Raw genomic sequence first — 57,583 nt, 5'->3', positions numbered from 1 at the left:
CTTAATTCTTCAAGAACATATTTAGCTCCTTCTCTGTCCTGAATATCAGCGTTATGAATCACAATAGCTATAATAAATCCGAATGTGTCAGTAATAATATGTCTTTTTCTTCCTTTAATTTTCTTGTTTCCGTCATAACCGTTTGATAACGAGAAAGAACAAGTTTTAACAGTTTGACTATCAATTAATCCAAGACTTGGTGAAACATGTTTTCCTTTTTCCTTTCTTAACTTATCACGCAAAAAATCATGTATTTCTTCAATAAGCCCTTCTGCTGTCCATTTTCTGAAATAATAATAAACGAGTTGCCACTTAGGGAAATCTTTAGGCAGCAATCTCCATTGAACACCAGTTTTGGTGATGTACAATAATGCGTCTACAATACATCTTAAAGGATGCTTTCTTTTCCTGTTATCATTTACTATTTTTTCAATAGCTTCGTACTGAATATCAGTTAGGTTGGTTGGGTAGGCTTTCATACTTGCTTAATTATCTGATTAATAATCAGCAATATACAAATAAATATGTATTTAACCATGTGATATTAAATAATTTAACAATTTTTACACCATTTTTAAACAACCTCTAAAGAATTGTTCTAATACTTTTTACGAAATTTCGCCAATGGATACTAATTTGTTTCTGCGAAAACGTGATTTTGGGAATATTACACCGGAACTTATCGACAGGTTTCAAGGAATAGTTGGCGAGCGGTTTGCAGCTACTTCTTTGGAGGTGTTATCAACTTACAGCCATGATTGGACGGAGAACTTTCGTTTTTTGCCACATTTAGTAGTATTTCCGGCTAATACTCAGGAAGTTGCGGAAGCCTTACGCTTGTGTTCTGAGAATAATATTCCGGTTACTCCTGTGGGTGCGCGAACAGGCTTGAGTGGCGGTATGCTGCCTGTGTATGGAGGTGTTGCTTTATCGTTAGAAAGAATGAACCAAATTCTTGAAATAGATACAGCTAACTTGCAAGTTAGGGTTCAGCCTGGTGTGATTACTGGAGTGCTGCAAGAAGCCGTTGCTAAATTGGGTCTGTATTATCCACCGGATCCGTCCAGTAAAGGTTCGTGCTTCATTGGTGGAAATTTGGCAGAATCTTCGGGCGGAATTCATGCCGTTAAGTATGGAATCACACGGGATTATGTCTTAGCCTTAGAGGCAGTTTTGCCCTCCGGCGAAATTATTCATACAGGCGCAAAAGTCCTAAAAAATTCAACCGGATATAATTTAACCCAGCTTTTGGTGGGGAGTGAAGGAACTTTGGCTGTTATCACAGAGGCTACCCTGCGTTTAGTGCACCAGCCGAAATATAGTTTGATTATGCAAGCTCCTTTTGAGAGCGCAGAAGACTGCTGTGATGCCGTTTCTGCCATTTTTCACACCGGAATTGTGCCCGCTGCCCTCGAATTTATGGAGCAAGATGCCATCCGCTATGCACAAAACTACCTGAAAGTTAATCATTATCAATTAGAGGGAATTGGTGCGCTTTTGTTGATTGAGGTAGATGGAAATAATTTGGATATTCTTTGGCAAGAGTGTGAGATTATTTCAGCAGTAATCTCCAAATACAAAGGAGGTGAAGTTATGGTAGCTGAGTCTGCGGAGCAGCAGCAGGCACTATGGGCACTCAGAAGATGCTTAGGTAAAGCCGTAAAAGGAAATACTATCTACAAAGAAGAAGATACCGTTGTGCCAAGAGCTTATTTAGCTAAGTTATTACGTTTTGTGAAAAAGAAAGGCATCGAATTTGGCTTTGAATCAGTGTGTTACGGGCACGCAGGGGATGGTAATTTGCATATCAATATTCTAAAAAATGATATTTCTGATGACCGCTGGGAACATGAACTTCCGCAGGCTATTCGCGAAATATTTGAATATACTGTTTCTTTGGGCGGGACTTTATCCGGTGAACACGGCATCGGATATGTTCAGCGACCTTATATGGATATTGCTTTTTCAGCTACCGAACTAACGATTCTGAAAAATATTAAGCAGGTATTTGACCCTCAGGGAATTTTAAATCCTGGAAAGATTTTCTTATGAGAGCAATTTGGCCAATCAGTATGCGCATATCGCTGGGAATTATTGCTATTTATGTGGCAACACAGGCATTTGTTGCTGCCGAGCAGTTTTTTCTGCCGATAGGCTTTGGTATTTTATTGGCCGGTTTTTATCTGCCATTTGTTCGTTGGTTAGAGAGAAAAAAAATACCTACCGGCGTAGCCTTACTTTTTTGTGTTTTACTGACAGTAGCCGGATTAGGTGTTACGGGTTATTTCTTTTCTACCCAATCCGTTAATATTTCAAAAGACTTACCTGCCATACAGTCCAATTTAATGCAGCGTTGGGAAATTTGGCAGCAATTTTTCTTAGAGCAGTTTGGTGTTAATCAGTCTGAGCAAATTGAGTTTTTAAACCAAAAGCTAAGTTTGTTTTTAGAGCACGCTACTAAATATGTTGGGAGCACTTTGCTTGCAGCTACCCACATTTTGTCTGTTGTAGTTTTGGTTATCATTTACGCCTTACTCTTGATTCAGTATCGGCGGTTAGTTTATGCGGTTATTGTGCAAGTAATAACCCGAAATTTTGGGCTTGATATTCACGAGGCAATCCAGCAAATAGTGCAGATGATTCAACAATATGTTATCGGAATTGGAATCATAATTCTGATAATGAGTATTTTATGTAGTTTTGGTTTATGGATAGTGGGTGCTCCACATGCTTTATTTTTAGGTACTTTGGCAGCTACTTTAAATATCATTCCATACGTTGGGATTATCAGCGTAGGCTTGCTTTCGGCAGCCTTCACGTTTATTACCAACAATTCTTTTGTAGATGCTGGGTTAGTGCTATTGATTTTTTGGGTTATTCATATGTTTGAGTCTAATTTTTTGACACCCAAAATTGTAGGCCGTAAAGTCCAGCTGAACGCATTAGCCTCTATTCTGGCAATTGTTATCGGCGGGCATCTCTGGGGCATTGTGGGAATGATATTGGCGATTCCTTATATGGCAATTTTCAAAATAGTGTGCCAGTTTATCCCGAGCCTACATTTTATTGCCGTTTTATTAGGACATGGAGAACTTCATAAAAACACCCTCATTAATGATGAAGAATTAAAATAGCTATTTTCTGTACGGGAGCGTAATTACTGAATCTCAGGTAAGAGTTTCCATGTCTGCCTCCCGCGGGTCCAAAGAATGTGGTCTATTTGTCCGGAATCATTGAGCAGAAATTGAAGGTTTCGTTGGTTTTTAGGGTCATAAAAGGATTTCTCTTGATAAGGAAAGGCTGAAAAGGTTTTGTGAATATCTGTTTTTATGTACAGTCGGTTACCACTAATCCAGAATTTAGCCTTTTTGCCCAACATGGAGGTGTCTCCGGAGTCGCTAACGCTAAAAATATAACTTCCGGCGATGAGGCGATGGCTCGGGGTGATTTTAATTGGGATTTTTTTAGAACATGAGCCGGCTAAATTGCCTAAATTATCCCTCCAATGCCAATCTATTTGACTTCCTAAACGAACAATAACTGTTTGAGTAGAAGGAGAAATGTACAGTAATTGGCCGTTAATGCCTTCGGCAAAATAGTCTGTGGATTCGGCACTTAAATACCAATAATATTGATAAAATCTGGGGCTGGCTTCACGTCCATCTATATGTTGAATTTCTTGAAGCCATTTTGGGGGGATAATTTGTTTTTGGTTGTATTTTCCTTGATGAAGCATGACTTGCCCCAGCCGTAGCAAATCTTCGGGTTTTGCGTTAAGCCCACAAAAGCTCTTTTCAATAGGTTGAAAACCACCGTCTAAACTCCAAGAACCGGAAAATTGCATTCCGCAGGGATTCCAGATTTTTTCTTGTAAATATTCCGTAACAGACTTACCGGTAGCTTTTTCCAAAATCATAGATATTAAAATTGGGTCGCAACTTTTATAACGATATACTGTTCCGGGCATATACTTTGGTTTGAGGTTTAGCACCTTTTGTCGTAGATTTTTCCCGTAATAAAATCGTGCAGCTCCTCCAAACGGATTAACATATTCGTCTCTAAAATTTAATCCAGAAGTCATTTGCAGTAAATGTTTTATCTGGATTGGGGCAAAGCTGGGGCGATTACGCCATAGAAGCAGCCATTCAGAAACCGAATCTTCTAAGTTTAGCTTTTTCTCATCAATAGCAATTCCGGCTAAAAGAGACAAAATGCCTTTAGCTACTGAAAAAGAAGTAAGCTCAGATGCACGATTAAAATTGGGTGCATAGTATTGATACACAAGGGTATCATTTCTCAGTATGAGCAGAGCATAGGTTTTGGTACGGTGTAAGTACTGCTCCGGTGTATGTTTATATTTTAGATAACGATGATTTCCCCACAGGATTGGAGGCGGCAAAGTAATGTTTGAATCAGCAGTGATGAACGGTGTAGGATTTGTGGCAATTAGCGGGCGGTTTTTAAAAAGATGAATATCCCGATGTCCGGGCATATTGTACCAAAAAGTATGTAGCGGCGTACAGCCTGAAAAAACAAAACCGACTATACAAATAATGATTCTAACGGCAGGGTTCAGGATTAATCGCGGTAATTTTTCCAAGATATTTAGCACATTCGGTAGCCTTTCCTGTTTGTTGTGTGTTTTCCAAAATAATTCCCTGTTTTAAGTGCCGTTGGGCTTCACAATATTTTTTCTTTTCAAAATAGGTGATACCGATTTTTTCATGGGCTTCAACATATTCAGGGTCAATTTCTAATGCCTTTTTGAAGTCTGCTTCTGCAAGGTCATATTGTTTCTTTTTGAGGTATGCTGTTCCTCTGCCGGTATAACCGGCGGTCAGTTCGTTTTCATTTTTATCTGGCATTCCCAATGCTTCATTAAACTTTGCGATGGCTTCGTCATATTTTTCTACTTCGTTATAGTATTCTCCAAGTGAAACATGGGACATAGCTACGGACGGATCTACCTGAATTGCTTTGATTAAATCTTGATATGCTTTTTCATATTGTTTTAGGAGAAGGTAGGAGAATCCGCGATTGTTGTATAGAAGCCCAATGTTTGGGGTAATGCGTAACCCTCTTGTGTAGGCGTTCACCGCTTCTTGATCTTTGTGCATTTTGCTATAGCAAAAGCCTAAGTTTACCCAGCCTTCCGGGTGGTCTGGCCTATAGCGAAAACATTGTTCGTAGGCGATAGCCCCTTCTTTCCAGTTTTTTTGAAAGGTATGAACCTGCCCAATATTCTGCCAACCCAGATAGTTCGTAGGGTCAAGGTCAATAACTTTAGTATAGTCTGCTAACGCGTGCTGGTAATCAGCTAACCCATAATAAGCGTTTCCGCGATTCATATAGATGTTTACCAAATCTGTTTTGTGGGTTTGTGGAAAGCGCGGGTCAATTTTTATTTTTTCATTGTATAAAGCGATTGCTCGGGAATGGAAGTCAATAGCACTCTTGTAATCTCGATTATGAGCAAAAAGAATCCCTAAATTGGAAAGAGAAATCGGATCATCTTTTACAAAGTTGGTAATCTTAGCAGCTAAGGCTTCGGCTTCTTCTTTTTTTCCAAGTTTATTTAGTATCAGAACTTTACGTTCTATTAAAGTGCTATTTTCCGGAGCAAGTTGTAGTGCTTTTTCGATTTCTATTAAGGCGGCGTTGTATTCCCCTTTTTGGTAATAAGCCCAAGCAAGGTCCGAATAGCCGGAAGGTTCACCGGGGGCAAGTTCAATATATTTTTTAAAATCCACAATGGATTCAGCAAACTGCAATAAAGACATTTTAGACCATGCTCGAATATACCAGCATCCTTTTACAGAGGGGTTAAGTTGTATCCCCTTTGTACAGGCTTCAATAGATTGGCTATAGTGCCCAATAGCATAATAACCGTATCCAAGTCCGTGATAAATATAAGCAGGGTCTAAGTTTCCTGATTTAGCATTTAAGGCTTGCTTAAAGTCTTCTATACCTGCATAATATTTTCGAGCATTTAGATAGGCAAAGCCGCGCTTATAGTATGCCCAATTACTTGGGCTTTGGGCTATCGCCTTAGTGTAGAGTTCTACCTGCTTAAGTGGGTTCGTTTCGGCTTCAGCCATCTTAAAATAATCTTGCGAAAAAGCAGGATTATATCCAACAAAAAATGCTAATGTGCTAATATACAGAAATATACATATTGAACGTAACTGAATTTTGGGCATATATTTAATATTTTAAGATGACTTTAAAGTAGTGATCTATAGCTGGAAAGTGGTCTGCATTTCTTGGGTGATTTTTCGCGCTTCTTCGTATGCAAACTGCCGAAAATCTTCTCCTTTTGAGGCAAATAATATGCTGCGGCTGACGTTAATCAATAGGTTTCCGTCATGATAATTTCCATACTGGCAAACGTCTTGCATATTGCCTCCTTGCGCGCCAATTCCGGGTATTAAAAGGGTCGAGTCGGGGGTGATTTTCCGAACAGATTCTAAAAACTTAGCCTGAGTTGCGCCTACCACAAAGCCCACTTCGCCAACGCCATGCTCTTGCCATTCAAGGGATTTGGTTATGACCTTTTCATATAGATGTTGCTCTCCGTCAAAAGAAAGCTGAAAGTCGTGTGCGCCCTCATTTGAAGTTAATGCCAAAACAAAAATCATTTTGTTTGGATACGATAAAAAAGGCAATACAGAATCTCTCCCCATATATGGATTAACCGTAACGCAATCAAAGTTTAGGGATTCAAAAAAAGCTTTGGCATAGAAATTTGAGGTATTGCCAATGTCTCCGCGTTTGGCATCTGCTATGGTGATGATATTGCTGGGAATCAGCGCTAATGTTTTTTCTAAAATATCCCACCCGCGCTGGCCAAGCGATTCATAAAAAGCGGTATTTAACTTATAAGCAACGGCAAAGGGAGCCGTTGCTTCAATAATAGCCTTATTAAACTCCAAAAGTGGATTGTCTGTTTGGAATAAAAAATCCGGAATTAAACTAATATCGCTATCTAAGCCTACGCATAAGATAGACTTTTTTTCTTCACTAAGCCGGCGTAACCGGTTGCTTACTCTCATCTTAAATCTACAATATTAACTTTGGGATACTTTTGTGCATCAAAAACAAATTCTGAATCGGGTATTAGGGTGTTTGTTTTGATAGCGGATAAATCATATTGATAAGTAGTACCATTTTTGTTTACCAATTTGAAACGATGTACTAAATCTGTGGTGGCGTTAATCCAGACTTCTACGCGGGTATATTCTGTTTTATTGTTATTGGGAAAAAGGGATATTTTTTGGGTGCTTACGCCTCCAATTGTTTCTGCGTTATCTAAACGGCTTTTCATGCCTTTATCATATAGTGCAAAAACCTTATCAATATTCAGGCTTTCGTTGGGGTCAAAGTCAGAAATATTTACTTCGTTATTTGTTTTGAGATACACCCAAACCGTTTTGCCGTCACAGAAAAGCTCTTGGTCAGGGAAAATAACGTGATATTTATTTTTTTTGATTTTTACATAGCCGGATTTTGCCGGTTGTTTTTCTTTGAGGGCTTTGTTTTCTAAGGAAAAAGCAATATTAGCAGAAAAATCTGGGAAACTATAGAATTTATCGCGAGCACGTTTCACCAGCTTATCTGCCTTAGGGTCAATTTGGGCGTTAGCTTGGCTGGCTAAGAGCACGATTACACAAAAAGTCCAATAAATAATACGGCTTAATTTCATGATATTTGGCAAAGTTAGTAAAACAAAAAATGTTTTTTACAATTTAGATACAAAATTCATTCCATCTTTGTAGTTTAGCTGCATTATTTAGGCTTTCATGGATGCGCAGAAAGAAGAATCCAAAGCAGACGGCTTAGAAAGTATAGCTGCTTTTTCCACCGCCGTAATAGCTGTATTTTTGTCTATTTCTTCTATTTTGAATGGGCAAGCCGGCGATGATGTACTGATTTATAGAGGTGAGGCTAATGATGCCTGGGCATATTTTCAATCCAAAAGCATTAAACAAAATCTATATGAAATTAACCAGCGAAATTTAGAACTCCAGCTAAAAAATGAGACTTATTCCGCAGCCTACAAAGACTCTATCCGAGTAGAAATCGAAACTATCATCAAAAAGATAGATAAATACGAAAAAGAAAAAGGCGATATAAAGATTAAAGCTGAAGAAAACGAGCAAATATCACAAGATGCTGATGCTAAATCAAATTGGTATGATTTGGCAGAAGCATTTTATCAAATTGCCATCGTTTTGGCGGCTATTGCCATTATCGCAAAGAGCCGTAAAATGTGGGTGCTGAGCTGTATTTTAGGCGTAATTGCGATTGGGCTAACTGCCTATGCTTTCTTCTTTGCCTAACAATAAACCGTAACTTTTCTACATGAACTTTTCTTCAAATCCTAATTCCAAACGTTTTTTCTTAGTAGTAGCCGTTATCCTTGTTTTGCAACTACCGGTAATCTTTTTTATCATTTCTAAATTCAATCATCAGGTAGATAAATTACCCATTTATGGAAATAAAGAAATGGCTTCAAATGGAGATACTATTTATCATAAACTCCCTGATTTCCATTTTGTTACCCAAGAAAACAAGCCTATTTCCTTAGATTCTTTGGCAGGAAAAATCCATATTGCGGATTTTTTCTTTACGACCTGTCCTGGAATATGCCCTAAACTTACCAAAAACTTAGAAAAAGTTCACGCCTTTGTAAATACCGTTTCTACTGTACATATAGTATCTTATTCCATTGATCCTAAGCATGATAGCATTCCGGTTTTGGCGGCTTATGCGAAAAAACATCGAGCAAATCCGGCGAAGTGGTCGTTTGTCTGGGGAAATCAAGATTCTATATATGCATTAGCTACAAAAGGTTATTTGGTAACTGCCGAACAAGGTAATGGCCCCGAAAATGGATTTTTGCACAGCCAAAAAATAGTCTTGATAGATAAAGAATTTCGTATTCGTGGTTTCTATGATGGCTTAAACCCTGCTGAATTAGAACGAATGATTGCAGAAATTAAGCTACTAATGGCTGAATACAAAGATTTGCCGTAATTTGCGCTACATTTGGTTATGGATATTTCTCCATTTTTTGAAAAACTTCCGGAGGATATTTACGGAGATTCTTTTTTAGGAAAATACTGTATTGGGGGCGTTATAGAGTCGAATAGCTTATCGGCGGGTTTTCCAGATTGGCTGTATGCGGATGTCGTTATAGTAGGTTTTCCGGCTGCTTACGGCTCTGTATCCAGCGGAGCTTCTGCGCAAGCTCCCAATATCGTAAGACACTATTTGGCAAACTTAGCCCTGCCGGCTAAAAAAATATCTATCGTAGATTTAGGAAACTTAAAGCAATATGAATCAGAAGATTCTTTTCATCAGGCAGTTATAATTGTTTTAAGAACACTTTTAAGAGCCAATAAAGTCATCATTCAGTTGGGTGGTACGCATGATCTTGCTCTTCCGCAATATTTAGCTTTTGAAGAAGCAGAACGTGCCGTAAATTACGTAACAATCGATTCTCGCTTAGATGCCTATGATTCAGAGTTTGGCTTAACCCATTTTACACATCACAATGCGATGTTTCGCCAGAAACCTAACTTTTTACGTGAATTTACGGTTATTGGTGGGCAAAATCATTATTTGACTATACCGGAGCAGGAATTTATCAAGCAGTTAAATATTAATTGGTTACGCTTAGGAGATCTTTTATCGAATTTAACTAAGGCAGAGCCTTACTTTCGCCATGCGGATATGCTTAGTGTAGATATGAGTGCCGTGCATAGTGCAGATGCTCCTGGAGTAAACCATCCTTCGCCGGCAGGCTTTACCGTAGAGCAATTCTGCCAGTTAGCTCGCTATGCGGGTGTTGCTTATCATCTTGAATCAGTAAGTATTCATGAAATCAACCCGGTTAAAGATATTAATGACCAAACCAGCCATTTAGCGGCACTTTTTATCTGGTATTTTATAGAAGGTTTTTACAACCGTATTCATGATAAACCCGATGCAGCACGAGATAATGTAAAAACCTACCGTGTTCAACTGAGTGGCTCTAATCCCAAAGAAATTATCTTTTTAAAACATGAACGAACCAATCGTTGGTGGATGGAAGTGCCTTATCCCAAAAAGAATCCTAAGGCTTCAGACCGCTTTGAGTTAGTTCCTTGCCACCCTACGGATTATGAAACAGCATGCCAAGACGAAATTCCGGAACGCTGGTGGCATACCCAATACCGTTTAGCCGGTATGCATTCACACTAAGTATGTTATCTAAGCCAAAATCTGTTTATATCACTTTATTGCGACCTAAACAGTGGACTAAAAATATCTTTGTTTTTGCGGCTGTTTTCTTTAGTTTTCATTTAGAAGCTGGCTTATGGCTAATTGCAGCCCTTGTTTTTGGTGCTTTTTCAATGTTATCAAGCAGTTTTTATGTAATTAATGACATCTTGGATAGAGATGAAGATGCTCAACATCCAATCAAGAAACTACGCCCGATAGCCTCCGGAAAAGTTTCAGTTCAGATTGCATGGGTTATCGCTATTGTTTTGTTAATAACCTCATTAATAGGTTCTTTTAGCTTAAATTTTTATGTAGGAATAATTTTATTAGCGTATGCTTTTTTGCAGGTTGGGTATAATCTTTGGTTTAAAAAAGTACCGCTATTAGATATTTTAGCGATTGCTTCGGGTTTTGTTTTGCGGGCATTTGCCGGTTCCTTAGCTACGGGCATTGGGCTTTCAAACTGGTTTTTACTATCCATAGCAATGCTTTCACTTTTTTTAGCCATTGAAAAACGAAAAGCAGAGCTTGCGCTAACCTATTTCGGCCATTCCATAGCCCGAAAAACGTTACAGTTTTATTCCAAAGAGTTATTAGAAAAATTAGAAACAATCACCATAACAGCTTTATTAGTAGCTTATATGCTTTGGAGTTCCGGCCCTACCTTACAAGGAGCACCTACTTCGTGGCTAATGCTTACACTACCAATTGTCCTTTATGGCGTATTCCGGTACTTTATGCTAAGTAGCTCAACAGGAACTTTAACTGCCGAAAAACCGGAAGATATATTATTTGCAGATAAACCAATTTTCTTCACCGTTCTGCTCTGGATTCTAACTACGGTTACTATTTTATGGGCACATCACAAACAATTCATTTGATAATGAATACATTAAAGATACTCACAATCATAATTGCTATTTTGTTTGTGATAGGCTGTGAGCCAGAAAACAAGCAGCAAATCCTTCAGGATATAAAAGATAAAGACTTTTTGCAGGAATCATTTAAGGTTACTTACTATTATTCAGATTCTGCAATTATGAAAGCCAAAATAACTACTCCGCACTTAGTGGAGAAAAAAGTTGGGCAAGATATTCAAACAGAGGCGAATAGAGGAATCAAAATAGAGTTTTATACTCCCTCAGGAGCTATTGAAAGCTATCTTGTGGCAGATAAAGCGCGATTATACAACGAAAAATCTATCGGGGAAGCATCCGGAAATGTTATTGTCTATAATGACAAACAAGAAAAATTAGAAACCGAAAAACTTATCTGGGAGCAACATAAGAACATTTTGCACACCAATTCTTTTGTTAAAATCACCACTCCCAAAGAGGTAATCTTTGGGGAAGGTTTGGAGTCTAACACAACTTTTACAAAATATAAAATCTTTAAAATCAAGGGAACGCTTACTATTCAGGAATAAATTTGTGTAGCCACAAAAACATCACGCCAGTCTTTCCATTCAAAAAAATTACTCAGCGTTTCCGGGTGAATCAATAACCTAAAAACGCCTCCAACTTCCTGAATATCAGTACGTAATTTTAATAAATCTTCTTTTGCCTGTTGAGGAGTTCGTGCCATATCTTCCAGCAAAGTTCTATCCATAGCTATAGTCGGATGAATCTGAAGAGAGGTAGTTTCCTCTTTTTGAATATCATACCAAAAGAATGGCCTACTGGTGCTGTATTTGTAGCCAATAACAGTTGGCAAACAAGCAGTAAATTCTTCCCTAATTCCTACAGAAATCAAAGTTCGGTAGGTAGCAGGAAGTCTATAACGCAAATAATGTTGACGGCTATTCGTAACTTCTTTATTAAGAATGTTTTGAAGTTGAAGATATTCATCTTTGATGTAGCTGCCGTCAATTGTGTTATAGCTCGGGTGAATCCCCACAGAATAACCCCGTAAGGATAAATCTCGAATTTTCTGTATTAGTGGTTGAAAATCAGGACTATAAAAACTATCTCGCGGATGCTTGTTGGATAGTAAAACAAAAAAACGCAGTGTTTCAGGGTTTATTTTGAATAATATTTCCCATGAAACTTCGTACGGATCTTGGCCGGTATAAAGATATTTTAACAGCAATTGAATCCGCTCAATATCTTGTTGAAAAATAGCAGCAAGAAATTTTTTAGATAGATTCAAAAAACCTCGTTTACGAAAAGCAAATAGATGATCTATATCGCAGGTTATTTCCTGCTTAAATAAGGGTTTCTGAATTTGAATTTCAGGCCATTTTAAATGAATTTTTTCTGCTAAATAATTGACCCACAAATCAATATATGGTTTTTGGTAAAAACCTGTGTGTTCAATAGCCTTAAAGTCATACCGTTCAAATTTATCATAACTTGGTTTTACATAGTTTACGTATTCTGTTAATAACCAGAAAGAAACGCTAAACCAATCAAAAGAGTCTGGATTTTTATCTGCCAGATTGGGCAATAATTCCGGTAGGTGCTTTGTTTCTCCGGATTCAAACAGAACCGGAGAAAGTTCAGGAAGCTGAATTTGGTTAGGATATTCTTGGTGGGTGCTGTTCAGTATGCGTGAGTTGGTTTCGGGAGAAGTTGCCGGAATAATTTCAACAGAAGACCAACTTGCAAACAAGGTTTGAGCTAAATAACTGATACGCGGAGTTATTTTAGGAACCAGCCAGTAAAGAGTCTGTTTTTGCTCCAAGTGTAATTTTTTGAAAATTAACTAAATTCAGGTCAAATTTACCACAACGCTCACAACCATTAAAAAAATGATTTTGATGCAGTTGCAGTCGGATTTCTTGCCATTTTTCTCCATCCCAAAATTCTTTAAAAGAGTTTTGGAAAAGAGAGCCAATTTTAAGCAATTTGTTGGGATTGCAGCAAAACAATACTTCGCCGGCGGCTGTGATTCTGGCATAAAAATATCCCGCACTACAGCCGATTTTTTCTATCGGAAAAGATGTAGCCGTTTCTCCCTGCAATGCAGATGCTAATGTATCTAAATTTGTTTTGATATTAAGTTGTTTAGCAATTTGGGTTAGGTGAGGTATTTCCTGTAATAAACTTTCCTTTATAGGTTCTGTGATAGCAACGGCTTGGGTTTCTGCTGCAATACTCATCAATTTGAATTGCACATTTGCCCGCAAGGTAGCAGCAAACTCAAGAAATTGGCTTAATAAGTGTGCGTTGATGCGGCAAATCACAAAAACCAGTTTTAGTTGTTTGGTAGTTTCGGAAAGTTGCTCCAAAATAGACTTAAACTTTTCAAAATCTACGGCTGTCCGGTTATGATGAAAATTTATGTATGACTTAGAATCTACTGCGGAGCAGTTTGCTAAAATAGTGTCTATCTGTAGATTTTTGAAAGAGACTACATCACGAACCAGCGATAAGTTGCTGATTAGTGTAGTTTTAAGTTTATTTTGGTGAATGAGTTGAACAGCTTCTTCAAATTCAGGATAAGCAAGCGGGTCTCCGCCACCGGTCAAAATAATCCGTTCTACTTGCATATCTCGGAGTTGGCTAAATAATGTTGGTAAAAGTTCAAAAGATAGATGCTGCTTTTTCCAAGAGATAGTAGGCTTTGTGTTCGTTAGCAAAGGTGAATAGCTCCAGCACGTAACGCAGCTTAGGTTACAAGCATTGGTCAAAACAACGGCAACTGATTTTGGGCCTAATGTGGGCAAATTATTACCAGACCAGTCAATCAGACGTTGCTCCATCCAAAAGATATTCAGGAAATTGATGTATCAGAGGCAAAAGACAATCCGAAGGTATAAATGCCGGATTATGATGATAACCTATTATGGATAAATGAGTTAAAAAAGGTTCAAGATGTTTGTAATAGGTATGTGCAGAAGCGTGTGCAAAGAAAGATGTATCATGAAAAACGGTTAAATTCTTTGGAATCTCAAACGTTGGTTTTGATAAAGATTCAACGATAGTGGTAGTGCCAATATCTCCAGAATACGCAATGGCGGTATCTCTTTCTTGAAAATAATATCCATAAGTTTGCATTTTCGGTAAGTGTTCTCCAAAAGTATCCCAGTATTTAGCACCGGAAATGGTAGAAAGTTCCTCAAATTCTACAAAAATTTTGGGATCAATCAGGGCATTTTTGAGAAAATCATTCAAGATAAGGTACATTTTCGGGTCGGGAAAAAGCACCGTAGTTTTGCGGCCGGCTAAAAAGTATAAATGGAAAATGAGTGTTGTAAGGCTTCCTACGTGGTCATCATGCAGATGGGTAATCAACACTGCATCAATTGTTTCTACTAAGTTTAGTTGCCGTAGTTTGGGATAAACAGCATAGCCGCAGTCTATCAGAATTGTTTTTTCGTGAACATTAAGTAATGCGGAAGAGTTTCCTTGTTCTATGTCGAATGCTCCTCCAGTACCAATAAACTGGATTTTCACAATGCTATTGTTTCAGTGCCCGTACGGTAGTTTTTTGCCCATTATTCCAGACAATAGTGATTAAGATAACGCCTCCGTGTGGTGCTACTAATGGGAATAGTTGGGAATCACCAAGGTCGGATTCAAAGCTAAATTCTCCCAGATTTTTGCCGGAAAGGTCTGTAATCAAGATATTTCCGCGGTCTCCTCCGGCTGATAAACCGGTTACTGTAATACCTCTCTCTGTCCAAGTAATAATTGGGAGTAGGTTATTTCCGGCACTCATCTCAATTATATCATAGAAGCGTGTGGTGCCGTTTATATCTGTTTGGCTTAAGCGATAATAATTTTTGCCATGAGCGGGATCCGGATGTAAAAAAGAATAATGCTTTCCTTCATCGGTAGTTCCTTGTCCTTTAACTTGACCTATTCCGCTAAAATGCTCTCCGTCTGTGCTGTGCTGAATGGTATAAAAGTCATTATTCACTTCCCATGCTACATCCCAAGCTATCAGTGCACCTTGCGGGGTAGGTTTTGCGGTAAATTTTAATAATTCTACGGGTAGCACACATTCAGTAAGTAGGCTTGATTTGTATAAGTAGCTGAAACGGGCACCGGTACGGTTAAATACAAAGGCGGGGTCTGTATCATATTGTCGTTTAGCGCGGTTCACTGCGCCGTTAAGTGCACCTCTATTCCAGCGAATATCGTCAGGAGCGGGATAAGCAGCACCGGAACGGTTTTCCCATAAAACTTCTAAATTATCGGTTCCATTATAGGAAAAAGAGTTTACAGCACCATTATTGGTGTTGAAATTAATGGTTTTAGCACCTTTATTGGCAAAATTTATATTACCATCAAAGACTTTAGTGAAGCCGACAATTCCGGGATGTGTTGCATCAGCATAGTTTCCTGCGGTTGAATGTCGCAGATAAATACGCTGGTTATTAAACGTCCATGTTCCGGTAACAGGGTTATCCAAAAAAATAGTTATAGAGGTTATGGTACGGGCTGAACCCACCTCTGCTTTTAGGATAAGGTTTGCAGCCCAGCTATATCCTGCACCTGTACCGGTTACTATTGGAAAGTCTTGTGTTGTTAGACCCCCTGTAATACACTGACTAAAAACAACCTGAGTAAAAAATACACAAACTAATCCGTATCCAAATAAAACTTTCCGTAACATATTTGCAAAGATTTGCAGTAAATATACATATTTTTTTATGATTTAGTCCAAAAAACCTTTATTTTGAAATGAAATACGTGTTTGGCCGGTGTTGAACCAATCTGTGAAAAAATCTTTTATCATTTTTTTTTCACGATATTGTTTAAGGAGTGTTTCGATTTCTTTTTTCAAGATTCCTTCGCCTTTCCCATGAATAATGAGCATACTGCTTGGGATTCCGTGCGCAAAAGCTGCCTCTATAGACTTTTGGAAATAGTGTAATTGATAATGGATTGGCGCGGCATTAGATCGTTTTAGCTCTTTTTTTAGCTCGTCAGGAAGTTTCTCTATGTGTAAGTCAATTACGTCCGAAGGTATTGGAATTGAATTTTCTTGTGCTTGTTGTAGGTTTTTCTGCCATTTTTGTTTGTTCCATTCTTCGGTTTGTGTTGTTTGGTGTGAAATTGTACTCCGTTCATTTAAAATCGGAATAATAATCATTGGTTTTGAGGATGTTAAGGTCATTTTGGGTTCTTTTCGTAAGAAGGCTTCCTTGAATTTGAATTGGTAATATCCGTCAGAAATATCGTGAATAGGGTTTGCAGGATGAGCTATCCAACGTATAGTCCAAATTGGAACTGAACTGATTTCTTGTAAAGTTAGTGTAGGTAAGGTGATTTTGGTAAATGGGTTTAAGGTGGTGTGTATTAGTGGCCTATAACCTGAGGGGATTTCGGCCACTATTGAAACCAATATTAAATCCGGAGTTTCATTTAGCAAATAGGATAGGATATATTGATTTTCTAATTCGAGGGATAAACAAAAGCCAACCGGAGGGATTTTGCTATCTTGAAACTGTACCTTATCCTGCGGAATAACTTTAGAAGATGTTATCAAAACTAAATTGGATAAAGAAATAGTTTGTTCAAAGCCGTCAATCAGAACGATAGCAGTGCTATTTTGGAATATTTTTTGGATAGTGCCTTCGCCTGATTCGTGAAGCAAGCGAACTTTATCTCCGGGTTGAAACATAGTTATTTAGGTTATTTAGCGATAATTTCAAATTCTGTTCGGCGGTTTTTCATTCTTCCTTCGGGAGTGTTGTTATCTGCAATGGGTTTAGTGCCTCCGAAGCCCTTGTATTTAAGCTGGTTTGGGTTTACGCCTTCGTCAATCAATTTATCTTTGACGGTACGGGCGCGATCTTCTGATAATTTTAGGTTATGCTCTGCTGACCCGCCTCGGTCAGTATGGCCGTTAATCTGGATAATCAATCCTGCATGAACTTTTAGATATAATGCTATTCGAGATAGGGCAATAAGCGATTGTTCGGTAAGTTTGGCACTTGTTGGTTCAAAATTAATATCTTCCAAAATTATTTTAGCGTGTTCTGTGATTTTATTTAGCGGAACATCTAATACATAATCATTTGCTTCTAATTTTGGGATACTTATGTAGGTTTCAAAGGGGAGGTAGTTATCGTTATCAACGATTATTTGGTATTGACCTCTTAGTAGTGGAGTGTTGTAGTTACCGGTTGAAGAAGAGTTAGTAGATATAGTTTTTTCTCGAATTAAATCATTGATTTTAAATTCAGTAGGTATAGGTTTGTTGCTTGCTTTATCGTAAACACGTCCGCGCAAGATAAATTGTTGTGGAGGGGTATCTGGTTTTGCGGGGCGTTTGTTGATGATTATTTTTCGGATACAGTAGTTTTTTTTGTCGGTAACGTATAGGTTTCCTTTTTTATCGAGGCAAATATCAACAGGTTCATTGAAAGCAGCTTCATTGCCGTCTCCGTCATTCCAGCCGGGCATTCCGGTGCCGGCTACAACGGAAACCACTTTTTTGTAGATATTGACACAGATGATGGAAGAGCTACCGGCATCTGCAATGTAGATATTTCCTTCTGGGTCGGCAGCTACTCCGCCGCCAAAGCTACCTTCTGAATTGGCAAAGTTTAAATTTACCAAACCATTGGTGCTGTCCTTTAATCCTTCAAAGTTAGGGAGCACAACTGTTGTTACTTTTCCGTTTAGCCCTACTTGCCGAACTGCGCGGTTTCGGGAGTCTATCACATATAACTTTTGGGATTTATCAATGCAGATAGCTATTGGGCTGTTAAACGAGGCTGATTTTCCGATTCCATCTTGGAATCCGGATGTACCATTGCCGGCAAGGGTAGATACCATTCCGGCAGGTGTTATTTTGCGGATAGCGTGATTTCCGGTTTCTATAACATAGACATTTCCAGCTTGGTCAATAGTGCAGGCCATAGGAGAGCTAAGCATGGCAGCATTGCCCGGCCCATCTACATAACCCGATTTACCCGGAATCCCAGCTACGGTGGTAACTTTTCCCGTAGAATCAATTTTTCTAACACAGTGATTAAAATGATCTGCTACATATAAGTCTCCATTTTTAGCTGAACACATACCTATTGGGTTGTTAAACTGTGCTTGCGAGGAGTTGCCGTCTGCATAACCAGCCATTCCGTTTCCGGCTAAGGTAACAACCAGCCCGCTTGGGGTAACTTTCCGAATCGCATTCGCATAGTCATCAGAAACATAAACATTGTTATTTATATCCACACAAATCCCATTTGGGAAACCAAAGCGGGCAATTCCCCCCGGACCATCTGAAAAACCTTTTGTGCGCGAACCGACAAATGTAGATACCGAATACGTCTGAGCTATGCTAACAATCCCTTGAACAGCAAATATAACAAACCAAAGAACTTTCCGAAAAAACATATTTTGGACAAATTTACGTAAAATGATACATCTGATTACCAAATCAATTTGGTAATCAGATGTTATTCTTTGGTTTTAAGGGGAGTATCCGGTTCTTGAGCTAATATATGCAGAACTTTTTTATCCATCCACTTAGAAAACCATTTGTTGAGAAACACTGTTAATTTGCCTTGTGTAGTCAGGATAATACTGTGTTTTCGTTTTTGTTGTGCTTTAAAGACGGCTTCGGCAACGGCTTCTGCACTCATCATATTGGTTTCATCTCGGGGGCTTTCTCCTTGCTGGGAACCCTGTGCATTTAGCGCAACTTTACGAATATTGGAAGCTGTGAATCCCGGACTAACCGTAAGAACGTGTACTTTATCTGGCAATAGCTCTGCTCGAATGGCTTCTAAAAAGCCATTCATGGCAAATTTACTGGCAGAATATCCGCTCCTGGCAGGTAGTCCTCGATGTCCGGCAATTGATGAAATCCCGATAATGCTCCCCTGTGTCTTCTGTAAATATGGTAAGGCAAATTTAGTGCAGTAAACCGATCCCCAAAAGTTAATATCCATAACCTGATGCAATACTTCCAGCGAAACATCTTGAAACAAAGCCCGCATACTAATTCCGGCATTGTTAATCAAAGTGTCTATTCGGCCAAAACGTTCGATTGTTTGCCTGATTAATTGCTGGCAATCATCCATCTGACTAACATCGCAAGTTACTAATAAAGAATCAGTAGGGAGCAGTTCGGCAGCTTTTTGTAAGCGTTCAATATTCCGAGCGGCTAACGCTAATTTGTATCCAGCGTGTGCATATCGTTCTGCCAAGGCTTTGCCAATGCCACTGGAAGCTCCCGTTATTACAACTACCTTTTGGGTTATCATCATACTTTTACCACAAAATTAAGCAACGTTATGAAGCTGCTATTTCATGATTTTTACAGCTATGTTTAGGTTTTTATCGTTTATAATTAGTTGTTAGGCTACTTTTTGAGGTGGAGTTTCTAAAATAGGAAGTTCTACGATAAAGGTAGTTTTACCCGGTTGGCTTTCAACAGAGATATTTCCCTGATGCTTTAGGATGATTTTTCTGCAAATATCTAATCCTAAGCCGCTTCCTTCGCCTTGTTTTTTCGTTGTGAAAAATGGTTCGAATATCTTGGCAGCGATGTCCTGCGGAATACCCGGGCCGGAATCCGTTAGTTTTGTAATTATCTTATTCCCAAATCGTTGAATAGAAATATCCAACGTTCCTTTGTTATCCATAGCTTGTATTGCGTTATGAATGATGTTTGTCCAGACTTGGTTAAGTTCATCCGGCAGGCACCATATCATCGGTGTTGACTCATCAAAGTCTGTATGAACTTCTATGCCGTATTTTAGTTGGTTATGGTAAATGGTAAGGACTGTTTCCATATTTTCGATAATATTTGCCTGAACAAATACATCGTCAGATTGGCGATGAGAGTAGCTTTTGAGGGCAAATACTATTTTTTGGGTTTTGGCAATGGCTAACTTTATGTTGTCGAGGTTTAGGCGTAGTTTTCCGATAACGGTAGCAGTATCAATAAGTTCAGTAGAATTGGGGTCTTTCAGTAGGATTAAAAATGGGTCTAAGTTGTCTATCAAGCCGATTTTGGCAAGTTGGGCGGCTAAATTAGCGGCGTTTTCAACTTGATTATTTTCTAAATATTCTGTAACTGATTTTTTATATTGTCTTTCTTCCCGGCTGGTTAGTGAGCCGGAAAAGCCCATGGTTCGTTCTATTAATTGAAAAAACAGCTGTTCTTTGGATGAATCCATACTTCGAACCAAAAACGGCAGTTTTTGTAAAATCACCGGCAATGATTTATCAATATTTCCGGCAGAAGCATTGATAGCACCGATTGGAGTATTGATTTCGTGGGCTACACCGGCGATTAACTGCCCTAATGAAGCCATTTTTTCTGACTGAATGAGTTGCGCTTGTGTGTTTTGTAGCTGAGTATAAGCCTCTTGAATAGTTTGATTTTTTTTCTCTAATAAATCTCTGCTTTTTTCAACTTCAACTTTTTGTTTTTCAATTTCTTCTTTTTGTTTAGCAATTTCGCGGGTACGTTCTTTTACTGTTTGCTCCAACTTCAAGTTTGCAGATACTAATCGCTGGCTGTTTACTCGAACAACTATATAAACAATGAGTGAAAGCAGTAAAAAGTAGCAGATATATGCCCACCAAGTTAAATACCAAGGAGGAGAAATCTTAAAATAATATGTAATCTCCTGACTAATAGCTCCATAAGCGTTTTTGGAACGAATCCGTAATAGATAATCACCAGAACTTAAATTGGTGTAGGTAATTTTGGAATCCTTGCTCCATGCTGACCAACCGTTATCATTACCTTCTAAAAAGAGTTGAAATTGAGTGCCTTTTTCGTTTTCAAAGGAAGGTATTCCGTATTCAAACATCAAACTATTTTGAGAAAACAGTAATTCAGGAATGAATTTTGGAGATTGAGTATAGCTTGCTTTTTCGTCTTCGGTTTTATAGTAGCCGTTAAAGATAGCTATACCGGATGCCGTAGTAACTCTGGTGATTACGGGTAAGAGTACCGCATTTGAGACATTAATACGAGAATTATCCAAACGGAATATTTGGTCGTTAATGGCTATCCATTGAATATTTTTGTCATCAATATAAAAAACAGTTGGTTTTTCTTGTAGAATATTTGCCGGTGAAATAGGGTTGATTTTTGGGTCAGCTTTTAGATTCCCGTCAATAGAGAATACTCCGGATTCTTGAACCGTCCATACATCTGTGTTTGAGCCTTGAACAAGGTCAGCTACTTTAGAAAAAGCTATTTTGTTTAACGTATTTAGGGGGACGAACTTACCGCCGTTGTATTCATAAAATCCGTTTTCTGTTTTAAAGATAACTTCTTTATTAATGAGTTTTATTTCTACTTTTCCTTCGGGCAAGCCGTCATTTTGCCCAAATTTTTGGGCTGAAAAGTTTTTTCCGTTAGGTTTTAGCAAGATAGCACCTTGATAGCTTGTTCCAACCCAAATATCTCCTGCGGGGGTTTCGCAGAACGAAAATGATTCTTCGGTAACTTTGGGAATATCTGTTTTGATACCGGTAGAAGGGTCTATGACCCAAATTCCTTTGAAATGGCTTGCTAATAACATTCCATTTTGGGCTGAACTTCCTATTGATAGGCATAGTTCATTGGGAAGCACGAACCGGATAGCTCCATTGTTGATTTCAATCAAGCCTTTATTGCTGGCTGCATAAAGTTTTCCGTTAAATATCCGTAGCGAGCGACATTCTGTGTTGATTCCGGAAATTCGGCGAAAAATACCGCCGTTCTGCTCAAAAATCCCTTGACTGGTAGCTGCATAAATTAAGTTATTAAAGGAAACCATAGAGGCTACCTTACCTTCTATACCGGTTAGTTGGGTAATCGGGATATTCAGCCCAATTCTGGCTAATCCTTTAGAATATGCTATCCATAAACCACCTTGTTTATCTGTATAAACATAGTAAATATCGTTATCTGGGAAACCTGTTTCTTTGGTAAATGTTTGTAATACCTGACCGGATAATGAAACCACATAAACTCCGCCTAACATTGTGGCTACGGCAAATTGGTTACCTTGCATTGGTGCAACTTCATAAATGATAGCACTTTTTAAAATATTATCAATTGGGGTGGTAATCGCAGTTGCTTGATTTGCCGTGAATTTAAAGAGACCTGCGGTAGCAGTGGCGATTATTTTTTCGTTTCCTACGGTTTTAATGGCTGTTATTTCTTTGTCTTTAAAGAAATCGCCACCATGGGCTGGTTTTAGCCCATTAGAAGTCGCCTCACAAAGTCCTACTCCGCGTTGATGTATGTATAATTTCCCATCCATCAACCCTGCTCCGGTTAGGCCGTCTTGTTCAAATTTCCAAGTCGTTAGGTTAAATAGCCCCCCGGATTCCGTTGCCTTAACTAACATAAACTCTGAAATAAACCATATAGCACCGTCTGTACAGTAAACCTTATCAAAGTCTTTCACCAAGACTTGGTCTTGTTTAGGTAATAATTTTCGGATAGATTGGTACAATAAACTTCCGGTGGAGTCTATTTTTAACATTCCAAAATCTCCTTTACAGCCTACGAAGATTCGGTTGTTTTTGTCTATTGATAAAGAACGAACTGGGTTCGGGGTAGAAATTAGTTCCCAATGCTGGCCGTCATAGCTTAAAACGCCGTCATTATTAGCTGCATAAACAACTCCGCGTGCGTCTTGGGTAATCCACCAAACTAACTGGTGTGCCTTGTATTCTTTGGGTGAATAGTATTGTTGGTACGGTTTTCCAAGTTGGGCAGTTGTGCTAAAATTTGAGAAAATCAATATTCCAATACTAAACAGCAGTAAGCGTATTTTACTCATAAGACTACATATTAATAGTTACCAAATTAAACCGTAAAACTATTTGGATAAAATCCATTTTGCAAGCTACTTGGAAAAAATGTGCATCTTTCGTGGATAACTCGAAGCCCCCAACTTTTTACGTAGCTAAATATTATCGATTCAGAATTATCTCTTGATAATTTTTAATTTTTAATTTTTAATTCGATAATTTGCAACTAACTAATTAATAGCATATTACGATGTAAATAAATTTAATCTTTGAACTTGTTCAAGCCTGAATAAGTTGTAGGTAAGGTTTATGATCCCTATTATTCCTGTTGCTCTTGCTACTCCTACAGATTTTACAGCAAGCCCGTTCATACTTTGTTCCATAAAACCAAATACGTGTTCTACTCTTACTCTGGTCTTAGATTTTATCTTATTTTTTGCTTATCTCCCGTATAGGCACTGTTTCCATATAATGGTTGCCCGTTGTCGCTTTTATCCAACAAATCATCTAAAACTTGGGAGTCGTGTACTGAAGCATCTGTAACTGCGAATTTCTTGATGAATTTTTTGTTAGGTTCTCTCTAAGCGCCCAAACAGTTTTCTCACTTCGATATACTCAGTGCAACGTATCAGGTACTTTGTCGCCAGATTCCAATCCTAAGAACTTTTTAAAACTTAGCCTGTCAATATCTGAAACTCCACTTGCTTGTCGCCAAGGCCATAGTAGCGCTGTAAAATCATGATTTTAAACATCATCACAACATCATAAGGTTTCGCCCCTGCGTTGTTTTTCTTTTCTGTATTTAATAATTTAGATTCTAATGTGTTGCAAAATGCCTCAAAATCAACAATATTGCTTATTCTTTCTAAGGGATTGCCAATTGCAGACAAACGTTCAATAGTAAATTGCTCGTCAAATAATCCTTTTTGGCCATTGGTTTTATACTCTTATGATGTCATATTGTTTTCGTGTTAAATTATACGTAAATATACGTATAATTGCTTGATTAACAATGATTTAAATTATAGAATCCACCTTAATATTTTTGTAACAAAAAACACGATTTAAAAATCACAAAAAATTATTTGTTTCTTAAAAAGAATGAATTTAATATTGCGTATCATTTAAAAGTATTATTACTATTATGTTTAGAACAATTGGTTTATTAATTCTATTTTTGGGTTTTTTTACAACCCAAATGAGTGCTGCTGGAGTTTATACTCCTATTTCAAAACCTGCAAACTATGAAGTAAAAAGCCTTGAAAAAGACCCTAAAATGGTAAAAGTTGCGAAAAAAGTAACCTTTTTGCAAAAGATTGTTAAAGGAGTTAAGAAAGTTGCTTCCTTCTCAAAGGGATTAGCCATTGTACTAATGATTTTTATAGCACCTTTAGCTTGGCTTTGGGTTGGGCTTTATAGAGATTGGGATAATGCTTGGTGGATAACTCTTTTGCTATGCTTCCTATTTTTCTTCCCCGGCTGGATATTTGGGTTGATTAAAATCCTACAGAAGTAATTCAGCTTACAAGGAAATTTCGCTATTTAAGCGGTAATTTATTAAATTTGTAGCCAACCACGTACGTGGTTGGCTTTATTTTTGCTATTCATCAAATACTGTAGCCGAAAAATACGTTATTACTACATAAGCACTTATTTAAAATGAAAAATCAATCGTATCTGGTTATTTTACCGATTGTGTTAGCCTTAGGGCTTTGGTGGTTTCCAAAGTTAGCGGCATCGCCTAATGGAGATGATGATTTTCTAACTAAACTAAAAGAGAAGTTTTCTACTTTTTTCAAACAGTTACCTACCGAAAAAGTATATGTACATATAAATTCCCCTCAATTTGAGTTGGGCGAAGACATCTGGTTTCAGGTTTATGTGCGAAACACACGCGATATGAAAATCTCTGAGGAAAGCGAAATTGCCTATGTGGAGCTAATAAACCCCAAAGGGGCTGTGGAAGTAACCCGCCGTTTAGTGCTAAAAGACGGAACAGCATCCGGTGATTTTCAGCTAAGCCCAGATTGGCCGGGAGGGATATACAAAATACGCAGCTACACCAACTGGCAAAAAAACACGCCCGAAATGCCGTTCTTTGAAAAAGAAATTACCGTTCAGGATGTTGTGCTACCCCGCCTCAAAATGAAAATAGATTTTGAGAAAAAAGCTTATGGACCCGGTGATGAAGTAGGTCTGAAAATCGAAGTAAAAAAATTAGACAATAAACCATTAGAAAATGCTGCCTTTCAAAGCGTAGTATCATTAAGCGGCAAAGAATACCAACGCTTCCGCACTTCATTAGATAATGAAGGCAAAGGATTGGTGATTTTTAAATTACCCAAAGAACTCACATCTTCCGATGGTTTAGTGAATTTACTGTTTTCCCATGAAGGGCAAACAGAATCTATTTCTCGTTCGATACCCATTGTGCTGAATGATATTAAATTAAGTTTTTTTCCGGAAGGGGGAGATTTAATTCATAATGTTCCGGCGCGTGTTGCGTTTTTTGCTCAAAACCAGCATGGAAAACCTGCCGACATAGAAGGCCAGCTATTAGACAAAGCCGGTAATGTAGTAGCTTCTTTTACAAGTTTTCATTTTGGAATGGGCGATTTTTCGTTTACCCCAAACTCCCAAGAAATATATTCTGTTAAGATTACAAAGCCGGTTGGTATAACCGAGAAATATTCACTGCCGGCTATTTTGCCTGCCGGATACAGCCTGACTGCTACTCCTGAACGTACCGAAGTTTCTGTCAAAATCACCTCTCCCCGCCCGGAAACTTTACGAATCGTAATGCGTCAGCATGAAAAGATAGTTTATTCCGATGCAGTGCCCGTTTCTAACAGCCGAAACATCAGCATTCCAACAGATCAATTGCCAATTGGCATAACCGTGATTACGCTATTTGACGGTAGCGGTATCGAAAGATGCGAACGCTTAGTATTCGTTAATTCCCACAAACAACTTCAGGTAAAACTGCAGCCGGATAAACCTGATTATCAACCCAGAGAAACCGTTAAACTGACCATCCAAACCTTAGATTATCAAGGCGTTCCCGTTCCGGCAAACCTATCCTTAGCCGTTGTGGATGATAATCTACTGTCTTTTGCAGATGACCGTTCCGGTTCTTTATTGTCTAAAATGCTGTTAGAAAGTGAATTAGCTGGAAAAATAGAAGAGCCTAATTTTTACTTTGACCCTAAAGAGCCAAAGGCAGCCCAAGCACTTGACTTGCTAATGCGTACCCGCGGCTGGCGCGGATTCACTTGGAAAGCAATACAAGAAAACCCACCCACCATTTCCTATAACCGAGAATTAGCTGAAATATCCGGTACTGTGTTTGATGCTTATACCAACAAACCCCTTGCTGACGTAACCATCGAACAATTAAAAACCCCCAACAAAGCCGTTACCGGTAAAGACGGAAAGTTTACTTTCCGAAATATTGATTTGACAGAAAATCATACCTTTTCCATTAATTCAAAAGATGCCCAAAAATATTCATCTTATCAGCAGAACATCCCTTACTACACATCAAACTTAGCTTTATTTCTATATTCTCCCCGTCCAGCAGAAATGCCGATGGCAGCAGCCCCGAATAGAGGCGGTGCCGGCGGACGAAAAAGGGCTGAAATTAATGACGGTTTTGCCGGAGGTGCTCAAGACAATGATGACAAACCGATGATAGATGGAGCTGTTGAAGAAGGAATAAATAAAAAAGATCTACCGAAAAAAAATGCTAAAGCTGAAAATAAGCCTGATTTAATGCCGAATAAAGGAGATCCTGCTGCCCCCCCAAAAATTGCTAAACCCAAAGTGGAAAAAGACAAAGAGATAAATAGGGACGTACCTATGGAGGATCGAAATGAATTTGCCGATGAAGAGATGATGGAAGAAACAGTTAAGCCGAATCCTCAGCAAATTGCTTATTACCGTGCCCGAGTATTCCCAACACCTATTTATGAAGGAAAACCTGCACCGGAAGTTAGAAACGACTTCAGAAATACGATATTCTGGAAAGGCGATATTACTACAGACCGAAGAGGCATTACTACCATATCTTTTCCAACCTCAGATGCGATAACCTCTTTTCGGGCAACTATCGAAGGCTTTAGCCAAAATGGGCTTCCAGCTCATACAGAAACCGTATTTTCAAACATATTACCGCTTTCAATGAGTGTTAAAATTCCGGTAGAGGTTTCTATGGGAGACGAAATCAACCTCCCGATAACCATCAAAAACACTACCAAAAATCCGGTAACCGGAAATCTTTCTTTTGTAGTACCCAAGGCATTTTCGCTTAAATCTCCTTTACCGAACAACGTGAATGTGCCGGCAAATTCTGCCCAAACTATCTATGCTGCTTTTGTAGTTCAAAATATTGCCGGAAAAGACTTTATGGAGTTAAAACTACAAGCAAACGGCCTTGAAGATGCCTTTTCACAAAATGTATATGTTCATCCCAAAGGCTTTCCTCAGCAAATCAGCTTTTCCGGCTCAGATAAAGAATCTTCATTTTCTTTAAGTGTTCAGCAAGTAGTACCCGGAACGATGCAGGCAACCTTATCCGTTTTTCCAACAGCATTAAGTAGCATGATGGCCGGCGTAGATGCTATTTTAAGAGAACCTTATGGCTGTTTTGAGCAAACATCTTCCAGTAATTATCCAAACATAATTGCGTTGCGCTATATGAAAGAAAATAACGTAACTGATGTACCGGTAATGACCAAAGCCAGAGATTTGTTAGACCGCGGCTATAAGCGCTTAGTGGGTTTTGAAACCAAACAAAATGGTTACGAATGGTTTGGCAGTTCACCCCCCCACGAAGCCTTGACAGCATACGGACTCCTCGAATTTAAAGACATGGAACCCGTTTATGCCAGCTTGGATAAAAAAATGGTAGATAGAACAGCCAATTGGCTGCTAACCAGAAAAGACAATAAAGGCGGATTTCTAAGAGACCCCAAAGCCCTTGATTCCTTTGGCGGAGCCTCCCCAGAAATTACCAACATTTATATCGTCTATGCCTTGACCGAAGCCGGATTCGCAGATAAACTGAAAAACGAAATAGAATCTTGCTATTCCGTAGCTGAAAAAAGCGATGATCCCTACCAATTAGCTTTAATGCTGAATATCCTTGGCCAAACGAAGGATGCTCGTTATTCAAAAATATTAGAAAAAATCAAACCAAAACAAAGTATAGGTGGATCTTGGACGGGCACTTCTCATTCAATTACTCGGTCTGGTGGCGAGAGCTTAACCATAGAAACAACAGCTTTGGTTGTACTGGGATTATTTAAAAAAGACCAACCGGATGCGTTATTATTAGACAAAAGTATAAAATACATTATTGGCACCCGTTCCAATGGTGGGATGTTTGGTTCAACACAATCTACCATTTTAGCCCTAAAAGCACTCACCTTGTATTCACAGTATTCTAAAAAGACAGCTTCAAGCGGTACTGTCGAAGTTTATGTAGATAGCAAGAAAGCCGCCTCCTATTCCTACAAGGCGGGAGAGCGAGGCCCTATAGAACTGAAAGGTTGGGAAAACGCTATCACCGGAAACCACAAGATTCAGGTGAAATTCACCAATACAGAGTCAGCACTTCCCTATGAAATTTCTATCAAATATGCTTCTATTCAGCCTAAACAGCAATCGGAATGCCCAATAAAATTAGATGTGCAGGCTGCTGCCAAAACGGTAAAAGTCGGCGAAACAATGCGGGTTAAGGTTACCATCACCAATACTGTTACCAAAGGCCAACCCATGACATTAGCGATTATCGGGATACCGGGTGGTTTATCCGCACAGCCATGGCAGCTAAAAGAAATTCAGGAAAAAGGAACTGTTGATTTTTATGAAATACGTGGCCGTGAATTAGTACTGTATTGCCGCCAAATGGCTCCTAATCAAGTTAGAGAAGTCAACTTAGACCTGAAAGCAGACGTGCCGGGCAGTTATGAAGGTCCAGCCAGCCGAAGCTATTTATACTATACTCCGGAACAAAAGCAATGGATAGCCGGCCTAAGTACGTTGGTTAGTCCATAAAAGAGCCGATTGCATCCGTAAAATCATCGGTTGTGGTTCACAGAAAGTATGAAGGATTTCTGAACCACAACCGCATTTTTGTTTCCGTTAGGGCAATTACAGAAAATGCTGCACGGAATTATCGATGTACCATAAACTCAAAACTCATCTGGCTTGTAACTAAAACAAGCCGGATGAGTTTTGTTATTCAGTAGTGAAAAAATATTACGCTTTAGAACCGGCTGTATATATTTCCGTTATTATCGGCTTAGCAATATTGGCTTTTCTATTAGGAGTTCGCCAGAGGTAGATTTAACCACAATTCGGTAATGACCATCTTGAATTGCCTGTGGTAAAGATATTCTATCTTCTGTTGCCTGAGCATTAACCTCTTGAGTATAAATAGTTTTGCCGTTAAGATCAATAACGGAGATAACTGCTGAAGTTGGTAATGGTTTTTCCCAAGAGATTGAGAACGTGCCGGAAGATGGGTTGGGAAATACAGTAGTGCTGCTATTTAGGGTTAATTCTCGTCTGGAAATATTGCTGGGTTTTAAAGTGATGCTTTTTACTGTGTCTTTTTTACCGATTTCGATAGAAAGGAGTGGGAATTTATCGCTGGCGTTCCACCATTCATAAGTCGTTATGGTATCGAGGCGTGCTGCGGGTATTCCAAAAGCTGGCAGGCCAGCAACCCAATTTTGCCCAACTAACCCGCCTTTGAAGTAAGTCGAGTCCATAGAATATTCTACTTTCTTTATTCTCAGGCAGTTTGTAAATGTTCCGGCTTCAAGTACTAATGTGCCTGTGGCATCTACCAATAAGTTGCGTTTTGTATAGCGAATAATGTGTGCTGAATCAATAGCTCCTTGTGAAATTTCTTTAGCACTTGCTAAAGAATCTAAGAATACTGTGCTATCAATAAAACTTTCTCCAAAAGACAATGGAAATGTTAGGAATTTAAGTGGTTTTTTATGGCGGAAAGTAACAAACTGCCCGAGCCCGGGGTCGGTTAATGCACCTAATTGGATAGCTTCATTGTTATCTACTGATAGGAACAAAGTACCTTTAATAGTTTCTATTGCCATATTGGCATCAGGAAACTGCTCGCCTTCTACAAGGGTTATTGGGTCTTTGATAAAGACGGAGTCCACAGATTCCGTAAGGATATTTGTAAAATTCCAGTTTTGGTTCATACCGGCACTACCCGGATTTATTTGGATAATGGCACTATTTGAACCTACTCTGAATGCATCTCCTACTGATGGAAAATTAGAGCGATTTAAGGTTTGACCAGAAACGCTAACAAATGAAAAAACAATGATAATTAAGTAAAACCACTTCATAATAGCGCAAATTTAGGTAAATTTCAACATCAGCGTATTGTTTGGGATATACATCAGGAAAAGTTTTTGTCCTGCGATGTTGTGGTTTGCTGTTAAGATGATATTACATAATCTTTGTAGATGTCTGTAAGGCTGGTATAAAATTCGGTAATCATACTTTGGATTACTTCTTGGGTGGTAGGGATGTTATTGAGGAGTCCCGAAATTTGTCCGGCTTCGAGTTCTCCTTCGGATAAGTCGCCTTCAAAAATACCTTTTTTACTGCGTCCCTTTCCGAGTAGGAGTTTTAGTTCTTCGGGGGATGCATGGGATAATTCTAAGGCCGAAATTTGCTGGCTAAAAGTATTTTTTATGACCCGAACAGGAGTTAGAGTTCTTAGTATCAGGGAGGTGTCTGTTTCTTTTGCGTTACAGATTGCTTGTTTAAAGTTGGGATGTGCGCTGGATTCTTGGGTGAGGGCGAAGCGGGTTCCACATTGTACTGCGTCAGCACCGAGCGCAAAAGCGGCTAACATTGCTTTTCCGGTGGCTATTCCGCCGGCAGCAACTAAGGGAATTGTAATCGCTTGCCTAACCTGCGGGGTTAAGCACATCGTAGTTAGTTCGTCTTTACCATTATGGCCGCCGGCTTCAACGCCCTCAGCTATCACAAAATCAACGCCGGCTTCAGCAGCTTTTTGGGCAAATTTGGAGTTGGAAACTACATGGCCAACAATACATCCCATACTTTTAAGTCTTTGGGTATAAAGAGCCGGATTCCCAGCGGAAGTAACGATGATTTTTATCTGTTCTTCTTCAATAATTTTGAGTGTTTCGGGAGTATGTGCATAGTGTAGTGGTACGTTGATTCCAAATGGCTTATTCGTAGCTTGTTTACAACTACGAATATGGTTAAGTAATAATTCAGCAGGCATAGACCCTGAGCCAATCAGCCCTAACCCGCCTGCATTGGACACTGCCGAAGCTAACTTCCAGCCGCTACACCAAACCATACCTCCCTGAATAATTGGATATTGGATATTTAGTAAACAGCAAATTCGGTTTTTGGAAAAATCCAATTTTTCAAAATTATTCATGAGCAGTTGGTAAAAATACTTCGTATTCGTAATTTAAAGTTAAAGGTAGATTAGGCATTAAAGATATTGGCCATGTTATTAGATTCATATTATTCATTCCCCAACGGCTATCTTGTTTGTTAAAAGAACCTAATAATGAGCGCAATACATTTCCGGCAACTATTTTTTGCACTTCTATAGAAACTTTTTTAGCGTCCGTATTTTTTAACAGAATGGTACCTTTTATAATAACTTTATCAAAAGACTGAGTAGCCGTTTTTAGGCTTTTAACTTCTCGGCTACGTTCTTCTTCTGTAACACTAACTTCAATGCTGGGAATGGTAGCTGTTTTGAAACTTGCTTTTTGGCTAATATTCCATTGCATAAAATTTTCTTGCGAAATGGTATTTCGTTGTGCGTCTAAGACTAATAATTCTGCCGGTGGGAATGTTCGTCCGGTTTTATTTTCTGTGCGCACAACTTTATATGCGTTTATAGGTAGCTTTTTAGCTAAACGTGGGCTTTCCGGGCTAATCAAGAGTTCTGGAATTTTAACTTCAACGGCTTCTGTATGAGACATATTGATTTGCTCTAAAATAACTCTTGAATTTGAGTTAGTAGGCAGGGAAACTGTTGCGGCAGCAAAGACCTGTGGGTTACGGATGTCTAACGTCTTTTCGTTCGTTTCAATACGTGGGGTTGATAAACTTAGTACCAGTTCAGCATCTTGAAGAGCTTCGGTAGTTGTTTTTACCCAAGCCAATAGCGTAAAAACACCCTCCTTTTCGTTTAAGATTTGGTATTGATATTCCGGCTTCCAGCTATATCCTTTTTCAAGGTATTGAATAGAAACCGGAGCAAAGGTTACGTCTTTGTCTATTTCAATGGTATAGCTATCGCCCAGTATTTTTTCTTCGTAAGATAGTTTTGCATTTCCCTGAATAGATACTTGCAGAATTTGTTTTTTTCTGAGAAACATTGTGTTACCAGCGTTTTTTCTAACTGCAATAATCTCTGTTTGAGGCATATAATACAGAATTTCTCCGGTAATGACATCTACTTCATTTCCGATTTGGAAGTGTATTTCTGCTTGCGAACCTACATTAGCTTTTAAGATTTCAAAAAAGTCGGAGGCTATTGCGGGAACGGTTATGGTGTCTTTTGCTGTATATGCCTTCGTAATTTGGTATTCCGAAGTTGGAATTATCTGAAAAGTTCCCGGAATAGCTTCCGTAGGCACTTCTACTACAGCCCGATGGTCGTCAAAACGAAGAGAGCCACTTTTGATAACAGATCCAATTTGATTTCCAAAAATGCTTAGGTGAGTTACGGGTAGTTTTTGGGGTTGAGCTTTACAGAATAATGTGCTTATTAGTAACGTAACAAAAACATACAGCGTGCGGATAGTTTGTGTACTTTTTAGAAACATAGCACAAAAATAATGTTCCTTAGCTTAGGAACAAACACAACTGTGTTGATCGAAAATTGCTTGTAGTTCAGAAAGTATGAAACCTATGATTTCGTTGATGGAGTATTATTGCAATCCAACCCACATGAAACTTTATACGAAACAGAACGCCCGATTACCCTTTAACACTCTTATTGTTTTGCAACAGTTTGTTATATACAACCAATTTTATCTATGGATTATTAATTTTTGTCTTTCATAAATACCATTTGAACTGACGGTTATGATATATACTCCGTTTACTAATTCTCCAACATCCATCATTATTAGGTTTCCTTGAAATTTATCTTTTTTGACTAAGCAACCCGTTAAACTGTAAATACCAATTTCAGTTTCATTATTTGCATTTTTTGTTTTTAAATCTATTGTTATTAACTCACTTGCTGGGTTTGGGTATATTTTTAAATTATTTTTACTACACTCTAAAGCGTTTATTCCTACCGTGTAATTATTGAATAATTTGCAAACAAACATATCTTGCCACATATTGTTACTGGTCAAGGTATCAGAGCCAAAAGCAACACTTGACATAAAACTTCCAGTAATAAAAATACTGTCAGAGGCATCGATGGCAATTGCATTTCCAAAACTAGTACCATAAAAGGGGATATTGTTCGATTCTATATGTTCTAAAAAATTACCAATAGAATTAATTTTAAAAATTATAGCTTGGTTGCCTCCTATAGAATTTCCGACAAGATTATTGTTAAAGTGAATATCACCACCTTCAATTGTACCCGCTAAATAAAGGTTTTCGGTGTTATCAAGAGCAAGACCATTGCCATAATCATTACCTTGGGATCCCAAACTTTTAGCCCAAATATTATTCCCAAGAAGATCAAATTTTGCGACAAACATATCTTGATAATTGTTGGAAGAGGTTATCTGATTATTATCAAATCTTATAGAGTCTCCAGTCCACCAACCTGCCAAATAAACATAATTATCAGAAGTGATAATGCTGTTAGCAGTTATGTTGGTTGTAAATCCGGTAACGGTTCTATCGGCTCCTTTGGCCCACAAGGCATTTCCATTGCTGTTGTACTTCACCAAAAACATATTTCTTAATGAAGCATTATTTGCAACATAAATTGTTTTTGTAGAATTGAAGAATGTAGTATCCAATCCTGACCATCCTGTTAGATATACATTATTGTCATTATCCGTTATAACTGCTTTTGAGTCCCATTCTGAATTAAAGCCATAGCTTGAAGCAGAGCTGAATGTAGCAAAATTGACCCACATAAAGTTTCCGGAATTACTATATTTAACAACAAAATGTTTACCTGTTCCATTATTTGTTAATAGTGTGCCATCAAAGGAAATTGCATTCTTTGCAGCTAAAAGGACATCGCCATTCCCGTCAATTGATACGCCTGCCGTTCCATACGCACCAAAAGCCTTTTTCAACCAAACAAAGTTTCCATTGGAATCATATTTTGCCACAAATGAATAACTGGCATTGTCAAAAACTATCCAAGAACCATCAAAGTTTATGGAATCAGTATTCATATCACCAGCAACAAAAATATTTCCATTCGCATCTGTTGCAGCAGCAACACCATTTGTTGTTTTATACGACGAGGGTGTCATTGGGGTTTTTGCCCATAATACACTACCGGAAGAATTGTATTTTGCAACAAACATAGCACTCGAACTTGAATCTGATTTTGCCAAAGTAATGGAACCAAATGAAATTGAATCACTCATAAATGTGCCCACTACAATAACATTCCCGTTTAAATCTGTTGCTATAGAGTTCCCCGCATCGGTAAAATTTCCCCCCGCTTTTTGTGCCCATAAATAATCAAGGTTTTGAGAATAGCTTCTTGATAAAATTATAGTAAAAAAAACAATTAAAATATATTTTCTCATATTGAACTGACTTAAGCTAATTTTCAATGGTCTTACAGTCCAAAATTTGTATTATTGCGTTGATAACCAAAATACTACAATTTTATGGACTGTAAGTTTGCAAATTTAATAAAAAACGAAATAGAACCCTTTATTTGGCTGTGGTTCAGAAACCTATGATTTCGTTGATGGAGTATTATTGCAATCATAGGTTTCTGGTTTTTTGAAAAAGCAATTAGTGTTATATTAATCGTAAATTGACGGATAAAGTCTTCTGAGTTTTTGCCTTGCATCGTTTGTTGTAAATTGCCAATTGATTTTACCATTTTTGTTGTTTCTGTGTTGTTGCCAAGCCTCTACTTCGCTGACAATATTTTCTATTTTTGCAATATGCCTATTCAAACATTGATGATTTAGAACGTGTAATTCTATTTCTGCCATATTTAGCCAACTTCCGTGTTTAGGAGTATATACAAATTCAAACCTGTCCCAAATTCGTTTTGCTTCCTGCGGTTCAAACATTTCATATAATGCCGATGGGGAATGGGTTTTAAAATTATCCATTACCAAAGTTATCTTCTTCGCTTCCGGATACATTTCATCAGCTATTCTTTTTACAAACATTGCCCAATCTTTTTTGGTTTTTGTCTGCGTTACTTCAACCAAACGTTTGCTTTTCAATGGCTCGTTTGCCATAAATATATTGACAACACCATGTCTGGTGTATTCATAATCTTCCCGCTTTTCATAACCCGGAGTCATGGGAGAATTGTTCTTGCTTTCTATCAATTGCTTTGGTGACTCATCCATGCAAACAACGGGGTTTTCTTCATTGTAAGGTCTTTTATAAACATCCAATACATTTTCCATATGTGCTACAAACTCACTACTTTTTTCCGGTGGAATTACCCAACCTTTTACTTTCCAAGGCTTAAGTTCATTTTTTTTAAAACATTCCCAACCGAAACATAAGATATGCTGTCCACGTAATTCAGCTCTACCATCTTATCTGCTAACAATCGCAAAGACCATTTTGCAAATCCTTTGGGTGGCTCGCTACAGCATAGTGCAACCAATTTAGCTTCCACCTCGCCGTCTATCTTTATTTCATATTTTCGGCTTGTCTGTCTGCGTTCCAGCACTTGCTCGAAACCCTCTTCAATAAATTTTTTCTTAACTCTGTCTATGGTTCGCATCCCTACTTTCAGTACTTTACTAATCTGTTCATTGGTTACTTTGTCAGAATATTCGCCTTCATCGCAGTTTAACAGAATATAAGCAGTACGGAATGTTTGTGAAGTATGGCTTCCTTTATTAATGATTGCCTGAAGTTCCTCTACTTCTTCCTTTGTCAATTTAATCGTGTATCGTATCATTGTTTTTTTGTAAAGATACGAAATATATGCGTCATAACATATTTAACCTAACATTAGTTCTCCTGACAAAACTTCTGTTTCTGGCTTGTAATGAGTTATTTAGACTTGTTTTGTAGATATCTTTGTGCTTCAGCAATGAGAACCAATAACCGCTATTTTAACTTCTGACATAAGACGATAAGATTACTCATTATTACCAAAAACTTCATTATACTTTCTGAACCACAATCATTTGCTCGTACTCCTTATTGAGATAGCTTATGTAATCCAATAAAAAACAGCTCTTTACTTTCCTTTCGGGTGGACTTTGGGCGTAGGATTTCTACTTGTCGAAAACTTTGACGCAGTTCTTCTCGAAAAAGGTTAAAGTCTGGACCGTCAAATAATTTGGCTACAAAGTTGCCGCCGGGTTTTAGCCATTTTTGGGCGCAGGATAGCGCAAGAGTACATAGCTCAAATGAGCGAGATTGGTCGGTTATCTTGACCCCAGTAGTTTTGGGTGCCATGTCGGAAATCACAACATCTACCGGAATTTTTAAGCCGGTATCTAATATCTTTTGCGCAGTAGTTTCCTCCCGAATGTCTGCCACTATAAAATGTGCATTGGGAATTTTAAGGGTTATGGGCGTTAAATCTACGCCTACAATTCGGCCATTTTTTCCAACTAACTGGGCAGCATACTGAGACCACGAACCCGGACTTGCCCCTAAATCCAGCACCGTGTCTCCTATCTCAAATATCCGAAAACGGTTGTGAATTTCCTGAAGTTTGTAAACAGACCGAGCCGCATAATCCTCTGTCTTAGCTCGCTTGAAATAATAATCCTGTGGGTCAAAAGCCATAAACCAACGAAATTACGAAACTTTATACCCCAAAAACAGCTAACACACAACAAAAATAAACTTGCACAAAATCTCAAAAATAATTACCTTTACCGACTTCGCATCCCAAAAGCTGTTTTGATAACATCTAAATCAACAAAAAAACTTATGCTTAAGGTTATTTATAATAAGCTACTTAATTTTTTCCCAGAGTTTTTATTACTTACATCGCTTGTATTACTTTTTTCCCGATGTTCTTCACCAACTACTGAAACGGAATACCAATCAGACCAAACCCAGCCGGCAGTAGGCGATTGTATTTATATTCATCTTTCATCAGACCCCGAAACGTTACACCCAACAAACTACCGTTCAACAGATGCCGGCAATATAACCGCATTAGTATTCCCAAGTTTATACACAATTAACCCGAATAAGCCGGAAGAATTTATCCCTTATTTAGCCCAAAACCCTATTCAAATTTCCGATGACGGCAAAACTTTAACTATAGAAATACGCCCCGAAGCAACTTTTCAGGATGGAAAAAAAATAACTCCAGAAGACATCGAGTTTTCTTTCAAAGTAATAATGCTACCCTTAATCAACTGCCCGCATCTAAGAGACTATTTTGACTTTCTGGAAAACATCACCTTTAAAGCCCAAGATAGCCATAGGGTTCATTTCAGATTTAAAAAACCGTACATTCAGGCAGCATTAGCTATTGCCACGCAAAGTATTTTGCCGGAACATATTTTTGACCCTAAGGGAATCCTTAAAAAATATTCCTACCAAGAAATCCAAAAACTAACTCCCAAACAATTAGAAAATACTGATTTAGTGGAGTTTGCAAGCCAATACAATCGAATTTTGGCTAACAGTAAGGAACTTACGGCTTTCGGGGCAGGCGCATATCACGTAGCAGATTGGATAAGCGGGCAGCGAATTGTGTTAGAAAGAATAACAAATTGGTGGGGAGATAAAATCAGTGAAGAAGCCATAAAATCTTGGCCGCAAAAAATCATTTACCAAATAAGAACGTCCCAAACATCTGCTATTCAGGCAATTAAATCAAAAGAATTAGATATTTATCATGGAATTAAGGCGCGAGATTTTGCCGAAATAAAACAAGATTCTGCTATCTTGAAGCATTATATCTATGCGACTCCTGAAACGTTTAACATGACTTATATCGGTTTTAATACCCGACCACCAAATAACCGAAAGCAGATATTCACAGATATTAAAGTCCGGAAGGCATTCGCACATCTGATTGACGTTGATAAACTGATACAGCATATAAACATGGGTTTTGCCAATAGAATAGTTTCTACGGTTGATCCTAAACATACTACTTATTACAACGATACCTTAAAGCCAATTCAGTTTGATATAGAAAAAGCAAAAGCTCTGATAGAGGAAGCCGGCTGGAAAGACCTGAACCAAGACGGCATTGTAGAAAAAACGATTCAAGGTAAAAATGTACCCTTTGAGGTAGAGTTTTTGCTCAATGCAGGCAATGAAGAGCGTAAAAAAATAGCCTTGGTTCTGCAAGATAATGCTAAAAAAATTGGCATACGCATAAATATTGTGCCGGTAGATTTTGCCGTTTACCAAGAGCGTTTAGCGAAGCATGACTTTGATTTAATGTATAGCGCAATCAGCCGTTCTGCTATCCAGATTGACCTATTTCAGCTATGGCATACCAGCCAATGGAAAAACGGCGGAACTAATTTTACCGGATTTGGAAGCCCGGAATCTGATAATTTATTGGAAAAACTCCAAGAATCTACAAATCTAAATGACAGAGCCAACCTTTTCAAAAAGATACAAGCCTCTATTTATCAGGAACAACCATGTATTTTCTTGACTTCTTCTGTAAACCGAATATTAATTCACAAGCGTTTTCGGAATGTAAAAGTGCATAGTATTGCACCCGGATATTCTCCGGAATTATTCTGGACACCCAAAAACCTAATGCGCTGCGCAGGCAGTTAAAACCATTATCTAAACTTATCATAACTTTCAAAAGTCGGTGGAAAAAGCCATCCAAGATGCACAAGAAGTGCTCCGCATTGAGATAGAAGCGATACAAACTGTTTCTAACCAATTAACAGATAGTTTCGAGTCATTAATAGCCTGCTTATTAAACTGTAAAGGTCGAATTATCGTTACAGGAGTAGGTAAAAGTGGGCATATTGGCCAAAAAGTAGTTGCTACGTTTAACTCGACCGGCACTCCCGCGATGTTTATGCACGCAAACGAAGCCATTCACGGAGATTTAGGAATGGTACTGCCGCCGGATATTGTTATTGTATTGTCTAAAAGTGGTAACACACCGGAAATCAGGAACTTAGTACCTATAATTCGTTCACGTGGCAATATTATTGTTGGGATAGTAGGAAACAAAGAATCCTATTTAGCACAAGTTTCGGATTTTTTAGTAGATGTTTCCGTAACCCAAGAGGCTTGCCCTAATAACTTAGCACCTACTTCTTCTACAACGGCTACCTTAGCTGCCTGTGATGCCATTGCAGTTTGTTTGCTGAAAAGGCGCTCTTTTTCGGCAGAAGAGTTTGCTGCGGTTCACCCCGGCGGATCTTTGGGTAAAAAACTGTATTTACACGTTTCTGATATTATGCGCAACCCATTTCCATCCGTAAAAATAGATGCAGACCTTTCCGAAATTATCTTAACAATAACAAGTGGACGCATGGGAGCTACGGCAGTGCTAAACCCCAATGGAGAATTAGCCGGAATCATTACTGACGGAGACCTCCGCAGAATGTTACAACAAAATACACAACCATTTTACCAAAAAGCCAATACATTAATGACCCCAAACCCACTGACTATAGAAGCTAACCAACTGGCCTACAATGCGTTGCTACACATGGAAAAATATGCTATTATGCAGCTTATTGTTGTTCAGCCCCCGAATATACCCATAGGAATGGTTCATTTACATGATATTATCCGTGAAGGAATACGTTAAAAAACTCTTAATTTTGCTTTTCTATGAACAAAAACCATTATGCGGTTATTATGGCTGGCGGTATTGGCAGCCGTTTTTGGCCAATGAGCCGGAACCTGCACCCCAAACAATTTATTGATGTTTTAGGCACCGGACGCACACTCATTCAAGCAACTTTTGATCGGTTTAGGGAATTCCTTCCCTTAGAAAATATCTATGTGATTACACATATAGATTACACCCAAGATGTTCATACCCAGCTCCCTGAATTACAGCCTTATCAGATTTTATCTGAGCCTGCCCGCCGGAATACAGCACCTTGCATTGCCTATGCAAGCAACAAGATTTACGCCTCTAACCCAGCTGCTACCTTGATTTTTTCCCCAGCAGACCATTTGGTAGTCAATACCACTAAGTTTGCCGAAGTATTGCAAGGCGCATTATCCGTTTGTGAAAAGCAAGACATCATCATGACATTGGGAATATTGCCAACCCGACCGGATACCGGATACGGCTATATCCAGTTCATTGAAACCGAAGACAAAAAGACTAAGTACCATAAAGTAAAGACCTTTACAGAAAAACCTGACTTAGAATTGGCACGCACCTTTTTGCAAACAGGAGAATTTCTCTGGAATAGCGGCATTTTTATTTTCTCTACTAAAAGCATTCTCGCAGCTCTAAAAAACTTCCTGCCAGACCTTCAAAATGATTTTTTGAAAATCAAAAAGCACTACAATACAGATACCGAATACACCAAAATCGTTGATTTATACGAAAAAAGCCCCAATATTTCCATTGATTATGCTGTTATGGAAAAAGCTGCCAATGTTTATGTTACACCCGCAAGTTTTGGTTGGAGCGACCTTGGAACATGGAACTCCTTATATGAACAATCCCCCAAAGATTACCACCAAAATGCTATTCAAGGAAATTTAATCGTTTATGAAAGTACTGGCAATGTCATTAAAATTGATAATAACAAATTAGTTGTTATCAAAGATATTAATGACCTAATTATTGTAGATACCAATGATGTGTTACTTATATGCAGCCGAAACCAAGAGCAATCTATCCGCGATATTGTAGCTGATGTCAGAAAATTAAAGGGTGAACAATACGTTTAAAAACTGCATGATTCAAAAATTGAACGTAAAGTTTAGCCTATGTATTTCCTATCTAATTGTTAATCTGTTTTTTATACTAAATATCCATGCGCAGCCGATTCTTAGCAAAAAATTACAAAAAGAACTGTCTGAGTTTGTTTGGATAGATCAAAAAACAGAAAAACACGTTGTGTTAGGCACTCATTTAGAGCCGGAGCCGGGTTCTAAACCTTTGGATCTCAAGCTACCTGAACATTATGAGCCTATTACAGATACTTTTTTGTTTCAGAGTGCTTTTGTCTCTAAAACGGAGGTTACTGCTGCTCAATATGCTTTATTTCTGAAAGACAGTTTACAATTAGCCAGAAATGATAGCAATGCCATTCGGTTGCTACTGCCTGATTGTAATCCTGAAGTGCTTTTTCCGAATTACTGTATGCCGGAGTCCAATAAACTCATCAAACTTACCCAGTATAGCCAATATCCGGTTGTTTGTGTCAATTATGCCCAAGTGAGTGCTTATTGCACTTGGCTAACGAATCGTTTGAATAGATTGGTTTTATCTGATAAAAATACTCCTGCCTTTTCTTTTGAGGCGCGAATCCCTTCAGATTTAGAATATGAATTTTTAATGGGCAAAGACCTTTCCGCTATTCGGGATAACTGTGGTGCTTTTCCGATAGGTTTGGGAAATAACCCACAACTTACTGAATCAGATGGTTTTATGTTTTTGAATCCTGTACGGGCTTTTCCGGCTAATTCTCTTGGGTTATTTGGTTTGTATGGAAATGCTTCAGAATGGGCACAAGACGATTTGGGGCAGGTTATCGCCAGAGACATCCAAATATACAGAGCAGCCACCAATGAACTCCGAGATAATTCTTTAATTAACATCCCCACACCGGTAGAAGACCCCCAAAACTATGAAGAACTTTACACTCAATTTGATGGTATTAAGGCAGTTAAAGGTGGGTCATATTGCACTACTCCCGCTCGAGCCAATGGTGCTACACGAGGTGCGTGCCCAAGCAATCAAAGTAGATGTTGGTTAGGTTTTAGACCAATAATCAATATCATCCATAATTGAAATTGAACAGTAATAAATCTTCGCTTTTGCCAAAAATAGATTGAACAAAGTTAATATTTAAACCACACAATTATTTTTTGTTGTTAATTTGGAGGTCAAAAGTAGGCTATGATATACGATTTTATTGTTGTAGGTTCTGGGGCAAGCGGCGGGGTAATTGCTCATCATTTGCATCAAAGCGGATCCAAAGTATTGCTCTTGGAGGCAGGTAAGTTTTATCGCAAAGATACTTTTCCGCGCACAGAGGCGGCGTATTCAGCCCAGTTATTTTGGGGTGGAGGCTTAGAATTTGACAAGCACGCTACTACTGCTTTCTTACGCGCACGAGTCGTAGGCGGAACTACCATCGTAAATCAATGTTTATTAGACCGTTTCGATGAAATCGCTTGGCATGACTGGAAAAATCAAACCGGCGTTCCTTACTTTTCTATTCCCGAAATGCTCCCCTACTATGACCGCGTAGAAAGCCTTTTAGACCTCTATACCTTTAAAGAATCAGATAGAAATAGAAACGCGCAGATTTTTTCCCGTGCTTGCACAGAATTGGGCTACGAATGGAAATACCTAAGACGCGGGATGGACGACTGCCAGTTTGAAAACGGTAACGACTGTATCGGATGCTTAGGCGGCTGCCACAGAGATTCTAAGCAAAGCACATTAGTTGCGGCCATCCAAAAGGCAGAAGCAACCGGCCTAACTATCCAACCAGAAACAGAAGTACAGAAAATAGAACATTTCCCGGATAAAGTTCGCTTGTACGTTACCACCCCACAGGGACAATCTGAGCTGAATACCAGACGAGTTGTCTTAGCCGGCGGGAGTTTCGGCACTACCCAAATGCTCCTAAAATCAGGATTTAAACAAAAATTACCGGCATTGGGAAAAAACTTTTGTCAGCATCCACAATATATGTCATTTGGAATCTTCAAAGACCCCGTAGATGCTCATAAAGGCTCTTTTCAAAGCGTCTGTTCCGCTGACCCTAATTTCAGAAAACAAGGCTTCAAGTTAGAAAATGTATTTGCACCGCCAATATCTATTGGGATGCTTTTTAGTGTTTATGGTAAAACTCACCAAGACTTGATGAAAAAATATCGGCATCTCGCCTGCATAGAAGTTGCTGTTCGGGATGAACCAGCCGGAACTATTGACGTTGATAAAAAAGGAAAACTATCTATCAACAAACCACTTACACAACAAGACCAAAATCGGATTAATGCCGGACTTCAAGTAATTGACAAGATTTTTCATCAAGCTGGAGCCGTAGAGATTGTGCGTTCACCATTTTATTTTGGTTTACACCTCATGGGAGGTTGTGCCATCGGAACGGATGTTAGAACGGCAGTAGTAAATCCTGATTTTCAGCTATTTGACTTTCCTAATATTTCAATAGCAGATGCAAGTATTTTCCCTCAAGCTCCCGGAATCAACCCTTCTCTGACAATTATGGCACTCTCCCAACGCTGTGGAGAAATTTTGGAAAAAACAACGTAACTTAATAGCCTGACCTCAAAAAGCAGGCAAAAAAAATAGCAAGAAGAAGTAACTTTAAAATGATAGCTTCAGAAACACAACCTAATAACTTATCTGAAAGTATTTTTGATAATCTTCCGGAGTGTTGATGTTTATCAGGATTCCTTTATCCGGCACATTTACGAAGTATTTTTTTTCGGTAAACAAAACATCTCGAAGTGTTTTTGAATTTGGTGATAGTAAAATCTTGGGAAATAATTCTTGAGAAATAAGAATCGGATGCCCATGAAGGTTATCACAAACCGGAATAAGATAACCCTCTTGAGGTAAATGCTGCATTAGCAAATTAAGGCTTTCTTTGGCAACTAACGGATTATCAATATTTTGAATGAAAGTTGCTTGTGCAGAAACGATTGTCTGGATTCCCAATTTGACTGAGTGCAAGCGCCCTAAATCCGGATCCTCATTAAAGATGAAGGTTATATCTTCAAAAAGAAAATTGTCTGGGATAAGGTTATGGTAGGATTTATTTAAAACTACTACTATTTGAGTTACAGGTAATTCCTTATAAAGTTCAATAAGATGTTCTAAAAAGGTTGTTTTTGCATCAAATGGCAAAAAGGGTTTGGGTTTTTGCATTCGTTCAGATTTTCCGCCGGCCAAAATAATAGCGGCAGTTGGATGCAATGATGAAGTCATTTTGTAGGAATTAAATAGTACCCGATGCTATTGCAAAAAATCAAATAGCTTACTATCCATAAATTAGGTTGTTTTCCTTTGGATTTACTTAGCGAGAATTACCAAGAAGGTTTTCGTTTGTTTAGGAAGTCATTCATACCTTGTTTGGCTTCCGCTGTTGTTCGTGTGTGCGCATTTATTTTGGCTGCAAAAACAGAGGCTTCTGAAAAAGTCATACCATGTAAATCTGCTAACATTCTCTTAGTAAATTCAATAGCTCCCATAGAATTTTCTGTGCTTATTTTGGTTACTAAGTTTTGTACAACTGTGTTTAGGTTTTCCGGCTCGGTTACTTTGCTGATTAGGCCGATTTTTTGGGCTTCTTCTGCCGGTATTGGGTCTGCAATCAGGAGTAATTCACGGCTTTTGGCTTCGCCAATTTTTATCGGTAAAAAAATCATATCTAAGGCCGGAACGTAACCATATTTCACGGAAGAAAATTGAAAATAAGCATTCGGGGTAGCAATAGTGTAATCTGCTAACGATGCTAAGGTAGCTCCAGAGCCAATTGCAGCACCCTGCACCACCGAAATCACCAATTTGTTGTATTTATACAACTTGGTAAATAATTCCAGTAAATAAACTGAGTCTTGAAGGTTTTCATCAAAGCCATATCCTTGCAATTTGCTTAGGTATTCCATGTCTTGGCCGGCACAAAATGTATTTCCGGCAGCATTGACGACCACTACTCGAATGGTTGTATCTGCTTCCGCAAGTTGTAAGGCTTCCTTTAACTCCCGAATCATTACAAAATGCAGCGCATTTCCTTTTTCTGGGCGATTTAGTGTGATAGTGCAGCAATGCTGCTGCACAGAATACAAAATAGTACGAAAATTGCTCATATCAAAGTTGCTTAGTCCTCTAAGCCATAGGATTTTAATTTGCGATAAAGTGTTCTTTCGGAAATACCTAACTCGGCAGCAGCCCGTTTTCGGTTATTTTTAAACTTACTTAGTGCCCGAACGATTAAGTCTTTCTCTTTTTTTTCAATTGATAATGATTCATCTAACTGGCGGCTTTCCGGAATGGGTTGAGTACTGCCTAAGGATTCTGCATTGAATAAATACGGATCGGAATGAATCGTAGAAACAGGATAATCATCTTCATAGTTTTGGTTAGATCTTATCTGCGAAGAAATCATTTTTCGTAATTCGGAAATTTCTTGTTTGATTTCAAAAAGCATCCGTATCAATATTGCATTGGAATCTGCGAAGTGCGTAAATTGGTCTTGTGCGGGAGGGGTACTTAAAGAAACCGGTAAAAATACGTTACTGGACGGTAAATGTTGCTTTAAAGTAAAGGTATCTACTTCTGGGTTAGGCAAAATGACGGTCAGTTTTTCTACAAAGTTTCTCAGTTCTCGGATATTCCCTGGCCAACGGTATTGAAGTAGGCTTGGGATGCTTTCTGGAGTCAGATGAACGGGTTCTCGCCCATATTTGGAGCTAAATTCATGGGCGAAGTACCGGAAGAGGAGTTCTATATCTTTACCTCGTTCGCGTAAAGACGGCACCTGAATGGTAACGGCATTTAGCCGAAAATATAAGTCTTCACGGAACTTCCCTAAGCGTATGGCTTCTACTAAGTTTTTATTGGTGGCGGCTACTACTCGAACGTCTGTTTTTTGGACTTTTGAGCTTCCTACACGTAGGAACTCTCCATTTTCTAATAGCCGTAACAGCCTGGATTGAGTTGCCATTGGCATTTCGGCTATTTCATCTAAAAAAATAACTCCGCCGTTAGCTTCTTCAAAATATCCTTTTCGGGATTCATAAGCCGAGGTAAACGATCCTTTTTCGTGCCCAAATAGCTCAGAATCAATAGTTCCTTCCGGTATAGCTCCGCAATTTATGGCGATAAAGGGCTTTAATCGGCGTTTCCCTAATTGGTGGATTATTTTTGAGAAGACATCTTTTCCTGTTCCGTTTTCGCCTACGACTAACACGGCCACTTCGGTGGGAGCTACTTGCATCGCCATCTCTATTGCAGCCAGCAGCCGGTCGTTTTCTCCTATAATAGAAAACCGCTGCTTAACTTGCTCTAATTTCATATTTTGATAATTGGCTTTTTCGGGATTCTATTTGTTTGTGTTGTTACTGCCTCTCCATTTGATACCGCAGCCGATAGTTTTTGTGGAAGTCGGATTTACCTCAACGCTATCTTGAATTTGCTGGATAGCTGTTTCTACATAGCGGTTTTTTATTTTCTGGTTATTTTGTAGGCTATCATCAATAGCTCCGGTATATTCTACCCCCCAATTTCCGCCGGTATATTTTTGTAAAAGAAAAACGTAGGGCAATTCTTGCACATCATAAGCCTTAGCTATCTCTTGGGTAATATCTTGCAGATAGTAAAAAGAATACTTTTTTTCATTAAAATATTTAACCATATTTTCATAAGAATCTTTGGTATCAATCTTTGGGTCATTTGGGTTAATGGCGATTACAGGAAAGCCTTTGGGGGCATATTTTTTATGCAGTTGGTTGATTCTTTCTTCGTAAGATTTTGAGTATGAGCAACTATTACAGGTAAAAACAAGAATAGCTCCGTTCATATCTTCTAAGGAATACAAAGAAATTGTTTTTCCATCAACGTTTTTAAGTGAAAAAGGTATAGCTGTATTTCCCGGCCCAAGCTGAGCATTTAGGTTTAAGATAGGGAATAAACACAATATTAAAAAGATCTTGTACATCTGTTGAGTTAGTTATGGCAAAGTTAGCAACTCGTATGCTGTTTCAAATAGCAAAATTACTGTTTTAGAATAAACTGGTTCAAACTAATATTCAATAGGCTTACAGCCCAAAATTCATATTATTGCGTTGGCAACCAAAATACTACAACGTTATGGACTGCAAAGTTACAAATTTAACAGGTGCCAAACCGGCTTAAACCAATGTTCAGGTTTTGGTATAGAATGTAGGAAAGCCGTAATTTTGCTGATGAGTTATTATTGCTATCAGGGCATTATGGGTTTCGTTAATTGTAAAGTTAGCTAAATATCTCATCATACTTTCTGAACCACAACCAGATTTCTTAATGAGTCCATCATTTATTTTGTGCAGCACAAAAGACATTATGAACCAATAAGTTTAGAATTTCTATTATCTAATTTCGGAAATAGTATCTTACTTTCGGAGGCGTTGATAGACCTGAATGCTTGTTAATAATACCATAGCGAATAAAAAAATCCCCAATAAGCCCCAAAGTAGGCTTATTGAATCCCGAACGATTACCAACATTACGATTCCGACTAAGAAAACAGTGGCTACTTCATTCCAGATTCTAAGTTGTTTTGAGGTTAAAGAAAAATGACCTTCTTTTTGTTGTTTATAGATATAATGAAGAGTTCCATGATAGGTAAATAACCCAACTATCAGGCATATTTTCAACCAAAGCCAAGTAGGAATATTCTCATAGGTTGATAATAAGGTACTTCCTAAAATGAATGTTAGTATCGCTGAAGGCCAAGTGATGCCCAACCATAAGCGGTTAATCATAATTTGGTACTGATTTCGTAAGATTAATGCTTCTTTTGGGGGCTTATCTTGTGCTTCTCGGTTGTAGATGAATAGGCGTACTACATAAAATAAGCCACTAAACCAAGTTACGACAAAAATCACGTGTAGTGCTTTGATGTAAAGCATTTAGTCGGGATATTCGTAGAATCCTGAGCGTGTTTTTTTCCCAAACTTTCCGGCGTTCACCAATGTTTGCTGAATCCTGCTGGGTCTAAAACGAGGTTCATCAAAAAAACCGCGGTAGATTGACTTTGTAACTTCATGGTTCGTATCAATGCCAATCAAGTCCATCAGCCGAAAAGGCCCCATCCGAAAGTTAGTTCCTTCAAATAGTTTGTCAATAGTTTCCACATTAGCAACTTGTTCTTCTAGAATACGCAGGCTTTCTAAGTAATAAAAGCGGGCTATTCGGTTTACAATAAAGCCGGGGGTATCTGCTGCTATCACTGTTTGTTTTTGTAAAGATTCGGTAAAATTGCGCACTATTTGAACCGTTTCTGGTGTAGTGGCTAAGCTGCGAACTATTTCCACTAACTTCATCAAAGGTGCCGGGTTGAAAAAGTGTAACCCTAAAAAACGCTTTTGGTTGATAAGGCAACTGCCTATCTGAGAAACAGATAACGAAGAAGTGTTTGTCGCAAATATTGTTTCGGTGCTATTAACGGATTCTACGGTTTTGAAAATTTCTTGTTTTATGGCTAATGATTCCGGTGCAGCTTCTATGATTAACTCTCCCACAAGTTCTGTGAGTGTGGTGGTAGTTATCAAATTAGACAAGGCGTTCTGGGCTAATTCTGCCGAAATCTTTCCCAACTGCTGACTTTTGTTGATGTATCCGGTAATTAACTGTTTCCCAGACTCCAATGTTTCGTTATTAATATCATACAAAATAACGTTATATCCTGATAACAAAATGGTTGTTGTGATACCTTGCCCCATAATTCCAGCTCCCGCAACACCAACGGTTTGAATTTTCATATTAATTTTTTGAAATTTTTCTGTTTTGCATACGCTTTCGTTCACGTATTTCTTCTTGTAAATTCAAATTCATATCCAAGATACCCTGAAAATGTTGCAGATGGCTAAACGGAACTTGAACCTGAATACGGTCGTAACCATTTTGCTGGCTGTTTTTTACTAAAAAATTGAAATAGGTAACAGGGTAATCCCGCCTTAGGTAATAATCAGAAATATCTTCCCAGCGTAATAGCTTGTAAGTTACTAATTTATGGCTTAATTTGATTTGTGAAATCACAATTCCCTCGTGGGTAACGTATTGAGTAAACAAATTTTGAACGGAAATATATACTAAAACGCCAGATATAAGTAAGAAAAAGCTATCTAATGCTAATAGCCTGATATTTTCAGCAGGAAGCGAATTAACGATTATGCTTGGAAAATTATCCATAACGGATGTAGCTAACAATCCGGTCGTTATCAGTAATAAAATATTTAGCACCAAAAGTGCGGTGGAAAATAGTACTAAGCCGGAAGGCCACCATTCTAAGGTAACATGTTTGAGTCTGCGCCGTGAATATATTGAAATAACATACAAACCCGGTGCAAATAACAACACTATATTTAATGCTAATATATGTATTAGACCCAATAACATAAGGTAACTATCCGAAAATGACAAAAATACAAAACTTTTAACGCTGCCTAAATATTTTCTAACTAAATTGTCCAATAAACTTGGTGGGCGTTTTGGGTATCAAAATAGCCACTAACCGGAGCGTTACGTATTTACCAAAAACTACTTTTTAGCACTAAAAGTTCTTTGTAAAACAAATAATTCACTACATTTGAGCCATCATTTCTTGCTAAAAAAATTCTATCCATAAAATAATTCATTACTTTATTCGTTAAATATTTACACTCATCATTAGACCGCTACCTATAAGAGCACTTTTACTTAATAGTGTAAAATTTATGTTTCAGATTTACGTATAAACGTAAAAATATGGAAGAACCTTTACGAAAACCTTTAAATCGTAAAGCAATGAAAACAAAGTTAAGTTGGGCAAATCTTTCAGATATTGAATTAGTTCATATTTTGCAACAAGGGGAATGCCGTGCTTTTGATATGTTGATGCACCGCCATCACACATACTTGCGCAGTGTAGCTAAAAAAATTTTACTGGATGCAGCATCTGTAGATGATTTGCTGCAAGAGGGTATGCTAAAAATCTATCAACAGGTTATTTCTGGAAAGTATGCTGATGACGGTAGATTTTTATCGTGGGCAAGCCGTATTATCCGAAATCTGGCTATAGATAAGTATCGAAACCAAAAGAGTAAACAACATCTGTGGGGTAACGAAGACTTGCTTGTAGCTCAAAAGGCTATTCATAGCGATAGTATGCCGGAGGAACAACTTATGTATCAAGAATTAGCAGAAACTATTTCCTGCTTATTAAACCAGCTTCCAAAATCTCAGCGGGAGGTAGTTCACCTGCGCTTTTTTGAAGAACTCTCTTTCCGTGAAATAGCAGAGCAAACAGGCACCAACCTAAATACTACCTTAGGACGGCTGCGTTATGCCTTAAAAAAACTGCGCACTTTATTAGACACTAAAAATGCAGCCTGAAATCTAAAAAACATCCAACTTCTATTAAAGCAATATCCTGAAAAACAGATTGTTAAATTATAGAAGTTGGATGTTAAGTTGTTTAAACTATTTATGAAAAGTAATAAATAGTGTTTCTTATTTGATTAGCCCCAATCCATCCAGAGCAGATTTATCATTGGGGTTTGAAAGCAACACCTTGTTAAATAGAATTTTAGCCTCGTTTAATTTCCCTAAAAAATAGTTTGTCCAAGCACTCATCAGCATAGAGTCATAGTCAAATGGATATAGATTTAGGGATACATCTAAATATTTTTTTGCATTGATAAAGTCTTTGCGGTAGTAATACAAAATTCCCAAAGAATAATTAGCTTTAGCATTTTTGGGATCTAACTTCAAAATAGACAAGTAAATTTGCTCAATATCATTGTAATTTTCGGTTTTGGTATAAGGGTTGATGATTCCCCAAAGAGGTTCTGTTGCCGCAGGCATCAGTTTTGCCGCTTTTTGGTAATATGTAACGGATTCATTGAATAATCCGGCTAAATAGCTAAGCCAAGCAAGACGTAAGTTGAGTTCGTAAGACGATTCGGTGTAGTGTGCAGAAAGTTCGGCAATAGCTCCTTTGTAATTATGTGCAGATTCTTGAGTATAACTTTTGCTAAATGCCTGATGTAGAATAGCTTGGTCTTGTCCAAAAACAACTAAAGGCATTGCTAACAGACAGAATACAGAAATTTTTCTTACAGTTTCCATGTTATTGAAATTGAAAAAATGTGGTTATTGAAATTAAAATTTGGTCGTTGAATAATATTTTCTCGGGTAACTTGAAAGTAGTTCCCTTCCCGTAATTGAAATCTATACAATAAGTTGATTATAAACCGATTGAGATAATATCGTAAATCAAACCCGATGGTGCTGCGAACTATTCCAAGCGTATTATAGGTTAGAAACCCCATCGCAGCCAGATAGTTTTGATGGTTTCCGTAGCTGCCATTGATTTCATACCAGAGCTTGTTGGTTATTTTTCCACCGATAGATTGAGATATAACAAACTGATTTAAAGAATCTTGCTTGATTAATGTGAAGGTAGTTGTGCCGTAAAAATGGGTATTTCCAAGTGGAAAATAAGTAATAGAGGTTTCTCCCTGCAAAAAGAGTTTCTGGTTAAAATTTGCAACTGCAATTTCCAATAAAGGAGCGCAGTACGGAAGGCGTTTGCTCACGCCAAATACTCCGGCAAAACAATCTGACCAAAAACCTTGATAAAAAACTTTTGTTTTGGGAAAAGTATCCGGAGATACAGGATTCGTCGTTTCAAATTGATACAAAGAATATGTCTGTCTATAAAAGCCCGCCCCCAAATAAGTTTTCCAACCACGATTAAAAGCATAAGATAACATTCCGTTATACTGAATATTTAAGTTATTACCCGTTTGGGCATAATGAAACGTTGGCGCAATTGTGCGCCCAAGAGTTGTAGTACTAAAACACTGGATTGCATGAAACATTCTAAGTCCTTTATTATGAACGCTTTGTATTTCTAAGCGTCCGAAAATAGCTTTACCGGAAAAATATCCTTCTGCATAGGCATTTTGCTGCAAAATATCTTTTGCTGCAAAGTTGTGGTCATTATTGGTAGTCAGATAGCCGCCGCCGATGGTAATCTGCCGGATACCCGAAGGACGATAGTTTAGCTTTTGTTGCAGACTTATTGATGACTTACAGAGCAAAATATTTGCCGATTCCGGCTGATTCGTAAAGAGATATGTAAAATACAAGTATTCCTGTAAAACTGAATCAGCATCGTTAAATTGGTATGCTCGTTCAAAATGCTGTTGAGCAACTTCATAGTTCTTTTCCTGATAATAAATCATTCCCAAACGCATTCTCAAAAAATAAAAATCATCACCTCTTTTAATGTATTCATTTCCAATGATTTTTAAGGAGTCATACTTTCCTTGCACAAAAAGATTGTACGTTTGATAATCAACATCTAAGAGGTTTTGACTAAATCCATTAAAAACGATAGCTGCAAAACTGGCTAATAAAAGCCCTACTTTTGCTACAACAATCAAGCAACGCATAAATAATTGATTGTTTGATGTTTTTTTAAAATAGAAAAGTGCTGGATTCTTTTTTCGTACAAAGAGATTTTGTAGGAAACTGAATTTGTTTTTTTACCCCAAAATCGGGTATTTATGTGGCTTAAAATCGCTAAGTTAGCCGGTGAATGTTGATTATCTACTGTCGAGATTCGGCTTTCATAAGCAGCCTTAACGAACAGGTAAAACGGAGCTAAGAAATCTTGTATCCACTGAACCCAAATGCTGCTGAAATGAATTAAGGGAATTTGGTCTGTGAGGGTAACTTTGGGATAACAACCCAGCAATACGCGAAAAGCCGCTAAGTAAAATTGAAATAACAATGAGTTTCTATCTCCCTCAAAGTCAGTAAAATAAAACATTGTTGCATCATTTATGAAATAGGCTACGGATTTGGTTTCGGTGCAGAATAAGTAACTTCGGTTGAAAGCGTCTGTCATCACCTCCCAAACGGTGAGTTCTTGAGTGTTTTCTTTCAAAAAAGCAATTTTTTTACCGGGTTTGAAATCAAAACTTGCCGTGAGTAGTTCAGCCGGTAGAACATTACTGATGGTTGTATGTAGCTTTGGTACTTCAAAAGTGTGTAATGTTTCTTGGTCATTTTTATCTTTTTCGACAAAATAAGCCACCGGATAAGGGAGTGTTTTTGCACCAACCAATGGAATTGTTTGTAGCTGAAAATGGATATGTGGTTCCGGTGAACGCCCGCTATTTCCACAAGCCGCTATGATTGTGCCCCGAGTAACATAATCCCCAATAGAAACCAAAAATGAATCTTTTTTAAGGTGGCTGATCTGTGAATATAACCCATTCAAGTGATTGATAATAATAGTATTACCCCAATTTTGTTCTGTATTCACTCCAGCAATGTCATTCTCTTCAACGTAATTGTGAATGTCATAAACATAGCCATCCAAAGGAGCTAAAACCGGTTTGTTGTAGCAATAATAGTCTTCCCGATTAACTCCCGCTCTGTAATAACTCTTTTGTTCATCATCTTGAATCATAAAATCTAAGGCGTAGCTCCAATCACCTAAGTGGGTAAGAGAACCATTATATCCTTGACTAACAGACCATTCTCCAAAAAACGGTAAGGAAATTTTAGCATAACCAACATTTTTTAGACGCTGTAATGAAGAAAGATATTTATAGATTGTTTTCTCTGCATGGTAATATTGAACTGTAACCAAATGCAAAAACTGATGAAACCAACGGTGTAATAATGCAAACAAAAATAGGATAGTGAGTGCAGAAAAGGCTACTGTAAAGGCTTTTAGTTGAAAAACTTCCAGCACTTTTCCGGAGCTAATTACCAGCATCATTAAAACCGGTGTTAGAATAATCACCGCTAAATAACTCCCAATATTTGGCACAAGATAAAAACAGCCTACGGCTATTCCCCAAAAAATAAAATTGGAGCCGCTTAAACCATAAATAAAATCTAATAACGGAACACCTAATAATTGATAACAAACGATTGCCGTTGAGAAGCCTATTACCGCTAACGAAAACGCAATCCTTGAGTGATACAATAGCCCCAAAGCTATCAATAAGCCTCCCAAAATAGAATCTACAAAAAATACGGACGATAACGTCCGCAAAAAAACAGCTACAAATAACGGTAAAGAATTAGCATCTAAGCTGTGAACTAACTGATACCAAGCATATTCCTGCATCCTTGAATGTTCATTAATTGCATAAACGGCTTGGTCGCTCCATACCAAAGACGACATATTGCCCGCCGAGAGAGAAACGAGCCAATAGGTCGCCAAAAAAGGTAAACTCACAAAAGGCAAATGATAAACCTGCAAAAAACCTTTTATCACAGCCGTCATCAGCAGCAAAATAACGATTGATATGATAAAGAAGAAGCAGAATGTGAGTGTAAAGTCAAACTGATGCGCTAAGGCTAAGCCTAACAACAAGGCATTGAAACCAAAAATACCTTCCCGAATTTCTGTTTGGTTGAAACCTAAGCGCTGTGCCAAAAAATTGGCTAACAAAACACCTGATAAACCGGCTAAACCTTGTGTTGGTACAAATAAAGTTACCAATAAAATTATTCCAGAAAAAACCGGATTTAATGAAAAAAATATCTGGCCGTAACTATTTAGGGTTGATTCAAGCCATAAAGAAATCTGCTTCAGCATAAATATCTCAATTTAGTAAACAGGTTATTTTTTTCAATATGTTATTTATTGATAATCAGATAAATGTATAGATTCTGGTTTTATGATTAAGCTAATGAAATATCCTGTAAATGGTCAGGAGTTTGTTCATATCGCAGCATTGTTTCTAAGGATTCATTTTCCCTGATGATGTGTACTTTTCCTTCTCTGTCAATCAGCACGATTTTGGGGCGCATTTGGATGAATTGCATCCACTGGGTCATATTGTAAGCACCTACTTTGTGCACAACAACGTGGTCTCCCTTGTTCAGTAACGGAAGGTTAATGTTTTCCCGCACACAATCTATGTTCATACACAAAGGTCCGTAAAGAATCATGTCTTCAGTGTGGTGTGAAAATTCTTTGGATACAGAAATCTTATGGTCATACCAGAAAGAAGTAAAGAGCAGATTTACCCCGAAGTCCAAGATAGTTGCTCTCCTGCCGTCGCTTAAACGTTTGGTCGCAATAACGGTTCCCAGCAGCCAAGCGGCATCATCAATTAATGCCCTTCCAGTTTCTAAAAATAAGGTTGGTAGGTCTTCCTGCTTAAATCCGGCATTCAATATTGCTGTTGTGATAGCTTCTGCGTAGTCGTCAATAGAGGGAACAACATCAGCACCTTGCAGGTAAGAACCTTTTAGGGTGTTTTCGGAAGCAAATCCTCCTCCTAAATCTAAGTATTGGATAACTTTTCCGTATTTAAGTTTGATATGGTGTGCTAAGTCAGCTAATTTATAGGCAGCGGTAGCGTATGCTTGCGCACTCAGCATATATGTTCCGATATGGCAATGCAAGCCCACCAATTCCATTCCCGGCTGGGACATGATTTTGGTAATTGCGTTCCACGCCTGCCCATTTTCGTAGTTAAAGCCAAACCTATCCCACATGGGGTAAATTCCGGTATCCATATTTACCCGGATAGCTACCCGAGCATGAAGATCCTCTGTTTGCAAAATCTCTACAAGTTGATACAATTCATCGTAATGGTCAATGTGGATGAGCGAATCATTTTCTGCAGCAAATTTTAGGTCAGCCTCTGTTTTATCAGGGCCATTGAATATAATTTTATTTCCCGGAACACCATTTGCAAGGGCTTTCCGGTATTCAAAAATAGAAACAACTTCTGCCCAAGAACCTTCTTGATGAAATGTTTTGCAGACAGCATTCAGGTAATTGGTTTTATAGCTCCAAGCAAATTGTACTTTGGGGTAGCGGGTTTTAAAAGCTCGATTCGCTTGCTGGTAATTTCTGCGAATTTGTCTTTCCGAAATCACAAAAAGCGGTGAACCATAATCGGTTAATAGTTTGTTTACCGCAACTCCGTCAATATGAGTTACCGGAAAAAACTCCGTTTTAGTGCCAAACTTGTTCATAATACCGGCGTTTAGCTTCTGAATGACCGGACGTTCATAGGATTTCTTGCTCATAATAGTTGTCTTTGTTAGAAAAAATAATTTTATAATTCTCCGAATGTAGATATTTTCTCAAATTCACTCAATGATACAATTTGGTCAAAACTGTATCGGATAAATAATTTTCCGCTTTCATAATTTGCAAATGGTTCCACGTTTTGCTCTAAGGCCATTTTAACGAGTGCTTCCGGGTGATTTTGGCCGCAGCCTACGGCTAAATAAATCCATGCCGGAAAACGGGGATTCATTTCTAATAGATAATATTCACCGGCTTGTGTCTTGATGAACTCCAGCTCACAGCCGCCTTTCCAGCAGGAGTTTGCAATAACTCGATTGGTAATCTCGATAAGTTGCTCGTCTTCTAAGGAAATGCCTGCCCAAGCTTTTCCCTTGTCAGTAATATACAATTTACGCATAGGCACTGCGCCGATACATTTTCCCGTACCATTACCAATGGCTGTAACATTCACTTCATTACCGGAAACAAATTCTTGGATAATGATAGGAAGCCCCCACTTAGCGCTGATTTTGTGGAAATAGCTAATAGCCTGCTCCATTGTTGCAGCAATATGCGCATCATAAAACTTTCCCTTAACGACAATCGGAAAAGAAAATTCATACGCAAGTGCGGTAATTTCTGCCGGAGAAAATACCATACGGGACTTGGGTACTTTAATTTTGTTGGCTACACCAAATTCATACAGCACCGATTTATGCCGAGATTCAAATTGCTCTTGGGTAGGCAGAAACGTAGCTATTCCAAATTCAGCCTTTAGCTGCGGAGCTAACCGAATAAAACTGTGTAACTCCGCATCAAAATTGGGAATAATAACATCTAACTGCTCTTTTTCATGAATGTAGCTCAAACGTTGTAATAAACTTGCCGTTCCGGTACCCGGAAGCGGTATGGAATACGACTTATCAACCAAATCGTGCATATACAGCCCCGGCTCTAAGGTTTCATAGCTCAACCCAATAATCCGAACCTCAAAATGTGAACTTTCCTTTAAAGCCCGAATTACCGGAATACCCGGCCCAGGACTGTCAATGTTATTTAAGCCAGTAACTCCTACGGTGATTTTTTGCTTACTCATTTTTTAATAGATAATGAGCCGTTAGCATCTGAATAAAATCTTGTAAGTCTTTTTCTAAGGTAGATTTATCTACCAAATAATCCTCCAAGAGTTTTTGGATAATCTCTTCCTTATCTTTATTCTCTTTCAGCATTTGAATAATCTCGCCTCCAATAGTATTGGTAGAAAAAGAGTCCCCAGTGCTTGGGTTAAAAATAAACCCCGAGTCACTAACCGCTATATTTTTATTTAACTGCATGATTCTTTATTTTGGATATACAAAGTTGCACTGAATATAAATATATGTAGCTAAAAAATCGGAGAACACACCGAGTATGTCGGTTTATCGGTAAAAAGGTCAAATGTATCGGTATAAAATTTGACTTTGAAATCAGACTTTCGAGAGACTTTCCAGTGTTTTTAGAGCTTTCTTTTTATTTTTTTTAATTTTTTTCTTTGTGTATCATTGG

The 57,583-nt window shown here is 38.2% G+C and carries 48 protein-coding genes and 1 pseudogene; 15 read left to right on the top strand and 34 right to left on the bottom strand.

What is annotated here, in order from left to right; translation table 11 throughout:
- The coding region (locus LC115_12965) for an IS5 family transposase (GenBank protein ID MCZ2357578.1) at positions 1 to 479 on the bottom strand (479 nt) is incomplete at its 3' end.
- Between the two features lie 145 nt (positions 480 to 624).
- Here LC115_12965 and LC115_12960 point away from each other — a divergent pair.
- Together LC115_12960 and LC115_12955 are read left to right on the top strand one after the other, a co-directional pair.
- Positions 625 to 2,052: an FAD-binding protein gene (locus LC115_12960; protein ID MCZ2357577.1), complete on the top strand. Its 1,428-nt coding sequence runs from the start codon at positions 625 to 627 to the stop codon at positions 2,050 to 2,052.
- Positions 2,049 to 3,134, top strand: a complete 1,086-nt coding sequence (locus LC115_12955) for an AI-2E family transporter (GenBank protein ID MCZ2357576.1) — start codon at positions 2,049 to 2,051, stop codon at positions 3,132 to 3,134. The genes LC115_12960 and LC115_12955 overlap by 4 nt, the downstream gene beginning before the upstream one ends.
- 23 nt (positions 3,135 to 3,157) lie before the next feature.
- On the opposite strand, the gene LC115_12950 is transcribed toward LC115_12955, so the two are convergent.
- The 4 genes from LC115_12950 to LC115_12935 are packed head-to-tail and all read right to left on the bottom strand — an operon-like array spanning position 3,158 to position 7,702.
- Positions 3,158 to 4,600: a beta-lactamase family protein gene (locus LC115_12950; protein MCZ2357575.1), complete on the bottom strand. Its 1,443-nt coding sequence runs from the start codon at positions 4,598 to 4,600 to the stop codon at positions 3,158 to 3,160.
- A complete protein-coding gene (locus LC115_12945) occupies positions 4,560 to 6,200 on the bottom strand; it encodes a tetratricopeptide repeat protein (protein ID MCZ2357574.1) in 1,641 nt (546 codons plus the stop codon). The genes LC115_12950 and LC115_12945 overlap by 41 nt, the downstream gene beginning before the upstream one ends.
- A gap of 36 nt (positions 6,201 to 6,236) precedes the next feature.
- Complete coding sequence (pyrF, locus tag LC115_12940) at positions 6,237 to 7,052, bottom strand: orotidine-5'-phosphate decarboxylase (GenBank protein ID MCZ2357573.1); 816 nt, start codon at positions 7,050 to 7,052, stop codon at positions 6,237 to 6,239.
- Positions 7,049 to 7,702 (bottom strand): outer membrane lipoprotein carrier protein LolA, encoded by a 654-nt coding sequence (locus LC115_12935; GenBank protein MCZ2357572.1) that lies wholly within the window; start codon positions 7,700 to 7,702, stop codon positions 7,049 to 7,051. Before LC115_12935 ends, pyrF begins: the two co-directional genes overlap by 4 nt.
- A gap of 97 nt (positions 7,703 to 7,799) precedes the next feature.
- Here LC115_12935 and LC115_12930 point away from each other — a divergent pair, with 97 nt between their 5' ends.
- The 5 genes from LC115_12930 to lptC are packed head-to-tail and all read left to right on the top strand — an operon-like array spanning position 7,800 to position 11,692.
- Positions 7,800 to 8,339: a DUF4337 domain-containing protein gene (locus LC115_12930; protein MCZ2357571.1), complete on the top strand. Its 540-nt coding sequence runs from the start codon at positions 7,800 to 7,802 to the stop codon at positions 8,337 to 8,339.
- 22 nt (positions 8,340 to 8,361) lie between these two features.
- The gene (locus LC115_12925) at positions 8,362 to 9,036 is read left to right on the top strand and encodes an SCO family protein (protein ID MCZ2357570.1); all 675 of its coding nucleotides are present in this window, start codon (positions 8,362 to 8,364) and stop codon (positions 9,034 to 9,036) included.
- A gap of 18 nt (positions 9,037 to 9,054) precedes the next feature.
- Positions 9,055 to 10,245 carry an arginase family protein gene (locus LC115_12920; GenBank protein ID MCZ2357569.1) on the top strand — a complete coding sequence of 397 codons (1,191 nt, stop codon included), beginning with the start codon at positions 9,055 to 9,057 and terminating at the stop codon, positions 10,243 to 10,245.
- Positions 10,246 to 10,247: 2 nt separating this feature from the next.
- Positions 10,248 to 11,147 (top strand): decaprenyl-phosphate phosphoribosyltransferase, encoded by a 900-nt coding sequence (locus LC115_12915; GenBank protein ID MCZ2357568.1) that lies wholly within the window; start codon positions 10,248 to 10,250, stop codon positions 11,145 to 11,147.
- Positions 11,148 to 11,149: 2 nt separating this feature from the next.
- The gene (gene lptC, locus LC115_12910) at positions 11,150 to 11,692 is read left to right on the top strand and encodes an LPS export ABC transporter periplasmic protein LptC (GenBank protein ID MCZ2357567.1); all 543 of its coding nucleotides are present in this window, start codon (positions 11,150 to 11,152) and stop codon (positions 11,690 to 11,692) included.
- On the opposite strand, the gene LC115_12905 is transcribed toward lptC, so the two are convergent.
- The 9 genes and pseudogenes from LC115_12905 to LC115_12865 form a co-directional block, all read right to left on the bottom strand.
- Positions 11,683 to 12,948, bottom strand: a complete 1,266-nt coding sequence (locus LC115_12905) for a hypothetical protein (GenBank protein MCZ2357566.1) — start codon at positions 12,946 to 12,948, stop codon at positions 11,683 to 11,685. The genes lptC and LC115_12905 overlap by 10 nt on opposite strands.
- Positions 12,911 to 13,969, bottom strand: a complete 1,059-nt coding sequence (locus LC115_12900) for a radical SAM protein (protein ID MCZ2357565.1) — start codon at positions 13,967 to 13,969, stop codon at positions 12,911 to 12,913. The genes LC115_12905 and LC115_12900 overlap by 38 nt, the downstream gene beginning before the upstream one ends.
- Positions 13,950 to 14,663, bottom strand: a complete 714-nt coding sequence (locus tag LC115_12895) for an MBL fold metallo-hydrolase (protein MCZ2357564.1) — start codon at positions 14,661 to 14,663, stop codon at positions 13,950 to 13,952. The genes LC115_12900 and LC115_12895 overlap by 20 nt, the downstream gene beginning before the upstream one ends.
- Positions 14,664 to 14,667: 4 nt before the next feature.
- Positions 14,668 to 15,828: a hypothetical protein gene (locus LC115_12890; GenBank protein MCZ2357563.1), complete on the bottom strand. Its 1,161-nt coding sequence runs from the start codon at positions 15,826 to 15,828 to the stop codon at positions 14,668 to 14,670.
- A 42-nt stretch (positions 15,829 to 15,870) separates the two neighbouring features.
- A complete protein-coding gene (locus tag LC115_12885) occupies positions 15,871 to 16,839 on the bottom strand; it encodes a Smr/MutS family protein (protein ID MCZ2357562.1) in 969 nt (322 codons plus the stop codon).
- Between the two features lie 11 nt (positions 16,840 to 16,850).
- Positions 16,851 to 18,560 carry an OmpA family protein gene (locus LC115_12880; protein MCZ2357561.1) on the bottom strand — a complete coding sequence of 570 codons (1,710 nt, stop codon included), beginning with the start codon at positions 18,558 to 18,560 and terminating at the stop codon, positions 16,851 to 16,853.
- A gap of 62 nt (positions 18,561 to 18,622) precedes the next feature.
- Positions 18,623 to 19,429, bottom strand: coding sequence for an SDR family oxidoreductase (locus LC115_12875; GenBank protein MCZ2357560.1), 807 nt, complete (start codon positions 19,427 to 19,429; stop codon positions 18,623 to 18,625).
- 96 nt (positions 19,430 to 19,525) lie between these two features.
- Complete coding sequence (locus LC115_12870; GenBank protein MCZ2357559.1) at positions 19,526 to 22,963, bottom strand: hypothetical protein; 3,438 nt, start codon at positions 22,961 to 22,963, stop codon at positions 19,526 to 19,528.
- Positions 22,964 to 23,179: 216 nt separating this feature from the next.
- Positions 23,180 to 23,833, bottom strand: a pseudogene (locus LC115_12865) (transposase).
- A gap of 245 nt (positions 23,834 to 24,078) precedes the next feature.
- Between LC115_12865 and LC115_12860 the strand changes: the two are divergent.
- Complete coding sequence (locus LC115_12860; GenBank protein MCZ2357558.1) at positions 24,079 to 24,450, top strand: hypothetical protein; 372 nt, start codon at positions 24,079 to 24,081, stop codon at positions 24,448 to 24,450.
- Between the two features lie 143 nt (positions 24,451 to 24,593).
- Positions 24,594 to 28,991 carry a hypothetical protein gene (locus LC115_12855; protein MCZ2357557.1) on the top strand — a complete coding sequence of 1,466 codons (4,398 nt, stop codon included), beginning with the start codon at positions 24,594 to 24,596 and terminating at the stop codon, positions 28,989 to 28,991.
- Between the two features lie 239 nt (positions 28,992 to 29,230).
- On the opposite strand, the gene LC115_12850 is transcribed toward LC115_12855, so the two are convergent.
- The 6 genes from LC115_12850 to LC115_12825 form a co-directional block, all read right to left on the bottom strand.
- A complete protein-coding gene (locus LC115_12850) occupies positions 29,231 to 30,316 on the bottom strand; it encodes a T9SS type A sorting domain-containing protein (GenBank protein MCZ2357556.1) in 1,086 nt (361 codons plus the stop codon).
- A gap of 92 nt (positions 30,317 to 30,408) precedes the next feature.
- Positions 30,409 to 31,392, bottom strand: a complete 984-nt coding sequence (locus LC115_12845; GenBank protein MCZ2357555.1) for a nitronate monooxygenase — start codon at positions 31,390 to 31,392, stop codon at positions 30,409 to 30,411.
- Positions 31,385 to 32,800: a hypothetical protein gene (locus LC115_12840; protein MCZ2357554.1), complete on the bottom strand. Its 1,416-nt coding sequence runs from the start codon at positions 32,798 to 32,800 to the stop codon at positions 31,385 to 31,387. The genes LC115_12845 and LC115_12840 overlap by 8 nt, the downstream gene beginning before the upstream one ends.
- A gap of 207 nt (positions 32,801 to 33,007) precedes the next feature.
- Positions 33,008 to 34,714 (bottom strand): T9SS type A sorting domain-containing protein, encoded by a 1,707-nt coding sequence (locus LC115_12835; protein MCZ2357553.1) that lies wholly within the window; start codon positions 34,712 to 34,714, stop codon positions 33,008 to 33,010.
- 225 nt (positions 34,715 to 34,939) lie between these two features.
- Positions 34,940 to 36,069 (bottom strand): IS630 family transposase gene (locus LC115_12830; GenBank protein MCZ2357552.1). Its coding sequence is split into 2 segments (ribosomal slippage): positions 34,940 to 35,652 and positions 35,652 to 36,069, totalling 1,131 coding nucleotides; the frame shifts between segments, so codons are not numbered across the junction.
- 245 nt (positions 36,070 to 36,314) lie between these two features.
- Entirely contained in the window at positions 36,315 to 36,911 is a 597-nt protein-coding gene (locus LC115_12825; protein ID MCZ2357551.1) for an RlmE family RNA methyltransferase, read from the bottom strand.
- 147 nt (positions 36,912 to 37,058) lie between these two features.
- Between LC115_12825 and LC115_12820 the strand changes: the two genes are divergently transcribed.
- The 5 genes from LC115_12820 to LC115_12800 all read left to right on the top strand — a co-directional run bounded on the left by LC115_12820 (position 37,059) and on the right by LC115_12800 (position 43,548).
- Positions 37,059 to 38,885, top strand: coding sequence for an ABC transporter substrate-binding protein (locus LC115_12820; GenBank protein MCZ2357550.1), 1,827 nt, complete (start codon positions 37,059 to 37,061; stop codon positions 38,883 to 38,885).
- Between the two features lie 37 nt (positions 38,886 to 38,922).
- Positions 38,923 to 39,882: a KpsF/GutQ family sugar-phosphate isomerase gene (locus tag LC115_12815; protein MCZ2357549.1), complete on the top strand. Its 960-nt coding sequence runs from the start codon at positions 38,923 to 38,925 to the stop codon at positions 39,880 to 39,882.
- A gap of 23 nt (positions 39,883 to 39,905) precedes the next feature.
- Positions 39,906 to 40,988: a mannose-1-phosphate guanylyltransferase gene (locus tag LC115_12810; protein MCZ2357548.1), complete on the top strand. Its 1,083-nt coding sequence runs from the start codon at positions 39,906 to 39,908 to the stop codon at positions 40,986 to 40,988.
- Positions 40,989 to 40,995: 7 nt separating this feature from the next.
- The gene (locus tag LC115_12805; protein ID MCZ2357547.1) at positions 40,996 to 42,054 is read left to right on the top strand and encodes a formylglycine-generating enzyme family protein; all 1,059 of its coding nucleotides are present in this window, start codon (positions 40,996 to 40,998) and stop codon (positions 42,052 to 42,054) included.
- A 108-nt stretch (positions 42,055 to 42,162) separates the two neighbouring features.
- Positions 42,163 to 43,548, top strand: coding sequence for a GMC family oxidoreductase (locus LC115_12800; protein MCZ2357546.1), 1,386 nt, complete (start codon positions 42,163 to 42,165; stop codon positions 43,546 to 43,548).
- Between the two features lie 81 nt (positions 43,549 to 43,629).
- Here the strand turns inward: LC115_12800 and LC115_12795 are convergent, their stop codons facing one another.
- The 8 genes from LC115_12795 to LC115_12760 form a co-directional block, all read right to left on the bottom strand.
- Positions 43,630 to 44,226 carry a nucleotidyltransferase family protein gene (locus tag LC115_12795; protein MCZ2357545.1) on the bottom strand — a complete coding sequence of 199 codons (597 nt, stop codon included), beginning with the start codon at positions 44,224 to 44,226 and terminating at the stop codon, positions 43,630 to 43,632.
- 98 nt (positions 44,227 to 44,324) lie between these two features.
- A complete protein-coding gene (locus tag LC115_12790; GenBank protein ID MCZ2357544.1) occupies positions 44,325 to 45,107 on the bottom strand; it encodes an enoyl-CoA hydratase/isomerase family protein in 783 nt (260 codons plus the stop codon).
- Between the two features lie 11 nt (positions 45,108 to 45,118).
- Entirely contained in the window at positions 45,119 to 46,315 is a 1,197-nt protein-coding gene (locus tag LC115_12785) for a sigma-54 dependent transcriptional regulator (protein MCZ2357543.1), read from the bottom strand.
- A 27-nt stretch (positions 46,316 to 46,342) separates the two neighbouring features.
- Positions 46,343 to 46,957: a thioredoxin family protein gene (locus LC115_12780; GenBank protein MCZ2357542.1), complete on the bottom strand. Its 615-nt coding sequence runs from the start codon at positions 46,955 to 46,957 to the stop codon at positions 46,343 to 46,345.
- Positions 46,958 to 47,162: 205 nt separating this feature from the next.
- The gene (locus tag LC115_12775; protein ID MCZ2357541.1) at positions 47,163 to 47,339 is read right to left on the bottom strand and encodes a hypothetical protein; all 177 of its coding nucleotides are present in this window, start codon (positions 47,337 to 47,339) and stop codon (positions 47,163 to 47,165) included.
- A gap of 51 nt (positions 47,340 to 47,390) precedes the next feature.
- The gene (locus LC115_12770; GenBank protein ID MCZ2357540.1) at positions 47,391 to 47,909 is read right to left on the bottom strand and encodes a CopD family protein; all 519 of its coding nucleotides are present in this window, start codon (positions 47,907 to 47,909) and stop codon (positions 47,391 to 47,393) included.
- Positions 47,910 to 48,761 (bottom strand): 3-hydroxybutyryl-CoA dehydrogenase, encoded by an 852-nt coding sequence (locus LC115_12765; GenBank protein ID MCZ2357539.1) that lies wholly within the window; start codon positions 48,759 to 48,761, stop codon positions 47,910 to 47,912.
- A gap of 1 nt (position 48,762) precedes the next feature.
- Entirely contained in the window at positions 48,763 to 49,359 is a 597-nt protein-coding gene (locus LC115_12760) for a hypothetical protein (GenBank protein ID MCZ2357538.1), read from the bottom strand.
- 426 nt (positions 49,360 to 49,785) lie between these two features.
- On the opposite strand from LC115_12760, the gene LC115_12755 reads away from it, so the two are divergent.
- A complete protein-coding gene (locus LC115_12755; protein MCZ2357537.1) occupies positions 49,786 to 50,373 on the top strand; it encodes an RNA polymerase sigma factor in 588 nt (195 codons plus the stop codon).
- Positions 50,374 to 50,490: 117 nt separating this feature from the next.
- On the opposite strand, the gene LC115_12750 is transcribed toward LC115_12755, so the two are convergent.
- The 6 genes from LC115_12750 to LC115_12725 all read right to left on the bottom strand — a co-directional run bounded on the left by LC115_12750 (position 50,491) and on the right by LC115_12725 (position 57,372).
- Complete coding sequence (locus tag LC115_12750) at positions 50,491 to 51,108, bottom strand: tetratricopeptide repeat protein (protein MCZ2357536.1); 618 nt, start codon at positions 51,106 to 51,108, stop codon at positions 50,491 to 50,493.
- Positions 51,096 to 52,439 carry a hypothetical protein gene (locus LC115_12745; protein MCZ2357535.1) on the bottom strand — a complete coding sequence of 448 codons (1,344 nt, stop codon included), beginning with the start codon at positions 52,437 to 52,439 and terminating at the stop codon, positions 51,096 to 51,098. The genes LC115_12750 and LC115_12745 overlap by 13 nt, the downstream gene beginning before the upstream one ends.
- Positions 52,427 to 54,607: an urea transporter gene (locus LC115_12740; protein ID MCZ2357534.1), complete on the bottom strand. Its 2,181-nt coding sequence runs from the start codon at positions 54,605 to 54,607 to the stop codon at positions 52,427 to 52,429. Before LC115_12740 ends, LC115_12745 begins: the two co-directional genes overlap by 13 nt.
- Positions 54,608 to 54,693: 86 nt before the next feature.
- Positions 54,694 to 56,055, bottom strand: coding sequence for an alanine racemase (locus LC115_12735; protein MCZ2357533.1), 1,362 nt, complete (start codon positions 56,053 to 56,055; stop codon positions 54,694 to 54,696).
- A 29-nt stretch (positions 56,056 to 56,084) separates the two neighbouring features.
- Positions 56,085 to 57,134, bottom strand: a complete 1,050-nt coding sequence (locus LC115_12730) for an ATP-grasp domain-containing protein (protein ID MCZ2357532.1) — start codon at positions 57,132 to 57,134, stop codon at positions 56,085 to 56,087.
- On the bottom strand, positions 57,127 to 57,372 hold the full coding sequence (locus LC115_12725; protein MCZ2357531.1) for a PqqD family protein: 246 nt from the start codon (positions 57,370 to 57,372) through the stop codon (positions 57,127 to 57,129). The genes LC115_12730 and LC115_12725 overlap by 8 nt, the downstream gene beginning before the upstream one ends.
- Between the last annotated feature and the right edge of the window lie 211 nt (positions 57,373 to 57,583).

The organism is Bacteroidia bacterium (genome assembly GCA_026932145.1).
Lineage (GTDB): Bacteria > Bacteroidota > Bacteroidia > J057 > JAIXKT01 > JAIXKT01.
Note: the sequence above shows the minus strand (reverse complement) of the source record. Positions and strands in the feature narration are given on the sequence as shown.

What these genes read in the sequence shown, in the direction of transcription:
- LC115_12960 (MCZ2357577.1), top strand. Translation starts at nt 625, where the DNA reads ATGGATACTAATTTGTTTCTGCGAAAACGTGATTTTGGGAATATTACA.
- LC115_12955 (MCZ2357576.1), top strand. Translation starts at nt 2,049, where the DNA reads ATGAGAGCAATTTGGCCAATCAGTATGCGCATATCGCTGGGAATTATT.
- LC115_12945 (MCZ2357574.1), bottom strand. Translation starts at nt 6,200, where the DNA reads ATGCCCAAAATTCAGTTACGTTCAATATGTATATTTCTGTATATTAGC.
- pyrF (MCZ2357573.1), bottom strand. Translation starts at nt 7,052, where the DNA reads ATGAGAGTAAGCAACCGGTTACGCCGGCTTAGTGAAGAAAAAAAGTCT.
- LC115_12935 (MCZ2357572.1), bottom strand. Translation starts at nt 7,702, where the DNA reads ATGAAATTAAGCCGTATTATTTATTGGACTTTTTGTGTAATCGTGCTC.
- LC115_12930 (MCZ2357571.1), top strand. Translation starts at nt 7,800, where the DNA reads ATGGATGCGCAGAAAGAAGAATCCAAAGCAGACGGCTTAGAAAGTATA.
- LC115_12925 (MCZ2357570.1), top strand. Translation starts at nt 8,362, where the DNA reads ATGAACTTTTCTTCAAATCCTAATTCCAAACGTTTTTTCTTAGTAGTA.
- LC115_12920 (MCZ2357569.1), top strand. Translation starts at nt 9,055, where the DNA reads ATGGATATTTCTCCATTTTTTGAAAAACTTCCGGAGGATATTTACGGA.
- LC115_12915 (MCZ2357568.1), top strand. Translation starts at nt 10,248, where the DNA reads ATGTTATCTAAGCCAAAATCTGTTTATATCACTTTATTGCGACCTAAA.
- lptC (MCZ2357567.1), top strand. Translation starts at nt 11,150, where the DNA reads ATGAATACATTAAAGATACTCACAATCATAATTGCTATTTTGTTTGTG.
- LC115_12900 (MCZ2357565.1), bottom strand. Translation starts at nt 13,969, where the DNA reads ATGGAGCAACGTCTGATTGACTGGTCTGGTAATAATTTGCCCACATTA.
- LC115_12890 (MCZ2357563.1), bottom strand. Translation starts at nt 15,828, where the DNA reads ATGTTACGGAAAGTTTTATTTGGATACGGATTAGTTTGTGTATTTTTT.
- LC115_12885 (MCZ2357562.1), bottom strand. Translation starts at nt 16,839, where the DNA reads ATGTTTCAACCCGGAGATAAAGTTCGCTTGCTTCACGAATCAGGCGAA.
- LC115_12880 (MCZ2357561.1), bottom strand. Translation starts at nt 18,560, where the DNA reads ATGTTTTTTCGGAAAGTTCTTTGGTTTGTTATATTTGCTGTTCAAGGG.
- LC115_12870 (MCZ2357559.1), bottom strand. Translation starts at nt 22,963, where the DNA reads ATGAGTAAAATACGCTTACTGCTGTTTAGTATTGGAATATTGATTTTC.
- LC115_12860 (MCZ2357558.1), top strand. Translation starts at nt 24,079, where the DNA reads ATGTTTAGAACAATTGGTTTATTAATTCTATTTTTGGGTTTTTTTACA.
- LC115_12855 (MCZ2357557.1), top strand. Translation starts at nt 24,594, where the DNA reads ATGAAAAATCAATCGTATCTGGTTATTTTACCGATTGTGTTAGCCTTA.
- LC115_12850 (MCZ2357556.1), bottom strand. Translation starts at nt 30,316, where the DNA reads ATGAAGTGGTTTTACTTAATTATCATTGTTTTTTCATTTGTTAGCGTT.
- LC115_12845 (MCZ2357555.1), bottom strand. Translation starts at nt 31,392, where the DNA reads ATGAATAATTTTGAAAAATTGGATTTTTCCAAAAACCGAATTTGCTGT.
- LC115_12840 (MCZ2357554.1), bottom strand. Translation starts at nt 32,800, where the DNA reads ATGTTTCTAAAAAGTACACAAACTATCCGCACGCTGTATGTTTTTGTT.
- LC115_12835 (MCZ2357553.1), bottom strand. Translation starts at nt 34,714, where the DNA reads ATGAGAAAATATATTTTAATTGTTTTTTTTACTATAATTTTATCAAGA.
- LC115_12825 (MCZ2357551.1), bottom strand. Translation starts at nt 36,911, where the DNA reads ATGGCTTTTGACCCACAGGATTATTATTTCAAGCGAGCTAAGACAGAG.
- LC115_12820 (MCZ2357550.1), top strand. Translation starts at nt 37,059, where the DNA reads ATGCTTAAGGTTATTTATAATAAGCTACTTAATTTTTTCCCAGAGTTT.
- LC115_12810 (MCZ2357548.1), top strand. Translation starts at nt 39,906, where the DNA reads ATGAACAAAAACCATTATGCGGTTATTATGGCTGGCGGTATTGGCAGC.
- LC115_12805 (MCZ2357547.1), top strand. Translation starts at nt 40,996, where the DNA reads ATGATTCAAAAATTGAACGTAAAGTTTAGCCTATGTATTTCCTATCTA.
- LC115_12800 (MCZ2357546.1), top strand. Translation starts at nt 42,163, where the DNA reads ATGATATACGATTTTATTGTTGTAGGTTCTGGGGCAAGCGGCGGGGTA.
- LC115_12795 (MCZ2357545.1), bottom strand. Translation starts at nt 44,226, where the DNA reads ATGACTTCATCATTGCATCCAACTGCCGCTATTATTTTGGCCGGCGGA.
- LC115_12790 (MCZ2357544.1), bottom strand. Translation starts at nt 45,107, where the DNA reads ATGAGCAATTTTCGTACTATTTTGTATTCTGTGCAGCAGCATTGCTGC.
- LC115_12785 (MCZ2357543.1), bottom strand. Translation starts at nt 46,315, where the DNA reads ATGAAATTAGAGCAAGTTAAGCAGCGGTTTTCTATTATAGGAGAAAAC.
- LC115_12780 (MCZ2357542.1), bottom strand. Translation starts at nt 46,957, where the DNA reads ATGTACAAGATCTTTTTAATATTGTGTTTATTCCCTATCTTAAACCTA.
- LC115_12775 (MCZ2357541.1), bottom strand. Translation starts at nt 47,339, where the DNA reads ATGTCTTTTGTGCTGCACAAAATAAATGATGGACTCATTAAGAAATCT.
- LC115_12770 (MCZ2357540.1), bottom strand. Translation starts at nt 47,909, where the DNA reads ATGCTTTACATCAAAGCACTACACGTGATTTTTGTCGTAACTTGGTTT.
- LC115_12765 (MCZ2357539.1), bottom strand. Translation starts at nt 48,761, where the DNA reads ATGAAAATTCAAACCGTTGGTGTTGCGGGAGCTGGAATTATGGGGCAA.
- LC115_12755 (MCZ2357537.1), top strand. Translation starts at nt 49,786, where the DNA reads ATGAAAACAAAGTTAAGTTGGGCAAATCTTTCAGATATTGAATTAGTT.
- LC115_12750 (MCZ2357536.1), bottom strand. Translation starts at nt 51,108, where the DNA reads ATGGAAACTGTAAGAAAAATTTCTGTATTCTGTCTGTTAGCAATGCCT.
- LC115_12745 (MCZ2357535.1), bottom strand. Translation starts at nt 52,439, where the DNA reads ATGCGTTGCTTGATTGTTGTAGCAAAAGTAGGGCTTTTATTAGCCAGT.
- LC115_12740 (MCZ2357534.1), bottom strand. Translation starts at nt 54,607, where the DNA reads ATGCTGAAGCAGATTTCTTTATGGCTTGAATCAACCCTAAATAGTTAC.
- LC115_12735 (MCZ2357533.1), bottom strand. Translation starts at nt 56,055, where the DNA reads ATGAGCAAGAAATCCTATGAACGTCCGGTCATTCAGAAGCTAAACGCC.
- LC115_12730 (MCZ2357532.1), bottom strand. Translation starts at nt 57,134, where the DNA reads ATGAGTAAGCAAAAAATCACCGTAGGAGTTACTGGCTTAAATAACATT.
- LC115_12725 (MCZ2357531.1), bottom strand. Translation starts at nt 57,372, where the DNA reads ATGCAGTTAAATAAAAATATAGCGGTTAGTGACTCGGGGTTTATTTTT.